Source organism: Azoarcus sp. L1K30, assembly GCF_018122735.1.
Lineage (GTDB): Bacteria > Pseudomonadota > Gammaproteobacteria > Burkholderiales > Rhodocyclaceae > Parazoarcus.
Genome location: NZ_JAGRRD010000001.1, coordinates 4495318 through 4552988 on the forward strand (window position 1 = coordinate 4495318; position 57671 = coordinate 4552988).

Here is a 57671-nt window from a genome sequence, read left to right on the forward strand (position 1 = left end):
GCGGGGCGATGGCAGCTTCGTCGACGTGGGCGCTCGAGGCGATGAATTTGTCGCTGGCGTTCATGGTTTGTCTCCTGAGGGGGTGGGTTCGTGGGCCGGCGTGGAAGTACGCGTCCGGCAGGTTGTTATTGGTAGGCGGGCTGCCGGCGGCGCAGGCATCACGCGCCGGCGTGTGGCCACATGGCGTGAAAATGGTGCACGGGTCCGTGTCCGCGACCGACAGCCAGCTCGCCTGAATGCGCAATCGCACCAAGAAGCCACTGCCGCGCCTGACGGACGGCGGACTCCACCGGCCGGAAGCCGCCCGCCTGGCGAGGCAGCAGCGCAGCAATGGCCGACGACAGCGTACAGCCGGTGCCGTGGGTGTTCCTGGTCTCGACACGCGGTGCAGGCAGTTCAACCATCCGGTCGCCGTCGAACAGCAGGTCTGTCAGATCGTTGCCGGGCAGATGCCCGCCCTTGAGCAGCACCCAGCGCTCGCTCGACAATGGCAGCAGTTCGCGCAGGCGCTCGGCGGCGCGATACATTTCCTTGACCGACTCGGGGGCACGCTGCTCGAGCAGCACGCCGGCTTCGGGCAGATTGGGGGTGATCATGAAGGCTTGCGGAAAAAGTGCATCGCGCATCATAGTGATGGCGCTTTTCGCGAGCAGCGAGTCGCCACTTTTTGCGACCATAACCGGGTCCAGCACGACATTGTCTGCGCGCCAATGGGCGAGCCGATCAGCGACTGCAGCGGTGACCTCGGCACTACCGAGCATGCCGATCTTGGTCGCGTGCAGGGTCACATCGGCAAACAGGGTGTCGATCTGCAGGCGCAGGAAGTCGATCGGCGGAACGTGGACGCCGGTCACTGCTTGCGTATTCTGTGCAGTCAGGGCAGCGACCACGGCGCAGCCATAGGCGCCCAGCGCGGAAAAGGTCTTCAGATCGGCGAGCACACCAGCGCCGCCGGACGGATCGACGCCGGCGATGGAAACAACGTTCGGAACGGTACTCGAGTGAACAGGTGATGGCTTCATGCTTGCGTTTCCCTACGCCGGTACAAGCCGGGTCAGGTTCGAAGGGTCTCTCTCAGCACGCACCGAGTGTGCGGGCACCCCCAACGGCAGATGGACGATACTGGATGAAGCGGTGCGTGACAAGGGATGTGTCGCCGTGTTCCGGCGTGGCCAGGGTCGAGTGACGATCAAACATTTTCCTCACCCGCACCCGCACCCGGCGCCGGCAAGATGCACAGCCGCCGGCGTCATCGGACGAACCGGCATGCGCGCGCAGACCTTAACCGAGGCGGCGCAGGTACTCGCGTGTGAAAATGCGCTCCGGGAGGTCTTTCAGCACCATGTTTGAGTAGCTCAGGACGGAGATTTCGCCCTTCTTCAGCGCATCTTCCATGACCAGTCGGGTGGGGCGGATGCGGCCGGCGAGTTCCTTGAACGCCTCGTAACGACAGGTCTTGAGCAGACGGCCGGAAAGGGCGTAGAACTCAGCCTTGAGCGGACGCCCGTCCTTTTCCGCGACCCAGTACTTGACCTTGGCGTAGGTGACGCCGCGATCAACCGCCGTAAGTTCGAGTACATGCGTCGACACGCCGTCCAGCGTTTCGGTGCCCGTCAGTCTCGGGGTGTAGTCGCCAGTGAAGTTTGCACGTGCGAGGTCGCCGTTCGATACCTGGCCCGTCAGGCGTTGCGCGAGCGACAGTCGTACCGGCTGCGATACGCTGGGCATGAATATCCACAGGTCGCGACCGCGCATCAGCAGCGCCTGGCCACGCTCGGAGGCCGGCTCCAGTGTCAGCACGATGGTGTTCTCGTTGCCGCGCGACAGAATGCGGAAAGTGCGCGATTCGCCCGCCTGGCCGTCGCTGAAATTCTGCACTTCGATTTCGGTCTGGAAGCTGTCGCGCGGGAAGCGGATCTCGTCTGCCTTGGCCACGATCCGGACTGCGGCCTCATCAACGACCTCTGCCGGGGGGCTCTCGTCGGCGGCGACCGCCGTTCCGAGGAGCGCAGGGGTCATCAGCGATGTGGCGAGCATGCCAAGGAATTTCCGGCGGGAGCGGAAGGGATGGGTCATGAGTGGTATCCTCTTGGCGTTTTCATAACTGTGTGGCGATGCCATGCCGCTTGTTCGAGTCGAAAATGTCAGCAAGCACTATCGTCTTGGCGATCAGGATGTTCAAGCCTTGGACGACATCTCGCTCGCGATCGAGCCCGGGGTCTTTCTTGCCATTGCCGGTCCGTCGGGCAGCGGCAAGTCGACCCTGCTCAATATTATCGGCTGCATCGACACCCCGAGCACTGGCAGGGTGATCATAAACGGCCACGATGTGTCCGGCCAGACGCCCGACCAACTTGCCGACGTCAGGGCGCGGACGCTCGGGTTCATTTTTCAGACCTTCAATCTGCTGCCGGTGCTCTCAGCAGAGGAAAACGTCGAGTATCCGCTGCTGCAGTTGCCGGAGCTGGGCAAGGCCGAGCGCAAGGAGCGTGTGGCGCATTATCTGGGCATGGTCGGACTGACGAAGTACGCCGACCATCGTCCGAACCAGCTCTCCGGCGGGCAGCGGCAGCGGGTGGCGATTGCGCGGGCACTGGCGACGCATTCGAAGATGGTGCTAGCCGACGAGCCGACGGCAAATCTCGACAGCAAGACCGGTGCGAGCATCCTGCGCCTGATGAAGGATATCAATCGCAAGTATGGCACCACCTTCGTGTTTTCGACCCATGACCGCAAGGTCATGAACATGGCCGACCGTCTTGTCCGGATTGCGGATGGCCAGATCGTTGCGCTCGGGATGCGTGCGGAAGGGCGCTGGGTGTTCGTGCAGGACAAGCGCCCCCAGGGAGAAGAAGATCCGGAAGTCTAGGAGCAGGGAATGCGAGTAGTGAAGGGAATGCTGGTAGCGGCGGCGTGCGCGGCGAGCACACTGGCGGCCGCGGGGGATGACCCCGAGCTGGATGCCTTGTTCGATATCGGCGCCTCGGCGCCGGCATCCGGCAGTGGTATCGCTCTGGGAGGTTATGCCGAATTCAGTGGTGCGTACACGACAGCGGCCAAAGGACACTGGTCGAAGCTGCGTGCGCGCACCGAATTGTCTGCCAACGGCAATGCGGGTGGCGGGATGAAGTGGCGGGTCACCGGCCGGCTCGAAGCCGATGCCGCGCAGAACCTCGAGGGTGATTTCTATCCCGATGCCGTGCGGCGCGATCAGCGCACCGACGCCGTGCTGCGGGAAGCCTATCTCGACCTTCCCGCGGGAGACTGGGAATTCCGGTTCGGCCGCCAGCAGGTCGTGTGGGGCGAGATGGTCGGTTTCTTCTTTGCCGATGTTGTATCCGCGCGCGACCTGCGCGAGTTCCTGCTGCCCGAATTCGAGTCGCTGAGAATTCCGCAGTGGGCGGCGCGTGCCGAGTATTTTGGCGCCGACACTCATTTCGAACTGCTGTGGGTACCGGTTGCCAGCTATGACCGCATCGGCAAGCCCGGCGCGGATTTCTATCCCTATCCTGCGCAACTCGTTCCCAGTGGCGTCGCGGTCGTTGAAAAGAAGCCCGACCAGGATGGGCGAGACGGCAACTGGGGCTTGCGTGCATCCAGGTTGATTGACGGGTGGGATCTGTCGGCCTTCTACTACGACAGCCGGAACGTCGAGCCCTCCCTGTATCGTGTGTCCTTTGCGCCGGCGTATGAATTGCGCCATGATCGGATTCGCCAGTTCGGCGGAACATTCAGCAAGGACATGGGGCCGTTCGTGCTCAAGGGCGAGGTCGTGCATGCGAGCGGACGCCGCTTTATTTCGCTTGATCCTAATGCGCCGTTTGGCTTGAGAAAGTCCGATACCCTGGATTACGCCGTCGGCGTCGATGTGCCGGTCGGAAGCGATTGGCGCTTCAATGTGCAGTACTTCGAGCGCCTGCATTTCAACCACGCAGACGGGATGCTGGTCGAGCGCAACGAGCCTGGCGCGACCTTCCAGGCTGTACATACATTCGGCAGCGAGTTCGAATTCGAGTTTCTTGCCGCATCCAGCCTGATTCGGCGCGATTTTATGCTGCGACCGAAACTGACCTGGAAGTTTGCCCCGGAATGGCGTGCGCTGATGGGTGTCGATTACTTCGAAGGGCGCCATACGGCCCTGTTCGGGCGTTTCGACGACAGCGACAGGGTGTACTTCGAAGTCCGGCGCTGGTTCTGAGTAGCGCGCCAGCAACTGCTGCGGCCTAGCGCCGCAGCAGTTGCTGGGTCAACTGTTTCTGTAGTGCGAGCATCTGCGCCGGAGGCGCAAACAGTCGATACAGGCTGCGGGTCGCCGCCGCCGCTTTTCCAGCATGTTCGGCCAGAAGCTCATCGACTTCGTGCTGCGACATGTGCATGAGTATGGCCGGTGCGCCCACCCGTGGGCAGATGCGCTCCTCTCCGACCACGCGGTAGCCCAGCATGCGGCGGTAGAACCCAGCGTGGCGCGGGTGCACCTCGATGAACAGATCGGTCTTCCGGTAGATCAGGCGGGCCAGTACGTAGACCATCTGGAACAGGTCGGCCATGACTTCGGCGGAGTTGTGTTCGGGGTCCATCGCCATGCGCGTCACCTCACACACGCGGCCGCCGGACTGTCGGGCAGCTTCGATTTCGGGATGGTAGAGCGTGTCGGCCATCAATCCGGTCGGGGAGTCGAGGCCGAGAGTGAGGGTGGCGAAGAAGTGGTCGCCACGACATGCTGCGATCGTGGTCTGGAACTCGGTGTGCTCGAGCTCGGGATGGTAGACGTGCAGACCCCGCGTCTGGTACATGCGCTCTATCAGTGCTGTGATGTGCGGCTGCAGGCCGGTGAAGCCATTTGAGCAGCGGATGTGATATCCATCCCGAATCATGGCAAACTCGCCGCCTGCGTCCGAGGCGAGTAACGATTGATCCGCATTTTCGTCAGCCTGCCCAGGCAGCGCCTGACTGGCATCGTGGCGAGCGGAGTCGGGCTGCAGTTGGCTACGTAGATTCATACGTGGGTGTGCTGCGCGTCCTGGCTGGAAAATGTTGGTTGGAAAAGCGTTTCTACCAAAGCATGCGACTTTAGTCATCATCGCTTTCACTTGCTGTAATCAATTGTGTAATTGTTCCTTCGGGCTGTCTATCGTATCTTCGTAGCATGTGGGTAGTTTTCCGGGCGTATCATAGGCGTCGTTCCGAAACAGGGGTGGGTTGAACATGATCAAACAAGCTTTCATCGCGTGGGCGGGGTACCGTCGATTTCTGGGGCTGGCGCTTCTTGCCGGATTGCTTGGCGGCTGCGCGTCGTCCTTTCCACCCGCGCCGATGTCCGCTGCCGATGCCGAGTACAGCTATGTCATCGGTGCCGGTGATACGGTCAATATCGTTGTGTGGCGCAATCCTGAGCTGTCGATGTCGGTGCCGGTCCGTCCCGACGGCAAGATCACGACACCGTTGGTCGAGGATCTGCCGGCGATGGGCAAGGACTCCACCACGCTTGCGCGCGATATCGAGAAGGCGTTGTCCAAGTTCATTCGCGAGCCGGTGGTTACCGTGATCGTGACCAGCTTCGTCGGGCCGTACAGCGAGCAGATCCGGGTCGTTGGTGAAGCAGCCAAGCCGCAGATTCTTGCCTACAAGCAGAAGATGACCCTGCTTGACGTGATGATCGCCGTGGGAGGCATCACCGAGTTCGCCGACGGTAACAGTGCGACGATCCTGCGCACGAGCGAAGGCAACAAGCAGTACAGCGTCCGGATCAAGGATCTGATCAAGCGCGGTGACGTTTCGGCGAACGTCGAGATGCGTCCGGGTGATGTACTCATTGTTCCGCAAAGCTGGTTCTGATTCTTTCCCATTCATCCAGTCCGGCGTGTCGTCCATTCGGGGCGCACGCTTGGGCGCGACCAAGATTGATCCATGGAAGAACTCGTAAGACAACTCGTCGGTTACCTGCGTGGCATGTGGCGCTTCCGCTGGTGGGGGCTGGCGCTTGCGTGGATTGTCGGTATTGTCGGCGGCGTGGTGATCTATACCATGCCCGACAAGTATGAGTCGTCGGCACGCGTATTCGTCGACACACAGTCCATCCTTCGGCCCCTGATGTCGGGCCTGGCAGTGCAGCCCAACGTCGACCAGCAGATTGCTATCCTGAGTCGCACCTTGATCAGTCGGCCTAACGTCGAAAAACTGATCACGATGGCGGATCTGGATCTGGGCGTACGATCAGCCAGTCAGCGTGAAGCCTTGATCGAGACCTTGACCAGAGGTTTGCAGATCCGCGGGACCGGGCGTGACAACCTGTTTACACTGGCCTATTCGGACGAGCAGGCAGAGCGTGCGCAGCGAATCGTGCAGGCGCTTGTGTCTCTCTTCGTTGAGTCGGGGCTGGGGGGAAAGCGGCAGGATACGGACACTGCGCGCCGCTTCATCGAGGAGCAGATCAAGAACTACGAGCAAAAGCTGGTCGATGCGGAGAACCGGCTCAAGGAGTTCCGTCTCAAGAACATGGCCTTGCTCGGGGATGGCGCACGCGACTACGTGACACAGATAGCGCAACTTAATCAACAGCTTGCGCAAGCGCGCCTGGAGCTGCGCGAAGCCGAGAACTCTCGCGATTCGATGAAGCGGCAACTCGTCGGAGAAGATCCGGTGCTTCTTCCGCCCACGCCGAACGCGTCGAATGTTTCGATCCCGGAGATCGATGGCCGCATCGACGCACTCAAGCGCAATTTGGACGACATGATGCAGCGTTTCACCGATCAGCATCCCGATGTGATCGGCGCGCGTCGTGTGATCGAGCAACTTGAGCAGCAAAAGCTGGCTGAAATCGAGGCGAGACGCAAAGCGGGACCCGCGCAGTTCGGATCACTCAATTCCAACCCTGTTTTCCAGCAGATGAAACTGTCGCTGGCCGAGTCCGAGTCTCGGGTGGCGTCGATGAAGGCACGGGTCAGCGAGTACGAGGCGAGACTTGCACAGCTGCAGAGTGCGGCAAAGATGTTGCCTGAACTTGAGGCCGAGATGACGCAGCTCAATCGCGACTACGCAGTTCACAAGGCCAACTATGACAGCCTCGTCGCGCGTCGCGAATCGGCGAACATCGCGGTGGAGATGGACAATCAGTCGGGGATCGCGGAGTTCAGGCTGATCGATCCGCCCAGTCTTCCAGTCAAGCCATCGGCGCCCAATCGCCTGCTCCTGATGCCCATGGCTGGTATGGCGGGACTGGCGGTGGGACTGGCGCTGACTTTCCTGATCAGCCAGCTCAAACCATCCTTTACAGATGGCCGGAGTCTGCGCGAAGTGACGGGGTTGCCGGTTCTGGGGACGGTTTCGATGTTGTCGACACCGGAGCGGCGCAAGGCCAGGGTGCGCGGTCTGTTTGCGTTCGGCACCGGCCTTGCGGGGTTCGTCGGGGCGATTGCGGTGGCGACGGTCGTCTTGAACTTCATTCAGGGATAAGCGGATAACCCGATGAGTCTGATCGAAAAAGCAGTACAGCGCCTGGACGCCCTGAAGCAGGCGGGCGCCGACAATATTGCCGAGGACAAGCAGAGGCCGCCCGTTGCGGACGTGCCCGCGGCAAAGCCGGCGGCTGCCGAGGTGCCAGTCCGTCAGCGCGAGAGTTCGTCTTCGGTGCCACTTGCCGATCCGATGCCAACGCCCAATCCGGCCGTTTCACGGCAGGTCGATATCGATCTGGTGCGCCTTGGCGCGATGGGCATGGTGACGCCAGATCTGCCGCGCGCTGCCATTGCAGAGGAGTTTCGCCTGATCAAGCGCCCCTTGCTCAGCAATGCTACAGCCACCGGCCCGACCGCGATCGACAATGGCAGCCTGATCATGGTGACCAGCGCGATGCCTGGTGAAGGGAAGTCGTTTACCGCAATCAATCTTGCGGTCTCGATGGCGATGGAACTCGATTACACGGTACTGCTGGTTGATGCGGACGTCTCACGTCCGTCCGTGCTCAATCGCCTCGGCCTGCCGCCTGAGCGCGGGTTGATGGACGTGCTGTCGGGTGAGGTGTCCAATCTTGGCGATGTCCTGCTTCGGACCAATATCGAAAAGCTGTCCATCCTGCCTGCCGGCATGCCCCACCCGCGCGCGACCGAGATGCTCGCGTCGGAGTCGATGAACCGGTTGCTCGAGCAAATCGCGAACCGTTATCCAGACCGGATCATCGTGTTCGATTCTCCGCCACTGTTGGTGACGACCGAGGCGCGTGTGCTGGCAACGCACATGGGGCAGGTCGTGATCGTGGTAGAGGCTGGCAATACGACCCATGGAACGGTCAAGCAGGCGCTGGCGACGATCGAGAATTGTCCGGTGAAGCTGATGGTACTGAACAAGTCCCGCGAAGATGCGGCGGGTTCCTACTATGGATATGGGTATGGCTATGGTGCGGAAGCCCGTTCTGAAGCAGCCTGACCGATGCGCGGTGCCGACAAGACTGTTGGCGATTGTGCTTGGGGTGGCCGGCTCATGTGGCGCGTTTGCTCAGGGTGTCGTCCTGACCCCGTCGTTGCAGACGCAACTCACATGGACCGACAACGTGGATGCATCCAGCGCAAAGGAGTCGGACTGGATTGCCGAGGTGTCACCCGGCCTGGCACTCTCTCGCGATAGCGGGCGCTTTAGCGGGACACTCAATGCGCGACTGCGCAATGTTATGTATGCAAGCGATGCCAGCCGCAATACGTCCTACGTCGACCTGCAGGGGCAGGGTGAAATCGAGGCGGCGGAGAACATGCTGTTCGTCGAACTTGCGGCGAACATCAGTCGCAACAACCTTTCGTCATTCTCGGGGCGAAGTGGCAACGACAACTTGAGTGTCGCCGCCACAAACGAGACGAGGACATGGTCGCTCGGCCCCCGGCTGGAGTTCCGCCTCGGTGACAATGCACGCGGTACCGTGCGTTATCGCTCAACCTGGTTGAGTTCCGGCAGCTCGCAGGTGAGCGACCAAAGACAGGGCTTGCTGACCGCGCAGCTCAGTGATCCGGCGGCTGGCAGCCTGTTGGGCTGGGGGCTGGACTACAGCCAGAATACGTCGGAGTACGACGATTCGACTACCCGCAATGTCACCCAGGAGACGGCGCGAGCAACGCTTTACATGAACGTGACGCCGCAGTTCCGGATGCGGGCTATCGGGGGGCACGAGTCAAATGACTACGCGTCTGCCCAGCGTGAGGGCGGGAGCATTTACGGCGGCGGATTCGACTGGAACCCGACTGAACGAACGTCCATTTCCGGCACGACCGAGGAGCGCATCTTCGGACGCGGGTACAATTTCAGTTTGAAACATCGCGCACAGCGGTCAACCTGGGATCTGAGCTACGTGAGAGACATTTCCTCGTCGCTGCAGACGTTGAGCGGCGGGATTTTCCAGGACCCGTTGTTCCTGGCGTTCTACAACGATCCGGCGATGATCGCGGCGCTGCCTGACAGTGCGCAGCGGGAGGCGTTTGTCCGCTTGCTGCTTGGCTACCCTGCTACTGGGGGTACGGGCGAGGTGGTGTCGAACGCTCATTTCCTGTCGAAATCACTGCGCGGCGCGTTCTCGCTGATCGGAGTACGCAATTCGTTCTCGATGTCTTTCATGCGCACCGACCGCGCGCGGCTCAGTTCATTGACCGGGCTTTCGGCGCAGGATGACTTTGCGCTGTCCGACACGGTGAAAACCAGTTCCGTGACCTTATCGTTCAACCATAAGTTGTCCGGCACCTCGTCGCTGAATACTGCTGTGACGCGGTCGCGCTCACAGGGGGCCTCGGGTACGGGGCTGGACACCAGACGGACCACGGCAACCGTTGGTGTAACGACCCAGCTCGGTGCACGGACAAACGCGGGACTGGCATATCGCTACCAGAGATCGGATGGCAGTTCCGCCTTGAGCGACTTCACCGAGAACGCAGTGACGGCCAGTCTCGGCATGACTTTCTGATCGGGCCTTCGATGTACGAGTCTTACTTCAAGTTTCGCGGCAAACCTTTCCAGCTCAACCCCGATCCCGCGTTTTTCTTCGGCAGTCGTGGTCATCGCCGGGCGATGGCCTATCTTGAGTACGGGCTGCACCAAAGCGAAGGTTTCATCGTCATCACCGGCGAGATCGGCGCCGGCAAGACAACCATCGTTCGCAGTCTGCTCGAGAAACTCGACCCCGAGAAGGTCGTCGCCGCGAACCTCGTCAGTACGCAGATCGACGCCAGCGAAATCCTGCATCTTGTAGCGACAGCATTTGGTTTGCCCAATCGCTCGCTGGACAAGGCCGGGCTTCTGCTTGCGCTGGAGACTTTCCTGGTTCAGACCGCAGCCGCGGGCAAGCGCGCACTGCTGATCGTAGACGAGGCGCAGAATCTCGCGCCTGCAGCGGTGGAGGAGCTGCGCATGCTGTCGAACTTTCAGCTCGAGGATCACGCGCTGTTGCAGAGTTTCCTTATCGGCCAGCCCGAGTTTCGCGACATCATGCAGGGCGCCGAAATGCAGCAACTGCGTCAGCGGGTCATTGCGTCCTACCACCTCGGTCCGCTCGATTCTGAAGAAACCAGGTCGTATATCGAGCACCGCTTGCGCCATGTGGGTTGGAGCGACGATCCCATTTTTGATAGCGAGGCGTTCGGGGCGGTCTACGGCTACACCGGCGGTATTCCGCGTCGGATCAATACCATGTGTGACCGCTTGCTGCTCGGCGCCTTTCTCGCGGATCGTCACAGTATTGGCGAGCATGACGTGCGTGAGGTGATCGATGAGCTGAAGGAAGAGTTCGCCACACGGCGCGTATATCCGACTGCTGGCGGGCCGACCGAGTGTGGAGGAGTCGTGGATGTGTCCGCGCTCGCGCTCGACCGCTTGCAGGTCAGCGACGCATTGCGTGAGACCGTGGCAGGTCTTCCCGCACAGACGGACATTCGGCGGCTGGAGGCTCGCCTGGTAGGGCTCGAGCACTCGGTGTCCGCGACGCTGAATGTCCTCAACCAGATCCTGCATGCGGTTCGTCGCGACCCACCATCCGGAGACTCGCAGGCATGAACGACAAGCTGCCTGAAGGCCCGCTCGCGCCCGTCATTTGCGTCGTTGGCGCACGTCCGAATTACATGAAGGTTGCACCGATCATTCGCGCTTTTGCGTCCCATTCGCCACCGATTCGTACGCTGCTGGTTCATACCGGACAACACTACGACCCCGCAATGAAGGATCGGCTTTTTACGGATCTGGAGCTTCCAGATCCTGATGTCAATCTGGCGGTGGGGTCGGGGACGCATGCCGTGCAGACGGCAGAGGTGATGAAGCGCTTCGAACCGATCATCGAACAATACGGCGCTCGTGCCGTGCTGGTGGTGGGCGACGTCAATTCGACGCTTGCCTGTGCGCTGGTTGCGGCGAAAAGGCATATCCCGGTTGTGCATGTCGAGTCCGGTCTGCGCAGCAATGATCGCCGTATGCCGGAAGAAATCAACCGTATCCTAACGGATCAGATTTCCGACGTTCTCTACACGACCGAGCGCACTGCGCATGCCAACCTCGAGCGTGAAGGGATTCCCGCAGGGCGGGCAGTGTTCGTCGGCAACGTCATGATCGACAGTTTGCGGGCCAGCCTTGCCAAGGCTGTTCCGGCGGCCGAATTGCTCGCCGCAGCCGGGCTCGATCCGCAGCGCATTGCCGGTGGTTACGGCGTCGTGACCCTGCATCGTCCCTCCAACGTGGACGATGTCCGGACGCTTGGCCCGCTTATCGACGCCTTGCGACAGATCGGTACGAAGCTGCCGCTGATCTTCGCGCTGCACCCGCGCACGCGGTCGAGTCTCGAGCGCTTCGGCATGCTTGATCGTCTTGATACGCCCGGATTCCTGATCTTGCCGCCGCAGGGCTACCTCGAGATGCTGGGGCTGATGTCCGATGCGACGATGGTCTTGACCGATTCGGGCGGGATACAGGAGGAAACGACGGCTCTGGGTGTGCCTTGCCTCACGATTCGGGAGAATACCGAGCGCCCCATTACCGTTGAGCAGGGCACCAACACGCTGGTAGGCATCGACCCGCGGGCCGTGATTGCCGCAGCGGATAACGTGCTGGCGGGCCATGGCAAGGCCGGATGCGTGCCCGAGAATTGGGATGGCAAGACGGCGGATCGGATTGCTTCCCATCTGTCCGCATGGCTTCTTGAGCATGAAGCCGCGCAGGCCGTAGAGACCTGAGCAGGGACGAACATGAAGCACTCGCTCACAAATGCGACGGCGTCGCCGATTACCAATGCGTTGACGATCGACGTAGAGGACTACTTTCAGGTCTCGGCGCTAGCGCCGCACTTCCCCCGCAACGCGTGGGATACCGTGCCATGCCGTGTCGAGCGCAATGTCGACCTGATTCTCGAGATGCTGGATCAAGCGGGTGCCAAAGCGACTTTCTTCACCTTGGGATGGGTTGCCGATCGTTATCCCCAAGTGGTTCGCCGTATCGTGGGTGATGGTCACGAGATTGCCAGCCACGGCTATAGCCACGAGCGTGCAAGCGCGATGACGCCGAAGGCGTTCCTGGCCGATATCGTGTTGGCGAAAGCCGTGCTGGAAGACATTTCGGGACAGGTGGTCACCGGCTACCGCGCGCCCAGCTTTTCAATCGGGCTGGCCAATCTATGGGCTCATGACACGATTTCTCAAGCGGGCTATGTCTACAGTTCAAGCGTCTATCCGGTGAAGCATGATCACTACGGCATTCCGGACGCGCCGCGCTTTCCGTATCTTCTGGCGTCGGGGCTGATGGAGATTCCGGTCACCACCATGCGCTGGCTTGGCCGCAACTGGCCCGCTGGAGGTGGCGGCTATTTTCGTCTGCTGCCCTATTCCGTGTCGCGTTGGCAGATTGCTAAGGTCAATCACGATGATGGGCGCCCGGCGATCTTCTATTTTCACCCCTGGGAGGTCGATCCCGCGCAGCCACGTGTTGCGGACGCTTCCGCCAAGACGCGTTTTCGCCACTATGTGAACCTGGCGCGAACGGAGCAGCGACTCAAGCGGTTGCTGGCCGATTTCCAGTGGGGACGCGCAGACGACGTGTTTCGCGATGCCGTCTGACAATACTTCAATCACTGCTATGGATCGTCTCCCCATTGTCGTCAAGAAGCTTTCACCGGCCGATATTCCGCGTTGGGATGCGTTCGTGAGGGCATGTCCTCAGGGCACCTTCTTTCATCTGGCTGCTTGGCAAGCCATCACGGAGCAGATTTTCCGGCACCGCACGTTCTTTCTTTACGCGGAGCGTTTGGGGGAGATCGTGGGTGTGTTGCCGCTGGCTGAGGTCAAGAGTCGCCTGTTCGGCCATGCCCTGACCTCCTTGCCCTTTTGTGTCTATGGCGGTGTCGCCGCGGATGCGGAATCGGAGGTCGAGGTGCTCGCGGCGCTCGAGGCAGAAGCTGACCGCCTCGCGCGCGAGCTGGGTGTGCAGCACCTCGAATACCGCAATCTGAGCACCCGCCACGCGGACTGGCCGCGGCAGACGTTGTATGTGACATTCCGCAAGCCCATCCTGCCGGAGGTCGATGACAACATGCTTGCCATCCCGCGCAAGCAGCGTGCGATGGTGCGCAAGGGGATCAAGAACGGTCTGTTGAGCCACATCGACCGCGATGTCGGCCGCTTTTTCGCCGTGTACGCGGACAATGTCCTGCGCCACGGTACGCCGGCGCTGCCCCTGCGTTTCTTCGAATGCCTGAAGGACACCTTTGGCGAGGACTGTGAGGTGCTCACGGTCACGGATGCGCAGGGCAAGGTCCTGTCCAGTGTGCTCAGTTTCTACTTTCGTGACGAGGTCCTTCCCTACTATGCAGGGGACGATCTCGCCGCGCGCGATCTGGCAGCCAACGACTTCAAGTACTGGGAGCTGATGCGGCGCGCGTGCGAGCGCGGCTGCAAGGTATTCGACTACGGTCGGAGCAAGGTGGGCACCGGACCATACAGCTTCAAGAAGAACTGGGGGTTCGAGCCGCAGACCCTGTCGTACGAATACCGACTCTACAAACGCGACAGCGTGCCTCAGAACAACCCGATGAACCCGAAATACCGGCTCTTCATCGCGCTCTGGAAGCGTCTACCCGTAGGGGTGGCAAATGCCGTCGGACCGCATATCGTGCGCAACCTGGGGTGATCGCCGGTGGCAGATGATCGAACCCCGCTGCTCTATCTGGTCCATCGGATCCCCTTTCCGCCCAACAAGGGTGACAAGGTTCGTTCGCACAATATCCTTCGTCGCCTGGCGCAAAGGCATCGGGTCTTTCTGGGCACCTTCGTCGATCATCCCGATGATCGACAGTATGTCGAGCGCTTGGGAGAATGGTGTGAGGAAGTCCATGTCGTCGAACTCGACCCCAGGTGGGCTCGTTTGGCGAGCTTGCGAGGCTTGTTGACCGGCGAGGCATTGAGTCTGCCCTACTATCGGAACAGGGGGCTGGCGCAATGGGTGGAGTCGGTCGTTTCCCGTGAGCACATCCAGGCCGCAGTCGCATTTTCCGGGCCGATGGCCCAGTACCTGAAGCCTTCCGGGCTCCGTACCACGATCGTCGATTTCTGCGATCTGGACTCGGCGAAATGGGGACAGTACGCGGCAGACCGCATGTGGCCAATGTCCTGGTTGTATCGGCGGGAAGAGGCGAAGTTGCTTGCGTTCGAGCGCGCTGCGGCGCTTGCCAGTAATGCCAGTCTGTTCGTGACGGAGGCCGAAGCGGCGCTTTTCAAGGCGGCTGCGCCCGAGGTCGGAAGTCGTGTGGGCGTGATGCGGAACGGTGTCGATGCGGAATTCTTCTCGCCCGAGGGGCATCCCAACCCGTATGAAGAGGGGGGGCGGGTACTGCTGTTTACCGGAGCAATGGATTACTGGCCAAACATCGATGCCGTCACCTGGTTTGCGGCCGAGCTGCTACCCCGGATTCGTGAGCGGTATCCCGACGTGTGCTTCTGGATCGTCGGCATGAACCCGACCCCGGCGGTGCAGGCGCTTGCGGCGAAGGATGTACGGGTGACCGGAACCGTAGCCGATGTGCGGCCCTACCTCGCGCACGCCGACATTGTAGTGGTGCCACTGCGCATCGCGCGGGGGATCCAGAACAAGGTCCTGGAAGCCATGGCGATGGCGAAGCCGGTGGTTGTGTCAGAAGCATCGGCGGCGGGGTTGGACGCCGTGTTCGGCGTTGACTGTGAGGTCGCGCACGGTGCGGATGGTCTGATTTCCGGTATCTTCCGGCTTTTCGAGAACGATGTGCTGCGCCGCAAAATGGGTGTCGCCGCACGGAGAAAGATACTGGATTGCCATAGCTGGGGTGCGCACCTCGATGTACTCGACACCTTGATCGCACCCGGTGGCGCTGATCACCCCCCCTCTGACAGGGCACTGGAGAACACCCGGCACCATGAGTACCCATGAGTATGCCAATGCCGACACGAGCGGGACCTTCGTCGTGAGTGAGCCTGGCGGACCGTTCAGGCGCGTCGTCTTCGTATTGCTCGTCGTGTTTGCCTGGTGCGTCGGCTGGTACTGGTCCACGGCAGCCGAGATTGCCAGCTTGTGGTGGATGTCCGAGACGTTCGCGCATGGTCTGGTCGTGCTGCCCGTATTCGGGTGGCTGGTATGGCGTTTGCGGGAACGCATCGCGTTGTTGCCGCCCTTGCCGGAGATCCGCTTCATCGGCGTGGTGCTGCTTGGGGGGCTGCTGTGGATCGCGGGAGACGCTGCCGCGGTGTCTGCGGCCACTCACGCCGGGCTTGGGATCATGCTGCTCGGTAGTATCGCAAGCCTGTTGGGCACGCAGCTGACCGTCGCTCTCGCCTTCCCGTTGGTATTTCTTCTGTTTGGCGTGCCCATCGGGGATTTCCTCCTGCCGGAAATGATGGATCTGACGGCCAGGTTTACGGTGTCTGCACTCAGGCTGAGCGGCGTGCCCGTTTACCAGGAAGGCCTGCAGTTCATCGTACCAAACGGACGCTGGTCGGTCGTCGAGGCCTGCAGCGGCATTCGCTACCTGATTGCCTCGATCTTCGTTGGTTCGCTGTATGCCTACTTGAGCTATCGCAGCGCGCGCAAACGCTTGCTCTTCATGTGCGCGGCGCTCGTCGTTCCGATCCTTGCCAATTGGGTCAGAGCCTATCTCATCGTGATGCTGGGATACCTGTCGGGCAACAAGCTCGCAACCGGGGTGGATCATCTGATCTATGGCTGGGTCTTCTTTGGCGTCGTTATCCTTCTGCTCTTTGCCAGTGGGCGGCGGTGGATGGATGAGCCCGCCGACCTGAGCGCCCCGATCAAGCCTGCCAACCCCCAACAAAAGGCGCGCTGGTCGGTTGCGCTGCCGCTGGCGTTGGTCCTGGCCGCATTTCCGCTCGCCGCACATCGCATCTCACCGCCTTCGGCGCAGTTTGAGGTGGCCTACACGCCGCCCGTCGCGGCGTCGAACTGGATGATCGTCGCAGGCGCCACGCCGGAATATCGTCCGTCGTATGTCGGGTATCGCGGCATGGCCGAATCCGTGTATGCCTCTCGGACACTGGCACAGCCCCCAGTGTTCCTCTTCTCCGCGCTGTACGCGGAGCAGGGGCAAGGTGCCGAAATGGTGACCTTTGGCAATGGCCTGCGGCCCGAGGGCGGGACGGGGGCCAAGACTATCCCGAGCGAGGCGCTGGAGACGGCGCTCGGTACAGTGGACTACGTATTGATCAATACGGCGGGGCGCTTCTCGGTGATCAGGTGGTATGTCGTGAATGGGCGTGTGATGACGCGTGAATGGGAAGTCAAGGCGCGGCTCGCGCTGATGCGCCTTCTTGGCCAGTCCGATACTTCGATGGTGTTCGTGCTCTCCACGCCGGATACGGACGAATCGGGTGTGGACCGGCTTCGGGCGTTCATTGCAGACCACGCTGAGAGCATTCGGGCCGCGACCATGCGTGCGCAGGGCGAGGGCCGGCGATGAGTGTCGCGAAACCGCTCATCATGCACGTCGTCTATCGCTTTGACGTCGGGGGGCTCGAAAACGGTGTCGTGAATCTCATCAATCATCTGGATTCTGAGTGTTTTCGACACGTCGTGGTAGCGATGACCAAATGCGACACCGCATTCTGCGATCGTATTGCGTCGAGTAAGGTCGAATTCTTCGACCTTGACAAGCCGCCCGGGCATGGCGTGAAACTGTATGCAAAACTTCATTCGCTGATTTCCGAGCTCCAGCCGACCATCGTTCACACGCGCAACCTCGCGGCGCTGGAGGCCGTCGTGCCCGCCTGGCTTGCAGGCGTGCCGATTCGCCTTCATGGCGAGCATGGCTGGGACGTTTCCGACCCGGATGGAAAGCGCTTCAAGTACAGACTGATTCGCCGTCTCTATCGCCCTTTCGTCAGTTGTTACGTCGCACTTTCGGGTCAGCTGGAGGACTACCTGCGTGACGGCGTGGGGGTGCAGGCATCGCGTATTACGCGAATCTGCAATGGTGTAGACACGGCGAGGTTTCACCCGGGTAGAGACGGGCGGAGCATGCTCGAGGGCTCTCCCTTCAATATGTCGGGTCTGATTGTGCTGGGAACGGTCGGAAGGCTTCAGGCGGTCAAAGATCAGGCAAATCTCGTCCACGCATTTGCGCGTGTGCTGCAGCGTGCGCCGCAACTATCGCCTCGCTTGCGGCTGATGATCGTCGGAGACGGCCCATTGCGAGCGCAACTCGTGGCAGAAGTCACCCGAACGGGACTGGAGGCTCACGTGTGGTTCGCCGGCGCCAGAGACGATATCCCGAACGTCATGCGGGCGATGGATCTGTTCGTTCTGCCCTCGCGTGCTGAAGGCATCTCCAATACGATCCTTGAGGCGATGGCGAGCGGTTTGCCGGTGATTGCGACCGATGTCGGCGGTTGTGGAGAGCTGGTAGTGCCCGCGGACAACGGGGCGTTGGTGCCGGCCAACGACAGCGAAGCGCTTGCGCAGGCAATCATCGACTACGTCGAACGCCCGGCGCAGATTCGTGCGCACGGAATCGCGTCACGAGAACGCGCCGTTTCACGATTCAGCATTCAGTCCATGGTGGCTGCGTATCATGAGCTCTACGCCGGCTTGCTGGCCGCGCACGGTGTCAGGGCGGTCGAGCCAGAGGCGGGTGTGGTGCGATGAATCGACTCCTGTTTCAAGCGCCGTGCGATCAGGCGCGCGCAAAGGAATAAGCAAACATGTGCGGAATTGCCGGAATGTTCGACACTCGTGGCAAGCGCGATTTCGATCGCGCGCTGATGCAGCGTCTGAACGATATCCAGTTTCACCGTGGTCCCGACGAAGGTGATCTTTACCTGGAGCCGGGGCTGGCCTTCGGGCATCGTCGCCTGTCGATCATCGACCTGTCGACGGGACAGCAGCCGCTGTTCAACGAGGATGGCTCGGTTTGCGTCGTGTTCAACGGTGAGATCTACAATTATCAGGAACTCGTCCCCGAACTGGAGGCGCTTGGCCACGTTTTTCACACCCGCAGCGATACGGAGGTGATCGTCCATGCTTGGGAGGCGTGGGGCGAGGACTGCGTGCAGCGCTTCCGGGGCATGTTTGCATTCGCGCTGTGGGATCGCAATCAGCAGACCCTTTTCATGGCGCGTGACCGTCTCGGAGTGAAGCCGCTCCACTACGCTTTCCTGGCCGATGGCACGCTCATCTTTGGTTCCGAGCTCAAGGTCCTGACGCAACATCCTGGTCTGGATCGTACGATCGACCCGCTTGCGGTGGAGGAGTACTTCGCTCTTGGTTACGTGGCCGAGCCGCGCACCATCTTTGCGGGTGCGCGCAAGTTGCAGCCGGCAGAGTGCTTGTGCGTCCGCAGGGGGCACCCGATTCCCGCACCGCGACTCTACTGGGATGTGCGCTTTTCGCTGGACAATCCGCTGTCGCTTGAGGATGCGGGGCACGAGCTGGTCGACCGTATTCGCGAATCCGTGCGCCTGCGCATGATCGCCGAAGTGCCGCTGGGGGCATTCCTGTCCGGCGGCGTGGATTCGAGCGCGGTGGTGGCGACCATGGCGGGCCTCTCCGACATGCCGGTCAATACCTGCTCAATCGCTTTCGACGATCCGGCGTTCAACGAATCGGCTTTTGCGCAGATGGTCGCAGATCGTTACCGGACAAATCATCATGTGGAAACCGTCAAGTCGGACGATTTCGATCTGATCGATACGTTGGCCGGTCTCTACGATGAACCCTATGCGGACAGTTCCGCCATCCCCACTTACCGCGTGTGCCAGCTTGCGCGCAAGCATGTGACGGTGGCGCTGTCCGGTGACGGCGGCGACGAGAGCATGGGGGGCTATCGGCGCTACCGCATGCACATGATGGAAGAGAAGATGCGCGGCGCCATGCCGTTCGGGGTGCGCAAGCCGGTATTCGGGTTGCTGGGGCGAATGTATCCCAAGGCTGACTGGGCGCCGCGCGTATTTCGCGCAAAGACCACCTTTCAGGCCCTCGCGCGCGATTCCGTCCAAGCTTACTTTCACTCGGTCTCCATCCTGCGTGACGACATGCGTCGCAGCCTTTTCTCGGCTGACTTTCAGCGCAAACTCGGCGGTTATCATGCACTGGAGGTGTTCCGTCGTCATGCTGACGCTGCGCAGACCGACGATCCGCTCGCCCTGATTCAGTACATCGACCTGAAGACCTATCTCGTCGGCGATATCAACACGAAGGTGGATCGTGCCAGCATGGCGCATTCGCTCGAGGTCCGCGAACCCTTGATGGACCACCCGCTCGTCGAGTGGCTTGCGACGCTGCCTTCCGGGCTCAAGATCAAGGGGCAGGAAGGGAAGTACGTGTTCAAGAGGTCGATGGAGCCGTTGCTGCCGCATGAGGTGCTGTACCGGCCGAAGATGGGCTTTTCGGTGCCATTGGCACGCTGGTTCCGGGGGCCGCTCAAGCAGCGCGTGCGTGATGCCATGCTCGGCGACACCCTTGCCGCCACCGGTATCTTCAATCAGGGCTACTTGCGTCACCTGGTCGATGCACACCAGTCGGGTGCGCGCGACTACAGTGCCTCCCTGTGGACGCTGATGATGTTCGAAGCATTCCTGCGTAGTCAGGGGCTGGCCGCGCCGCGTGTCGTGGCGGGGGAAGCGAGCTTGCAGGGATGCATGTGAATATGCAATCCAGCCCGACCGTCGCCGCGGCGATCCTGAGTTCTCGCGAGACGCCTGACGTCCTGCTCGCTGCCATCGATGCCGCAAGGTGCGCTCTGGCCCCGCTGGGCGGCGTGCTCGACGTGGTGATAAACGGGAACCGGGCGCTGGCCGAAGCGGTGAGCGCGAAAGTATCCACGACTGACGATGCACGCAGCGAGCAGGTGCGAACACGGTTCTGGTATGTCGCGCTGGGCGACAAGGCGCATGCGTGGAATACCTATGTCCACCATCTCTGGCCCGATGCCAGAACCACGGTCTTCATCGATGGCTATGTCGAGGTGGCTCCGCAGGCCCTTGGTCTGATCGATCGGACATTGACCGACTCGCCAGCGGTGTCGGCAGCAACAGGCGTGCCATCGGTAGGCAGTTCGGCTTCGAGGCTGAGAAGGGAGATGATCGAGGGCGGTGGCATACACGGCAACCTCTGTGCATTGAGCCGGGCCGCGATGGTGACGATCCGGCAGTCCGGATTCCGTCTGCCGCTTGGGCTGTATCGTGTTGACTCCTTGCTTGGTTCGGCCATCTGCTTCCGTTTCGATTCGGTGGCCAATCGCTGGGATCCGGGGCAAATAAGGGTCGTGCCCGAGGCCAGTTGGGCATTCAGGTCCCTTAAGTGGTGGCATCCAGGCGACATCGTCAAACACTTTCGGCGTGTACTCCGTCAAGACCAGGGAAGACTTGAGAACAATGCTTTCCGGAGCCACTTTCGCGACCGCAAGCTATCGCTGAGTGAGTTGCCCCGTACCGCGCTGGAAATGGTCGAACATTGGGTGGCGACACGTCCGGACGAGGTGGCGGGATTGATGAAGTCCCGGTTGCTGGTCCGGCGTGCGCTCAAGCGCATGCGTGTGCCCAGGGACTGGAGCCAGTCGCTTGAACCGCCGCTGTGCGTCTTCGATTCGAATGACGGCAGGCGCGACCAGACCACGGGATAAATCGAATCCATACGGCGCGTCGGCGCCGTAACCAGAGACCATGCGCATTCTTCATATCCTCGATCATTCCATTCCGCTCCACAGCGGCTACACCTTCAGGACCGCCGCCATCCTGCGAGAGCAGCGAGCGCTTGGCTTGGAGACCTTTCACCTCACTTCGCCAAAACAGGGGCAGACCGCGCACGCCGTCGAGGATGTGGACGGGTTGCGCTTTCATCGTAGCGCAGTGCCCGCAGCAGGCCTGCCGCTGGTGACGGAGTATCGCCAGATGCGGGCGACGGCGTCCCGTCTCGAAGCGCTTGTGCGCGAGTTGCGGCCGGATGTCCTGCATGCGCATTCTCCGGTGCTCGATGCGATTCCGGCCCTTCGTGTCGGCAAGCGTCTCGGTGTCCCGGTTGTCTATGAGATTCGCGCGTTCTGGGAGGATGCGGCTGTTGATCACGGTACAACCGTGGAAGGCAGCCTCCGGTATCGTGCCACGCGAGCGCTTGAAACATGGGCGCTGCATCGGGTCGATCATGCCTTTACGATCTGTGAAGGCCTGAGATCGGACATCGTCGCCCGCGGTATTGCGGATGACCGGATCACAGTGATTCCGAACGCGGTCGACATCGACGGCTTTCACCTGTCGGGCGAACCTGACGCTGCACTGAGGGCTCAGCTTGGGCTGACCGGCACCACCGTGCTGGGTTTCGTCGGCTCCTTTTACGCCTACGAGGGACTCGACCTGCTGCTCGAGGCATTTCCGGGGGTCGCGGCCGATCGCCCGGAACTGCGCATCCTGCTCGTCGGTGGCGGCCCGCAGGAGGACAGGCTCAAGGCGCAGGCGAAGCGTTTGGGCATCGCTGACAAGGTCATTTTCACCGGGCGGGTGCCACATGCCGAGGTGAGTCGCTACTATGATCAGATCGACTTGCTGGTCTATCCGCGCCACTCGATGCGACTGACCGAGCTTGTCACGCCGCTCAAGCCGCTGGAGGCCATGGCGCAGGGGAGGATTTTTGTCGCCTCCGATGTTGGCGGCCACAGGGAGTTGATCAGCGACGGACTCACCGGAAGACTGTTTGCCGCTGGTTCAGTCGATGCACTCGCCGCCACCGTTCGCGATACGCTGGACCACCGCAGCACCTGGCCAACCATGCGGGCTGCCGGCAGACGATTCGTGGAAGAAGTGCGCAACTGGAAGAACAGCGTCGCAAATTACCTCCCGGTCTATAAGCGTCTCGTGCATGGGCGGCGGGCGTGAGATTCGATGCACTGAGGATCGCGCTGGTCGGGCCCTTGCCGCCGCCTGCAGGGGGCATGGCCAACCAGACCCGCCAGCTTTCCGAGTTGCTGGTGTCGGAGGGCGCCCGGGTGGAGATCGTACAGGTGAATGCGCCCTATCAACCGCAGTGGATCGGCTCGATTCGCGGGTTCCGGGCCATTGCGCGGCTGCTGCCCTACGTCGTGAGTCTATGGCGCGTGGCGGGGCGGGTGGATCTCGTGCATGTAATGGCGAATTCGGGCTGGTCCTGGCATCTGTATGCCGCGCCGGCCATCTGGGTGTCGTGGTGTCGAGGCCGGCCAGTGATCGTCAATTACCGTGGGGGCGAGGCAGGGCCGTTTCTTGCCCGCTCGTGCAAGTGGGTCGGCGCCTCCATGCGGCGGGCGAGCGCGCTGGTGTTCCCGTCGGGGTTCCTGAAGCAGGTCTTTGCCGGGTACGGAATGAAGGGCTGCGTGGTTCCGAACATCATCGACCTCTCGCGCTTCCATGCCGACGCTGCGCAGATGCGCACTGTGGCGGCCGGTGGCGGCCATGTCGTGGTCGCGCGCAACCTCGAAACGCTATATGGCATTGATACGGCGATACGCGCGTTTGCCATCCTTCGGCAGCAGCGTCCCCTGGCGCAGCTGTCGATCGCCGGCAGTGGTCCCCAGGAGCAGGCTTTGAGGGCGCTCGCGGTTGAGTTGGGTCTATCGGAGTGTGTCCGGTTTACCGGCAGACTCGACCGCGATCAGATGGCTGAACTCTACCGTGATGCAGATCTCATGCTCAACGCGTCCAGAGTCGATAACATGCCCAATTCGGTACTGGAAGCCCTTGCGAGCGGTGTGCCGGTCGTCAGCACCGATGTCGGAGGCATCCCCTTCATCGTCACACACGAACGGAGCGCCGTGCTTGTGTCACCGGACGCTCCCGACGAAATGGCCACTGCCATGGCGCGCGTTCTGGCAGACAGTGGTTTCTCGCGCAGCCTGCGTGACACAGGCTTCGAGGCGGTTCGGCAATACGCTTGGCCCGAGGTCAAGGGGCGCTGGCTGGCAGTGTACCGTGAGGCGCTCACCCACGCGGGCGGAGGTGGCTCAGGTAATCGAGCGAATGGAAAATGATGACTGATCTCTACACCCGGTTTGTTGCGAATGTTCTCTTTCCGCTGCAGGAGAAAGTAAAACACCACGATACCGTGCGCGTGCGACGCGAGATGGAGTCATCCCAGTGGTGGTCGCGAGAACGCATCGATGCCTTGCAACTGGAGCGCCTGAAGCGCTTGTTGCGGGATGCTGGCAGTCATGTTCCGTACTACAGGGAGCTGTTTGCCGGTCTTGGTTTCAACCCCGAAGGCGTGCGTTCCGTTGAAGATCTTCAAGGTCTGCCGTTCTTGACGAAGGCTATCATCCGCGAACACAGCGACGAGATGCGGGCAGACGATGCGGTCGGTCTCGCGCGCATGAACACGGGCGGCTCCAGCGGCGAACCGCTGATCTTTTTCATCGGCACCGAGCGCGTCACCCACGATGTTGCAGCGAAGTGGCGGGCCACGAGGTGGTGGGACGTCGATATCGGAGACCGTGAGGTTGTCGTGTGGGGATCACCGATCGAGTTGGGCACGCAGGACAAGGTGCGCATGCTGCGGGACAGGATCATGCGGACCGAGCTCTTGTCGGCGTTCGAAATGTCCGACGCACGGGTGGATGAGTTCATTGCGCGTATTCGCGCCGCACGCCCGAAGATGCTGTTTGGCTACCCGTCGGCGATCAGCCATATTGCCGCACGCGCGGAAAAGCACGATGTGCGTGTGGACGATCTGGGCGTCAAGGTCGTGTTCGTGACCTCCGAGCGTCTGTACGACCATCAGCGCGAAACGATCGAGCGTGTGTTTGGCTGTCCGGTGGCCAATGGCTACGGTGGTCGCGATGCGGGTTTCATCGCGCACCAGTGTCCGGCCGGCAGCATGCACATTACCGCGGAAGACATCGTGGTCGAGATCGTCGATCCTGAGGGGCGCGTCCTGCCCGCTGGCGAATCCGGCGAAATTGTCGTCACCCATCTGGCGAGTCGTGGTTATCCTTTCATCCGCTACCGGACGGGAGATATAGGTGTCATTTCCGACGTGCCTTGCGCATGTGGGCGCGGATTGCCTGTCCTGAGCGAGATACAGGGGCGCAGTACCGACTTTGTCGTGGCGATGGACGGTACCGTGCTCCATGGTCTGTCCCTCATTTATATCTTGCGCGATATTCCTGCGGTCAAGGCGTTCAAGGTCATTCAGGAGTCGGTCGAGCACACGCGTGTGCAGATCGTGGCGGGTGCAGATTTCTCGTCGCAGGATGAGGACCAGATCGTTGGCGGTCTTCGACGTCGACTTGGGGCCGCCGTCCGTGTCGATGTGGATCGCGTCGAGCGGATTCCGGCAGAGCGTTCAGGCAAGTTCCGCTATATCGTGAGCCATGTCGGATCCGGCGCGCATGGGCATCAGGAACGCGGTTGCGCAGCAGCAGACAGGTAGAAAGTCTTGAGAGACATACTCGTTACCGCAATCTTCTGTTTTGGCGCATTCGCTGCGCTCAAACGGCCATATTACGGCGCACTGCTCTGGGTGTGGATCGGATTGATGAATCCGCATCAGCTCGGCTGGGGGTTCGCCGGGTCGTTTCCATTTGCGCTTGCATCGGTTGCGGTGACCGTATTGGCGATGTTCTTCGCGCCAAAGGATGTGCGCTGGCCCAAGAGCAACGCGGTCGTCGTGCTGCTGTGCCTGATTGCCTGGATGGGCATTACGAGCCTGACCGCGTTGCATGTCGAAGCCAGTCTGGAGAAATATATCGACGTGCTGAAAGTGCTGGGCATGACCTTGGTGGTCGCGTCTGTCGTCAGAACGCGGGAGGAGATTCTCGGCCTGGTCTGGGTGTCGGTTATGTCGATTGGCTATTTCGGCATCAAGGGCGGGATCTTCACGATCCGCACGGCGGGGGCCTTTCACGTCTGGGGACCGCCGAACAGCCTTGTCAATGGAAACAATGAGCTTGCTGTCGCCCTGATCATCTGCATTCCGATGATGTACTTCATGATGCAACAGGCCGGAAATCTGACGGGGCATCCACGCATCGAAAAATTGCCCGAGAAATGGGTCAGAAGGGGGTTGCTGGCGTCCATGTTTCTGTGCGCCGTATCGGCGCTTGGCAGTCAATCCCGTGGCGCGTTTCTGGCAATTGCTGCCATGGCGGTGATGATGTGGTGGCGGAGCAAGGCCAAGCTGTCGATCGGTATTGTTCTGCTTCTCGTGTCGCCGGCGCTGATCCTGTTCATGCCCGACGAGTGGATGTCGAGAATGTCGACCATCCAGACCTATGATCAGGATGCGTCGGCAATGGGGCGGATCAATGCGTGGCACATGGCTGTCAACATTGCCAATGACCGGTTCTTCGGCGCTGGCCTGGTGACCGCAACGCCGTATGTGTTCGGGTTGTACGCACCAAATCCGTCGATCGTCCTGGTGGCACACAGCATCTATTTTCAGATCCTGGGCGAGCACGGCTATTTTGGACTCTTCCTCTACCTGCTCTTCTGGTTTTTCACCTATTCGACCGCGGGGAGGATCGTCAGTCTGACCAAAGGGCGCGTCGAGCTCGAATGGGCGGGACAGCTCGCCTCCATGGCCAAGGTGAGCATGGTCGGGTTTGCGGTCGGCGGCGCTTTTCTCAGCCTCGCCTACTGGGACATGCCCTTCTACCTCATGGTTGCGCTTGTATCGACCGAGCTGCTCGTCAGAAAGGAACTTCAGGCTGCGCAGCTGGCTCGCGATACGAGCCTCAAGCAGGGCTCTCGTGGCACGACGGTGCGCACCGACGGTACCCGTTCATCATGTTGATCCGCAGTGCAATAGGTGCGTTGAGCGGATCGGGCGAGCACGCACGACTGAGTATCTTCATCTTTCACCGCGTCTTGCCGCAGCCGGACCCGCTGTTCCCGGCAGAGATGGATACCGTGCGTTTCGATCGCGCAATGGGTTGGATTTCCAGCTGGTTCAACGTGTTGCCGTTGCACGAGGCCGTCGGACGGCTGGCTCGCGGCGAGTTGCCTCGGCGCGCAGCGGCGATCACGTTTGACGACGGCTATGCGGATAACCTGCTGTATGCCACCCCCATCCTGCGGCGTCATGGCTTGCATGCGACCTTCTTCATCGCCAGCGGTTATCTCGATGGCGGACGCATGTGGAACGATACGATCATCGAATCGGTGCGCAATGCCACGGTTGCAGAGCTCGATGCCGAATGGTTGGGTGCGGGGGTGATGCCGCTGCAGGGGACAGGGCAGAAGTCAGCAGCGATTCACCGGCTGATCCCTGCCATCAAGCATCTGCCGGGTCCGGCCAGAGCCGATGCCGTTGCACGGGTGGAAGCCTCATGTGGGGCCACGCTGCCCGGTGATCTGATGCTCACCAGCGGTCAGTTACGGGAGCTCCTCGGCGCTGGAATGGGGGTCGGTGCGCATACGGTCAGTCATCCCATCCTTGCGCGATTGGCTTCAGAAGATGCGCGGCGCGAAATCGCCACCAGCCGGGACGCGCTCGAAGGCCTCCTGGGCGAGCGGGTTGGCCTCTTCGCCTATCCCAATGGAAAGCCGGGTGCCGACTACCTGCCCGAACATGTCGACATGGTCAGGTCGATGGGTTTCGATGCGGCGGTGTCGACTGCCTGGGGCGCGAGTGACAGGACGTCCGACCCGTTCCAGCTCAGGCGCTTTACGCCCTGGGACGAAGGCAGGTGGCGCTATGGCGCACGTCTGGTGCGAAACCTTGCCTCTCCATCGCCATGACGATTGTGATGGTCGGCGCCTAGTCGGCGTCGCGGGGAGGAGGTAGCCCCTGCAACCAGTCGCGAGCGATATCGATCACTTCGTCCCGCGCGGCGATGGTCGAAAATGCCTGGTCGGCTTCGGGCAGATCGTGACGGGTGAAGCTCTTGCACTGGTTCAGCGCGCTTGACCATGCGGGCTCCGCCGCGACCAGCTCGTCGAACTCCTTGCTCACGATGCTGCGGCCGCTCATCAGCATCAGCATGTGCCCGTTGAAGCGCTCCATACCGACCCGCATCCGCAGTGGATAGGGCAGGCCATCGACATCGTCACGTGGCGCGACGGCGGCTATCTGCGTGCGCGGCGACAGTTTGCGTTTCAGTACCCTGCCTACGGTGGCAAGCGCCGGGAGTGGATTGAAGCGCAACGAGAAGACTTTTTTCCAGAATACGGGTTCGCGCAGCCGCTGCAGGTAGTAGTGCTTCACCATGGCCTGCTCGCCGGTTTCCTCCGTATGTACGTACGGATTTCCGAGTGCCAGGCCAGTCACCCCGGGCAATTTCCAGGCGTGGATCATGCTGGCTGAGGCCGCGTCGCAGCCGCCCCAGAGCACGATTTCGGATAGCCCGGGTACCGTCGCCCTGAACGTGTCGATTGCGGCGCGGATATCGGCTTCGGTGTCGGTAAAGCCCACAAAGTCACCCGAGCCGTCTCCGATTCCCCGGTAGTCGAACCGCATGACGGGCGTGCCCGCTGCTGCCAGGCGCCGACCGAGAAAGAGCAGCTGCCTGCAACATCCTCCACGATACTGAGGCCCACCCGCCGGCATCGCCAGGACACCGCGCGACGCGGCGGGGAGCCCATCGGGGACATGAACGATGCCAAGCAGCGTTTCACCTTCGCACTCGAAGGTGACCGGAACTTCGGAACTGCTCAAGATGATTCTCCGAACAAGGCTGTCGTGGCGCTGATCAACGTCGGCAAGGCGTCGCGCTCGTGCAGCTGCCACAATGGCGGGCCGGAGAACGGATGGCTGCCCACCACCGCGCCACGTGCTTCGAGGGCCGAGACCACCTGTCGGGCAGCGATCGAGAGCGCACCGCTGTCATTGGTCACGTTTTCGAACCAGTCAATGCGCTTTGCCTGCATCGCGCTTTCGCCGCTGAAAAGTCGTGCGGCGTCGATTCCGGCTGCAAGTTGGCCCGCGAGCGGATAGCCGGCGACCTCGACCACCTGGCCTTCAGCCATCCTGCCCCGGATCAGGTCGGTTGTTTCGGCAGGCAGGCCACGCTCCATCAACCAGGCCACCCTGAGCCTCAGGTATTGCGTCAGGAATTGCTTGCCATTGACGACGGGCTGCCATAGCAACAGACGTCCATAGCGTGAGGGCGCCGACTCAAACATTGAACCCGCGAGCAGACCGCCCAAGCGCATTCCCCACAGGGAAACGCAGAGACCGCTTTCGCGGGCGAGCCAATCCGCAGCGATTCCCGCATCGGTCGCCCACAGGTCCCAGGAGGCAGCCTCGAGCTCACCATGACTTTCTCCGGTCCCGAATGGGTCGAGCAGCAGACAGGAATAACCTATGCGGGCAAACGAGCGAGCCTGGGCCGATGCAAGCGCACGGCAGCGGTTCATTTCCTCGGCAAACGGGGGCAGGTAAAGAAATGCACCGCGCGCCGGCACCGTCGCGGGGAAGTACAGCCCGAACAGCCGGCCCTGGCTGCCATCGATAAAGACTGGCCTGGTTTCAGTCTTCATGAGCCAGTATCAGCGCTTGGATTCGATGAAGGTCGCGAGTGTGCCGACGGTCTCGAAGATTTCCCCACTGATTTCGTCGTCAGCGACCTCGCAGCCAAGTTGTTCCTCAATGCTGGTGATCAGTGCAACGACCGTCATCGAGTTGAACTCGGGGAAGTTTCCCATCAAGGGGGTATCTGCAGTTAGCGTGGCGGCGCGGTCACCGAGTTGCAGGCAATGGTTCAGCAGGTCGCAGGCAATTTCCAGCGCGGTCATTGACTCTTTCCTATTGGTAGTAGTGAGTAGTGGGGTTCAATTCAGTATGTGTGCTATGACGCCTTGGTCGTTCGTCCGCTCTTGTGTTCATGAAACGCGTCCTTTACGACCATCTCGTCAGCGGGAACGCCGACAAACGCGAGGATTCGGCGCTGTCCGTCCGGGTTGCTCATTTCGCTGATGTCGAAGATGCGAAAGTTCTCCGGTAACCGGGCCTCGAGGCGAGCGGCTTCATCATAGTAGTAGTCCCAGTATTTTTCGATGGCTTCGCGTTTCGAGTCGGCTTCGAACTTGGGAAATGTCTTGTCCCACACCGGATCTGGCTGATAACGGGTGCCGTCGTGCGCCTGCCAGAAATTCTTGGATTCATGGTAGGGGACACGGACGATCATCGACTTGAGCCGGTCGGCAATCTGCAACGAGGTCCAGCGATTGATCGACGATTTCTCGAGCCAGCTATCCACAGTCTCGGTACGGTCGCGCTTGATGCAGACGAAGCGGACGTTCGGGTCCTGTTCGAGAATGTCGTCGACGTATTTCAAGTAGTAGTAGGCGATATCGCCCATCAGCCTGATCTTGTCACGCTTCTGCAAGGCTTCGTAGGTCGCGACCGATGCCGGCCTGGCGTAGTCGATGGCCAGGCGTGCCTTGGGTCCGCCCGCGATGATCCGGTTGAACTCGGCGATCGTGTTCAGGACGGGCTGCGGGTTGCCCTCGAAGACGCAACCAGTGGGGTTGAGTTCGTGAAAACAGACGGCGTCGCGCTGGCTGTTGAATAAACGCGATAGTGATGCGGTACCGGTACGCCCGGAGCCCAGACCAATGACAATCATTGATACCTCGTATCTAGTACATTCATATTCACGCCCATCCGCGCTCAGGCTCTTGGCTGGGCCAGCGCACGTAGCCCGAGGTAGCCGCAATAGAGCAGCCACTTGGGACTCAAGCCGGTCGAAAGCGATTCGCGAGCATACACTGCGGCCAACTCGTAGTTTCCGTCAGACACCAGTTTTTCCGTGATCCGCTTGAGCGTGTAGCCCTTGTTGCGGGTAGCAGCCTTGCGGATGGCGGGCGATTTCGAAAACAGCACCGCCTTGTCCATGACGTAGGAGCGAAACAGCAACTTCTGCAGGACCGTGACCACGGTCGACATGTTCAGTGTCTTGCTCGGATCCGGTGCGTTATGGTGCGATGTCATTCCGGGGAAATACCGGATGCCGCGCGCGACATCGATGCAGCGCAGGTAGAAGTCCCAGTCGCACTCATAGCGGATATTTTCGTCCATGCCGCCAATATCAAGGTAAAGCGTGCGCCGGACGACTGATGTATTGAGGTGCTGAAAGCCGTTGCAGCGCATCAGGTCTTCGACGCTCACATCGTAGACGCCTTCGCCATCCGGCCTGTGCGTCGTCTTTACGATGTGCTCAAGTTCTTCGAGCCACAGTGGCCCCTTGACTTGCTCATCACCGAGGTAAGCCGCCTGGTTGGTGTAGTAGAGATCGATGCTGCTGTCTGCTGCGCACAGTGCCCTCGAGGCGCGGGCGAGATGTTCCGGGTCGGTCCAGAAGTCGTCGTCGTCGAGAAAGGTGACAAATTCCCCTTGCGCACGTTCGACCCCGCGGTTGATCGCGTAGCTCTGCCCGTGGCCGCGCTCCGTCGCTTCCAGGTCGAGCATCAGCACCCGGCTCTTCAATTCTGCCGCAAGGGATTGGTATGCAGCGAGGTTGGGGCCGTCGGAACCGTCATTTACGACCAGAATCTCAGTCTCCCGATGCGACTGTTCCAGTACGGACTGAATCGCCTTGCGCAGCAGGGTTGGGCGATTGCGTGACGGGATGATGACGGATACGGAGACGCTTGATGACATAGGTTCGAGTACTTGCGCAAATGGCAGTGTTCAGTGTCGTGATCCAATCATTGCCGCAACCTCATCCACGCCTCTGAGCACCTGATTGAGGCTGCGCTCGTAGTCTGCTCTCGGCAGGCCGTAGGGATCGGCAATCTCGGACGCGTCACGTCCCATGCCGAGCAGAAACACCTTGTTGCGGGCCTCGGGGAACGCATCCAGAACGCGATCCCGGTGCTGCAACTCCATCACGAAGATCGCATCGGCGTGAGCGACCATATCCGCATCGAGCGACCTCGACGACCAATATAGCATGTCGACCCCCCGTGCCGCTGCGACTTCCGTCATGATCGGATCGGCGGGGCGACCGCTTTCGTGGTGGAAGCCAGCCGAGGTGACATGCGGACCATTCTTCAGTACGGTCGAGGCGTAGCGCTCGGCGACTGCGCTTCTATTGATGTTGCCGTAACACAGGAACAGGATGTTGTTGGCATCGGCGAGCGCCTTTGCTACCGCTCCGCCCTGCCATTGCGCATGTGCCTTCGCTCTTTCCCGGCGTTCCTTGAAGATGCCGGCGAGCCTGTGGTAATACGACGCGGCGATGCGACCCATATCGATCAGTCCAGGGAGTGGGTCGCGCCAGCTTTGCACGTCGAAGCGGTGCTCCGGGCGAAACACGAGTGCAAGATCCGATACGACCTGGCGCCCCGAGGGAATGGCTACCAGACCCGCGGGCGCGTCCTTTCGCAGTACGAGTTCATGCCAGAACACGTCGCGGGACAGATTGCGGACCTTGATGCCATTGCGATAGGCCGGCCGTGGGGCGACGCGGCCTTCGACCATGAGTTCATAGAGCATGGCGGGAAAATCCGCTCCCGCATGGACTGCGAGCGGGAGAGAGCCCCAGAAGCGGCCGTTGATTTCCATGAGGCGGAACTCGCCGGTGGCCGCATTGCGCTTGAATTCGACCATTGCGACACCATGCCAGTCCAGTGCGGTCATGAGGCGACTGGCAGCGTCCAGCAGCGCAGGTTCGACGGCTACGCTGGCGCGCAGGCTGCTTCCGCCACCGGTGAGCGGCACCTCGTGCAGTCTGAGGTGCTGGAAGGCGTAGACAATCCTGCCATGATCGGCGATCAGCTCAATGCCAACGCCATCGCCTTCGAAGCGCTCCTGCAGCAGTGCGTCTCCGTAGCGAAGTGCATCCCGCACCCGCGACTCGAGCTCTCGAGCGTTCAGCGCATAGCTGACCGATAGTTGAACGTTGCCTGCGCCGCGACCGGCAACCGAACTGACCGGCTTGATGACCACCGGATAACCAAGCTCTTCGCCCGCAGCCGTCGCTTCGTCAATGCTCGTCACCAGCCGACTGGCAGGAAGCGGAATGTTCAGTTGCGCTGCGAGCTCCCCTGTTCGTGCCTTGTCGAGCACTACCGCGAGGGCATCACTTCCTGCCATGGCAAGACGCTCGTCGCGAATGCGCTGTCGGTGCTTGAGCAGCGGCGTCACGGTGCGCTCGGTCACGGGGATGATCAGGTCGAAGCGGGCATCCGTCAGGCGGGCGCCGACCCAATTGATGAATTCTTCTTCGTTTTCAAGAGGGCTCGGGTAGCGATACTTCTCATCGACGGCCCGTGAATAGCCGGCAATGGGTTTCGTTTCGTGGCTCGCGATGTCGACGGTGACGCCCATCCTGCGAAGGGAGCGGGCAATGGTCAGTGCCGGCGGCAAATCACCGTCGAGTACCAGTACTCGGCGTGTCGCATGAGCTGCGGTCATGAGTTATTCCTGTATGGCGGGCACATTCTCGTTCCCGCTGCCCCACACCCGTTGTGGGACAACTCGCCTAATCCTGAATCTACGCATTCGTTTGTGACGCCTTCATGTCGCGCCCGCATCGCTGTGGCGTCTGCCCGATGTCCGCGCGTATGGCTCCATTGATGCCGAGTAGGGCACTGCTTTCGCCAGCGGCATTCGTCGCGGAGGCACCGAACAACATCAAGGTGCGCGGGCCTGGGGACCGCGACGGTGGCATGCACCCGTTCGCCGCGGCGTTCCGAAGCACGGGATGTCGCGCTTCATCCGATCACGACATCCTCCGCGCACCCGCCTGCGCCGGATTGCGGACGGCGCTTCGCCGTTACTATAACGGCGGATTGTCAGTCTTGTTCGTAGCGGAATCCAGCATTTTCGAGTATTTCGCTCTATCGACTGATTTTTTGCGCCGTGTTTTTTGCCGCCCGAGGTGGTCTTTTCCCGTACCCTTAAGCCAATACGGCCTTGATTGCCATCGATGCACGGCCGGCGAAATGATCGAACGTGATTTTGTGTTTCGGCATAACCATGGCTCGATGGCAAAATGGTCGGGTTTTCGCGGAGAACGCGTTTTCTGCTACAACGAGCGTGCCAATGATGGTCGAAACTTCTTTCGGCCCCCGGCGCGCAGCGGATGCTTGTCGATCGGGGCATCTACGCAGGAGGGCTCATGCATGATCAATGGTAAGGCGGGCTGCCGGATTTGGCTGAAACTCGTTCTGGTTGCGGTGGGACTGTTGTCCATTCAAGGCGTGGCGCTGGCGCAGGAGTTGCCATACGAATGTGGAAACTTTCATAACAATTACGGCCCTTTCGACTACCGGACTGCAAAAGCGCAACTGGGGGTCGTCGAGCAGTACCACTTCAATGCCCAGACAGAGTCGCTGGCCGGCGGGCAGACGGGGGCCGTGGGGGCTGACATCAGCTATACGTTGCGCGCATTTCCCAATCATCATCGTGCGTTGCTGTCGATGATTCGCCTGGGCGAGCGTGAGAAGCGGGAACTGCCTATGGGCGCGAGTCACACCGTTAAGTGTTTCCTCACCCGGGCTGAGGTTTTTCGTCCCGATGACTATGTGGTGAAGATGCTCAGCGGCATTTACTTGATGAATAAGGGTGACGAGAAGGGTGCGGTCGAAAAGCTCGAAGCGGCAGAGCGCCTGGAAAGTGCGGATCCAAACCTGCAGTACAACCTCGGGCTGGCCTATTTTCGCCTGGGCCGTTTCGAGGACGCGCTCGCACACGCGCACAAAGCCTATGGGATGGGCTTCGCATTGCCCGGGCTTAAGAACATGTTGAAGCGTGCCGGGAAGTGGCGCGATCCCGCACCGCGCGTAAGTCAGACCGCGCCGGGCACGAAGGAATGATGCGACCTTCGTCAGGTGTGGCACCAGGAAGGTTGAGCAGCCATGTGTCGTCCCGTCGTTGCGAACACCGCGCCCGCATGGCGCCAGGCTGCCTTCGTCCGCTCGCTTCGCACCTTATCCCGGCATGCATGCGTGAGATCCAATGACATCAACTGATCGCTTCCTGCTCGTCGCCCCTCAGTCTCCATTCAGTGAAGCGTCCGGGGCTCAACAACGCACGCGCCTCTTCTATGATGCGCTATGCGCCCATGGGCCGACGGATGTGCTCGTCGTCAGTCGTGATGAGGATAGCCCCGACGCAGAACGCGATAATCAGCATGGCAACATCGTGTATGTGCGATCTTCTCGCAAGGCTGCCGGTTGGCGCACGTACAGGCCGGACGCCGAGCTTACTGCGCGCGCGGTCGCCCTCCTGCCCGTGCCGCTTGAGAGTTACGGTCTGATCGTCGGGCGATACCTGTGGAGTCTGTGTCAGCTTGATTTGCCGAAATCCGTACGCAGTATCGTGGATCTGGATGATTTCAGTTATCGTTTCAGCCGCCATGCGCTCGCGAGTGCGGGATTGTGGAGAACGCTCCTGCAGCGTCGAGTGCAGGAATCGCTGGCTCGCCGGCAGCTCGTCCGATTTGACGGGTTCGTCTTCGTTTCGCAGCGAGACCACGCGAGCGTGCCCTCATCGGTTAGCGTCGTATGTCCCAACATTGTTCAGTCCTTCGCGTTGACGACCAGCGCTCGGACGGTTGCCGCGCGCCACTCGTTGCTGTTTGTGGGGTCCATGTGGTACGGCCCCAATCGTGATGGAATCCGATGGTTTCTCGATAAGGTGTGGCCTATCGTCAGAGCCGGGCTGCCGGATGCCCGCTTGACCATCGTTGGTGCGGCACACCCCGACAGGCGTGCGGAATGGGCGCGCAGTGACGGTGTTTCTGCGCCTGGTTTCGTCGACGATCTCGCGGCAACCTATGCGTCGGCGTCTGCGGTAATCGTGCCGGTCCAGTACGGTGGCGGGACGAACATCAAGCTGCTCGAGGCGCTTGTGCATGGCAAACCTTGCGTGTCCAGCGCATTTGCGCAAGCGCCTTTCCAGCCCTGGCTTCAGCATGGAAAGCATCTGCTGGTTGCAGATTCTGCGCAGGAGTTTGCCGTGCGCTGCATCGAGGTGCTCAAGGCGGCCGAGCTCGGATCATCGCTCGCGCAGGAGGGGAGGCGTCAGGTTCTCGATGTTTTCTGCGCCGCGCGGTTTCAAGCCGAGTTCGACAGATTGCTCCTCAGGCTGCAGGTCACGGGCTGCGATCGATCCAGGGGAGAAATCGCTGCGTGACGATGAAGCCAGCTGTCGATGCCCGCAAGTCGATGATTTCGGGCGCGCTATGGACGGTGTCGATGCGATGGGGGATGAAGCTCCTCGGTCTTGTCAGCACGATCATACTGGCGCGCCTGATCCTGCCGCAGGAATACGCAGTCGTGGCCATGGCCATGCTTGTTGTCGGCCTCATCGAGTCGTTTCTCGATTTCGGCACCGATACTGCAGTATTGCGCAAGGACTACATCGATGACGACTACGTCAACTCGGCGTGGTCTCTCAAGGTGCTTCAGGGCGCGTTCGTCGCCGTGCTGCTGGTCATAGGGGCCTATTTTGCGGGGATCTATTTCGGTGACGAGCGGGTCCCCCCTGTGTTGTGGATTCTGGCTGGCTGTGTGTTTCTCGCGTCTACAGGCAATATCGGTATGACCCTGGCGCGAAGGAATCTTAATTTTTCCCTTGATTTCAAACTACAGGTGACGTCGAAAGTCATTGCCGCGATACTGACGATCAGCGCAGCCTTTTTCCTCCGGGATTATCGTGCGCTGGTGCTTGGCGTGGTGTCGGGGTACGTGGGCGGCTGGATCCTGAGTTACCTGATGCACCCGTATCGGCCTCGCTGGTGCGTGAAGGCCTTTGCGGATATCTGGGGGGTCACCCGATGGCTGATGCTGTCGAGTATCGCCGGATTCATGCTGCAGAAAGCAGACGAGTTGGTGGCTGCGCGCATTGGCACTTCGCACGAGTTCGGGTTGTACAACGTTGGTGCAGATATTGGCCAGATGCCGACGGGAGAGATCGGCCCGGCAATTCTGAAGTCCTTGTTGCCTGTACTGTCGTCCATCCAGAACGAGTCTGAACGGCTGAAATCGGGCGTCCTCAAAGTGCTCGCAATCGTGAATGCCGTGACCTTGCCGGCGGGGTTTGGCCTCGCAGCAGTTGCGTTGCCGTTTACACTTGCCGTGCTGGGGGAGAGCTGGAGGGAAGCTGCACCCATCGTTGCGCTGTTTGGCATCGCGGGCGCTGCGAGGGTCATGGTCAAGCCTCTGTCGACCATACTTGTCTTGAAGGGTTTCACCCGTTGTCAAAGCAGGATCGTATGGATCGAATTTGTCGTTTTCGCGCTGTCTGCCGTCGTACTCGTCCCGCAATTCCATCTTTTGGGCTTGATTGTGGCGCGAATTGCCGGCACATTGACATCCGCACTGCTTATCATTTATGAGGCACATCGCCGGTGCTATGTCCCGGTGCAATCCAGTTTGAACATGTTATGGCGTCCGTTGTGCAGTGCTATCACGATGTACTTTGCAATCAAGTGGATGCAACAGTTCATATCGACATCAATGTTCGGTTTAGTCGCTGAAGTTGTCGCGGGAGCCTTCGTTTACGGCTTATTGATGCTGATAAGCTGGCTTCTGAGCGGTAAGCCTGTTGGTGTCGAGTTTGAGTTCGTGCGATTCGTGGGCAGGAGACGATCGCAGTCCTGAATCGGGACACTGCACACGTATCCGGGAGAGCGAACATGATTCTTCCTGTCAGGCCCAGCAGCGGCAGTTCTGAGAAACTGTCCGAGAGCATCAGGAAAATGGCCGCGCTGCACGGCGCGCCGTGGATGTTCGAGTATGCGTTCTATCACCGTGACCGACTCGCGCTTGATTTCGAATGGGCGGTCGGGAATTTCTCAGCGAATGCCAGCGTGCTCGAGATCGGCGGTTATCCCTTCTTCCTGACGCATGCTCTCCGTGCTCAGGGATACGAATTGGAATGCATCGACAAGCTCATTCCGGAAGCCAGAAGGCTCGCTGATGCAGCATCCATTCCTGTCACGTCATGTGATATCGAGCTTGAGCCTTTGCCGTACGCTGATGATACGTTTGATGAAGTGCTGCTGAATGAAGTGTTCGAGCATTTGAGAATCAACCCGATCTCAACGACCGAGGAAATCCACAGGGTGCTGAAACCAGGCGGGAGAGTCTGGATTTCCACGCCGAATCTTGGCTCGCTGAAGGGGATAGCGAACCTCGTGTTCAGGAACGAAGCGTGGGCTGTGGTGGGCGAAGGGGTCTATGCCCAGTATCAGGGGCTGCGGGAAAACGGCGTCATGGGGCACGTGCGCGAATACACCTCGTCCGAGTTGCGAGATTTTCTCAAGCATGTTGGCTTCGAGGTGGAGGAGATTGTGTACAGAGGCGGATACTCGAACGTTGTTGCAGAACAAGGCGCCCGTCTATTTCCTCGTCTCCGTCCCTATTTTTCGTGTATCGCGCGCAAGCCGAACGGGCGCTAGCGAAGGAAACCAGAAAGAACGTCACGCGCTTTGTCGAGTGCTTTTTCAATCGCGATGCGAGCGTTCAGTTTGCGCAGGACGGCGTCCGTGAACTCCATCATCCGGACCTTTCTCGCGAATTCGTGTCTCAATGCGAAGCGGTCGCTTGCCTCAAGCGTCGCGGCGAGTTGTACCAGATAGCTTCCAGCCCATGCCGAGGTCTGTCTTTCCTCGATGTCCTTGGCCGCACGACGCGACAGCGACTCGACAAGCGAAGGGGTTTCATGCGCCCTCTTGAGGGCCAGCGCGGCCTGTTCGATGTCCGGCTCGGCCCAGCTGGCCGAACTTCCGGCAAAGGATCTTCTGTACTGCCACGTGACGTGCAATGGTTCGACGAGTCGATAGGCGATGGGTATCGAATTCAGTTCGGACATGTAGGCCATGTTTCCCGAGTACCCGGTTGCAATCACGAGCTTGCCCAGTGACATGGCTTCCATCGGGCCCAGTCCCAGCCCCTCCGCGCGGTGTAGCGAGAGATATACGTCGCAAGCACTGTAAAGAGAAAGTACATCGGCATAGCTCATGGTCTCGGCCATTACCATGATGCGCGGATCTTCACTGATCGCCATCAACAGTGCATTCGCTCGCGCGTTCGTTGATGACTGACCGCTCGCATTGTTGGTCTTGATGACCAGCCTTACATCGGCATCATGGGGAAACGCGCGACGAAAAGCGTCTACCACTGCTTCGGGGTTTTTCCGCGAATGATCGCTGCGCAGGTCGAAGCTGGTGCAACAGACGAATGCGGAGGCGGGAATGCCTCGTGCGGCGCGTACGGCAGTCCTGTCCCGATCGGGTCGATTCGGCAGCAGCGGATGTTCGGCGTGGAAGGTGGGTACCTCAGGAACGGCGGTCTCGACGGCGTGGCGTACGAAAGGGCTGCTCACTAGAATCGCGTCAAACAACGCCAATGATGGATGCCATGCACGGGGAATGATCGGGAGCTCCCAGAAAATCAGCCCCACGTTCCTGAACCGGGCATCCAGGAGTGATGGAAGCTTGTTGAGCCATAGCGAGGGCAGCGCGATCAGCGAAACGATAATGAGGTTGTGGTTGTACGGGAGCTCGTTCGTCGATGTGCAGAGCTGCACCCCTTCAATCGGCTCGCGCTCGGTGTTGCCGTCGTAGTCTACGTCAATCGCCGCAACGCCATACCCTTGGTTGCGAAGCACGCTGATGAACAGCCGTGCAGTATTCCCCAGCCCGGAGGACGTACTGAGGTGTCCGATGACATTGAAGCCCGCTCTTGTCCCGTCGGCAGGATGCGCCCTCCCGCCTTGTGTCCTTTCGTACATCTTGCGTGCTTTCCTTCCTCATCGAGTCGTCCGTTGCTGTTGTTTCTTGGTTCCCAACCCGGAAGTGCAACTTTACGGTGAGCGCAATGATATCCGGAACGGTCTGCAGCTGTGACGTCGCCAGGCATCGCCAGTCGAATTCGGGCCTGATCACACCAGTGCATCCGAATTTCACGAAGATATTCCGCGAACGTGAAGAAGCGCGTTAAGGCGGGGGCCGATCGCTTCCAGTTTCCGCAAGAATCGCACCCGGGGCGAATTGAATACGTTGAGAAGGGTCCCTCCACATTCGCACACGTGTGCAGCAAGATACTTCTCACAGAGAATCGCATTGGCTTTGCCCTGCAGTTCGCGCAAGTCCCAATCATGTTCGTCGGCCAGTCCTCTCCAGTGCGTCTTGTTATCGGGGGAAAGCCAGTGCTCGATGTGTCTGGCCAAATTACAGCTGACCAAGTCCGAGAACCGAAGACGCCCGTCTTCCTGCAAGTAGAAGTTGTTCAGCGAACAGTCAGGTGTAAGTGCAGAAATGCGATCAAGCAGGCATCGATTCATGCCAAAAAGATAGGTTGCAACCCACTCGTCACTTGTGAGCCCCGAAATCGAAAACGGCAGACCAAGACTAAAGGTCTCCCCTACCATGACCGGTTCATCCCTGATCGCCATGGCAGCCCGAAAGCTCCGTCGAAATGCAGTCCTCGAAATCGGCCCGAACTTGTTGTGGTGGCAAAAGGTGTCGTTGGCGAAGACAACGAAGTCGCTGTCCTCAAGGATCCCCGCGCGCCGGCAATACGCCAGGCCAGTCTCCCATCCGGAGAACTCCCGACAAGCGTTATCGCCAGGAATCAGCACCGCATCGGAGATCTCTCTTGGCTGGAGTTCCGGGCCGTTGTGCACGATCACCAGGGAGCGCGTTCCCGGAAACCCTTCGAGATAGGCGCGAAATCGGCTCACGGCATCGTCGAAGTACGACGGGTAGTACGTCAGCAAGATTCCGGTGATGTGAGCGGCCATATGTCCGTTCTCCAGCGCAATCTCAGTAACCTGCACCGCCAAGAACATCGCTTCTCTGCGATGCCGGAACTCCTGGGCCCCTTCAGCAGGCCGCGCGTGTCGTTCGCCCTTCGCTTGCTGGCAACTTGCTCGGGCCATTCAGTATGCGGCGTTATGCGCTTGCCCGATCGACGCCAAATACTACCCGGCATGAAAGTTCGCGGCAAATGAATCCACGTCCGTGCGCGGTTACCCCACTGACTGTCGGTCCCATTGAAACGTAGTCGGCCACGCCCTGCGCTACTGTTTGCGGGCGACAGTGGAGGAAAAGCCAAAAAAATATCGGGCGGCCTCGGCCGCCAGCAGGGGATCGAATGAGGTGCGGTGTAGCCAGTCGTCTTGCGGCGCGCAATTTGATGGCGAAATGGATTGCGTTCCGGGGCATTGAAGGTTAGACAGTCCCCCATGTTCGACTCACGCATGGTTGTGCTCTCGGGAGGTGGCCGGTTGCGGAGTATAGTGAGCCACGGAAGTGAGGCTTTCCGCGTTTCGGCTACCTGAAACGGTGTCGACAGGGATCGCTGGCAAGGTGCAGCTGGTTGTGGCGTAGTTCATGGTTGTGCCACGCCTGCAAGCGCGCTGACGAGCGCGCCTGGCTCACGTCCGATCCTCTCGCGGCGGGGGGCTTGTGCCAGTGCTTGCGCCGAAATGTCGGGTGGTCTGCACATGTCTAAGTATCCGGGGCTTTGTTCCTCTGGTTTGCATGCGCGCTGATTGCTGATATTTTGTGCGCGCCTGATGGGGTCGACTATGAATATGCCGCTGGAAGTGGAAATCGAGGATTGTTCGTGCCCGCTGGGTTGTGGGCGAAATGATCAGGTTGTCTTGGACCACGTCACGGATCGCCTGCATGGTCTGCCGGGCGAGTATCGTATCGTACGCTGTCGCAACTGCGGACTCATGCGGACAAATCCACGCCCGACTGCTGCAACGATCGCCTACTACTACCCATCCAACTACGCGCCACATCGCAACGATGCGCACCGGGCAAGTGTGGCAGGACGTGTCGAGCCCTACTGGAAGCGGGTGCTGACAGATTTGATCGACGAGCGCGATACGTTGATGCCGGACGTGAAGCGAGGAAGGGCGCTTGAATTCGGGTGCGCATCCGGAGGGTTCCTGGCCAGGCTTCGCGACAGCGGTTGGCTGGCAGACGGCATCGAGCCAAATCATGATGCTGCAGCGAGAGCGCGCGCAGCAGGTTTTGCGGTCCATGTGGGGCAGATCGAAGACGCGCCGGTGCCGGGCGTCCGCTATGACCTGGTGGTGGGCTGGATGGTCATGGAACATCTGCATCACCCCATTGACGCACTCAGAAAGTTGCATGAATGGAGCAATCCGGATGCCTTGTTGGCGATCTCCGTACCTGATTGCGGTACTTGGGAGTTTTCGCTGTTCAAGGACAAGTGGTTTGGTCTGCAAGTGCCAACCCATCTCTTTCATTTCACTCGCGCGAGCTTGACTGAAGTACTTCGAAGGGGAGGGTGGGAGGTGGAGAGGATCTTCAGCCAGCGTGTCGTATATCCGGTCAGGGAAAGCGTTAATTACGTCCTGAGGGATTCGCGCGAAATTGGCGCTCTTTCACGAACCGGACTGCGTCTCGTGAGTCGTGCGTTGGTCAATGGGTGGGTCGGAAGGCCGCTGGGCGTAATTCTAGCGGCTGCCAAGCAGACTGGGTGCATGACCGTCCTGGCGCGGAGGATTTCAGTTGCCTCGCCGAACTAGGTCGAGCACACCTTTGGCGATTTTCAACATGCGTGGGACGTTGATTGAGATGGCGAGTTCCAAAATCGCATTTCTGCTTGACATGTTTCATGAGAGTTGAAGATGCAGTTGATTGACGTTTCGGGTTTCTCCCGGTGATGGCTCATTTGATCGGTTTCGCATGTCGATGAGGAAAATATACCTCGACTACCTTCGCGTTCTCGCAATCATTGCAGTGGTGACGATTCACGTCACGGCTCCGTATTATTCAAAGGGATATGGTCGTGGTGAAAGTGTTTGGTGGGTGGCTAATTTTCTCAATGCGTTGTCGAGGTTCTCTGTTCCCGTTTTTGTCATGATTTCAGGTGCGCTTTTGCTCGGGAAAAGAGTGGGTGTTCTGGATTTTTACAGAAAATCATCGCTGAGAATAATCCCCCCGTTGATTTTCTGGAATCTCATCTTCGTCGTTTTCAATGCCGTGATTGAAGGTGGGGTGCCGGGTGCTGTCTGGCAATTGAAGGCTGGGGTCTTTATCGATGGATACGCCGCCAAGCACCTGTGGTATCTATCGATGTTCAGTTGTTTGATTTTTTTTGCTCCATTTGTCAATCAATACATAAATGGTGATGCTCCGGGCGAAAGAGGGTTGTTGGTGCTGCTGGCCGCATTTTTTATTTTCTTTGTTGTCGAGTGGATGGCCTCCATTGTTAAAGATCTTGTGGATGTTTCCATTTCATGGTTCAAGTATTTTCCGCTCTATATGGCATACTTTATTGGTGGTTATTTCCTTGATCGGCATCATCATCGACTTCCCTTGAGTGTTGTTGGTGCGTGTGTTCTTCTGTTTATATTGAGTGTCGTAGGGATCTTCGGAAACTACTACTATGGACTGGTGTCCGGTTCATTCAGAGATTACTTCGTGCTCAGCAATACAGGACCTCTATTGTTCCTGATTTCGTTCTTGATTTTTTTGATCTTTAGGCGAAGTGTCTTCTTCATGAACGAGCGGGTCTGGTTGTTAAAGTTGTCCGAGGCTTCGTTTGGTGTTTACTTGATTCACCCAATTTTCATCTATCTTGTAGGTCGAGCTTTGTCGCCCATGGCGGATCTTCCGCTTGCCAGAATCATCATTTCGATCCCCTTGGTGACGCTTCTTTCATTTCTGGCCGTTGGCATGCTTCGTAGATTGAGCTTCATGCGCCGGGTCTCCTAGAGACGATAGTGAATGGCGAACGACTTGAACTGGGCGGTTCTTGATTTTCCTGATTTATGAAAAATGATTTGGTATAGGGTTTTTTGATTGTTTCGGGGGCGTTGGAATGAAGTCGGTAGCCGTCGTTTTCAGAGCGTACGATGCGGAAGCACCTTACGTGAGATCTTTTATTGATCACTACATGAAAATTGGATGTGGCGAATTTCATGTGGTGGTGCCTGATGGGAACCCGTCTGCGCTGCTGGAAGTTCAGCTCCAAGGTTATACGAACGTGCGATTGCACCGTGATCACGGATATTCACGGTTGTATGGGTGCCAGACCGCAGCGCTTCGGCATGTTGAGTCGGAATATACTCTTTCAGTGGATGTGGACGAGTTTCTTGATGTCGATACGGTGAGCAGTCTGCCTGATTGCGACTTCCTCGAATTGCCATGGGTTATCGCACCCTTCAATCCGTGCAGAACTGGAGAAGGCGTGTTCGGGTTTGTCGATGGGCAGATCAAGTATATGGTCAGGACAGAACGCTGCGAGTCCTTGGAGGATCATGGTTGCGTCATCAAGGGAGGATTCTCGAGTGAACGTAGTCCGTATCCACTGCTGCATTACGTTTACCGATCGTATTCGGATCTTTTCCTGAAGTGCACGCTCGGAAGCTATCATAGTTACCAACGAACGATTCGGTCGCAGCTCATTGACGGTGTGGACGATGTCCGGAAACTGCCGTTGAAAATCAAGATGGCGGCAATCTATCAGAGGCTTTCTCTCGCGGGGGGGCGACGCTTTCCGAACTTCTGTGCTGTGGACGCGGAGGTCGAATCTTCGCTGGTGTCCAGTTCGGGCAGTGTCGATAGCTACGTGCTGCTGGAAGAGGCTTTCTTTCAATATCAAAGTCGTATTGATCTGGTAGCGCTCCTGAAGCAGGTAAGAGGCCACCCGAAGTTTCGAGAGTACGGGCGCTTGCCCCACTTTGTGCTTGCGGAGATTGCCGACAGAACCTTGTGCGAACCGTTTCGAGGAGAGGACTGGTTGGGGCGCAGGCGGTCTGGTATGGCTGAGCGAATGCGCGCGCTGTTCGCATAGGGATAGGTGTTGGGGAGTATCTTTCGGGGTAATGCTCTGACGCCCGGATTGTGGGCCTGAATTTTGTGGGGTGGTGCTACGTGAGGTACTGTCGTTTCTTCTGTTCGGTGGATGGTCTTGCAAGCTCCGGTGTTCGGAGGCGGATGGATGCGTAGGCCAGTCTGGGTGTATTGGGAGAATTTCAAGAGTCGTCCCGAACCGGCGTACATCACGCTCTGCCGGTTGTCCATGCTGCATCATTGGCGAGATGAGTGTGTCGTCTTCGTTACGCCGGAGAATCTGGAGTATTACCTTCCCGGCATGACGCGGCGGGTGTCGCGCATCGAGGCGGACATCGAAGGACGCCGGGACCGGATTCTTCGTGCATTCATCAAGCAAAGGAAGTCGCTGGCGGTGAGGGCCGACGTGATCAGGGCGAACCTGCTGCGGACTTTTGGTGGAATCTATGTCGATGCGAGCAGTGTTGCGCTGGGAACGCTGGGGCGCTACTTCGATGTGCTGGAGCGGAGCGACAAGAGTTTCCTGATTTCGCAACGCGAGACGCACGGACGCTCCGATTATCCCGTGGGCTTTTACGGGTGCCGAACGGGCTCCGACATTATCGAGGAATACGTTTCGCAGATTGATGCACTTCTCGCACACTCGTGCGAGTTCGATTACAACGGCCTCGGCACCATTCTGCTTTCGCCTATTGTCAGGTCGAAGATTGATCAGGCGTACGTCATTCCGGAGGCGGAGATCATGCCCGTCACTTATGAGCGTGCGGACTCGATGTATACCGGACCGGCAGATACGCTGTCGCTTGGAGATGGTGCCTCGATGGCCGTTTTCAAACTGTTCAATTCGCCATTCAGTGGCCCGCTGGCTCGGCTCACGGTCGAGCAGCTTTACCAGGCGGACATGTTCATTGGCGAGTTGTTCCGGACGGCGATTCCTGAAAGCGTCTTTCAGTCCTATTTGTCGCGCCGCGGGGCGGTGGGTTGAGTGCTGCTGCGGCAGGGTAAACGTTCACGAGAGAGGCTCGCATGTTGCGCGTACCGCAAGCGTGGGTTCTGGGGGTTACCGGTACCGTGCTTTGCCTGCTCATCTACGGTGGATGGCGATTGCTTGGCCCGGGTAGTGAATCGCGCGCGGACAGGCGTCTCGACTACAAAACGGTTGATGGCCAGGCGCTGACGTTGCATATGTTCGAAGCGCACGCCTCGGGGCCGAACGATCGGGTTCCCGCAGTCCTGTTTTTCCATGGCGGGGCCTGGCAATTTGGGGACCCCAGGCAGTTCTTTGATCAGTGCCGGTTTCTCGCCGATCGAGGGGTCACCTGCTTCAGTGTGCAGTACAGGATTGCCTCGGTGCATGGCACGGATGCGCGCGCTGCCGTGCAGGATGCGCGATCGGCGTTGCAGTATGTTCGCGAGCATGCGGATGCGCTGAAGATCGACGCTGATCGCATTGTGGCCGGCGGTGGGTCGTCGGGCGGACATCTTGCGGCCGCGCTTGGGGTCGGCCTTCCATTGCCCGTTGCTGCCGAAGGGGCAGGGATGCGGGACAGGCCCGCCGCACTTGTTCTCTATAATCCGATGCTGGACCTTGCGCCGGGCATGCCGGATCACGATCTGGTGTCCGCGTTCTGGTATGAAGTGTCTCCACTGCAACATGTCGATGCGCGAACGCCGCCAACGCTGATCCTGTCGGGTACCGAAGATCGCGAGGTCTCGGTCGAGACGGTGCGGCGCTTCTGTTCCGCGGTTCGGGTGGGCGGTGCCCGGTGCGAGCTGGCACTATACGCCGGGGCCCAGCACGGATTCTTCAATCCCGGCGTCGACCGGGGGAGATACTATGACGCTACCAACCAGCGGGTGGTCCGGTTTCTGCAGGAACTTGGCTACCCGGTCAGCGCGCCGATCGGCGACTGAGGCGGCGATGAAGATGCTTCTCGTGGAGTAGTGATGCACACAGGTGGCGCCCGTACCGTGTCGGTCATGACCGCAGTGCTGGCATTGGCAGGCTTGACGACGTTTGCGGCGCTGCATCCGTTCGGCGTGCCCGTAGCGGTGCTCATCTGCTGCGCGATGCTGTCCGCCATGGCGGTCCATAGACATGCCTGGCTCGTCGTCGTGCCCGGATTGCTTCCGGTGGTCGACCTTGCGCCGTGGACGGGCGCAATTCACGTCAATGAGAGTGACGCGTTGATATTGTGCGCTGTCCTGTGGCTGTCGCTGCGCAGGATGTTTCACCTGTCGAGAGCTCACCGGGCGTCGACACGGTTTCGGCTGGACGCGGTCGGCTGGCTCGTCGTGCTGCTGATGCTGGGCAGCTATCTGGTGTCGACCGATTGGTCGCGGCTGTCCGATGTGTTTTCGGATCCGTCCCTGCTCGCGGGCTATGCGACACCATTGAACGGGCCCCGATTGGCGAAGGGATTTCTGTGGGCGCTTCTGTTGCTGCCATTTCTTGCCAGGGCATTCAATCGAGACCCGCACGGCGCGCGGCGCGCCCTCGCCGGCGGGCTGCTGTTGAGCTTGACGCTGGTTGCACTCGGCGCCGTGTATGAACGCGCCGCATTCGTGGATCTGAGCAATTTCTCAGCGGACTATCGTACGACTGCGTTTTTCTGGGAGGTCAATGTCGGTGGCGCCACCCTTGACGGTTGGCTGGCGTTGACGGTGCCGTTTGCGGTCTGGCTCGCACTTCGGGCCAGGGCACCCGTGCGTGCCGCTGCCTGCGTCGCACTTCTATGTTTGGCGGGATACGTGGTGTTTACCACGTTCTCACGTGGGCTGTATCTGGGCATCGCGCTCGGGTGCGGTTTGCTGGTGGTTTCGATGACATGGAGGGCAATCGGCACTGCGCGCTGGCATGAAGTCTTTCTGCGCATGTCACTTCTGGCGCTGGGCGGCATCGTGCTGTGCATTCTGCTGGTCGCAGTATTTTCGACCGGCGGCTATCGAGGCTTGCTTGCTACCATGGGTGTGATCGGCCTCGTCTATCTGGTGGGGCCGGTTGCGACGATGCTTCCCAGGCCGGGCTGGATGGTGGCGGTGCTCACCGCGATCGCCGCTACGGTCGTCAGTGTTGCGGCGATGTACTGGATCCCGAAGGGCATCTATCTGGCGTATGCAGTGGGCTTCATCGCCGTACTCGTCCTGCTGCACGGGCGCTTGAATACAGGATCGTTCGATCCTGCAGTGCTGGCGGTCGGCGCCGTGATCTGGACCGCTGCGAATGCTGCCCTGGTGACCCTGTTCTGGTCCGAGGGGCGTGGATTGACTGCAGGCGTGCTGGGTTCGGTCGTCGTACTGTCGCCATTGCTTCCAGTCAGTGCAAGGCCTGAACTGTGTTGGCGCCCGTCGGTGGGGATGACCGTACGCCTGGTGTTCGGACTGGGAATTCTGCTGGCTGTCGTTCTGGTGACGGGCACCTATTACGCCAGCGAGCGGGTGGGTTCTGCCGCGAAGGATCTTCAAGACCGCGAGGCGCATTGGGCGATGGGGGCCTCATTGCCGGTCGGCGAGGTCGAGAGATGGCTGGGTGTCGGCACTGGGCAATACGCAGAGCGCTATTTCTGGTCCGCCCGACAGGGCACGTTACCCGGCAACCACCGTATCGTGATCGATGACGGCGCGCGGTACTTGAGACTGGGAGGGCCCACCCACGTCCTCGGTTTTGGCGAATTGTACCGGGTGTCGCAACGCGTACGGCCCGGACTGGTGGCGCCTTTTACCGTATCGATGCGCGCGCGGTCAGTTGCCGGTGGGCACCTCCATGTCGAACTGTGCCGAAAGCATCTCCTCTATGACGGGGGCTGCAGCGTTGCGGAGGTGAGCGTGCCGGCAGGCGCGGAATGGAACGAGCTGACGCTGATGTTGCCCGCCGGGGGCTTGGGCGATGCCGGCGTGTTGCCGCGGATGACGATGTTCTCTCTGGCAAACGCGGATTCGCACGCACTGGACGTCGATGATGTCAGTGTGATCGATGCGCAGGGTCGTTCCCTGCTGCGAAATGGCGACTTTTCGGCGGGGAGTGACTTCTGGTTCTTCAGCAGCGACCGTCATCACTTGCCGTGGCACGCAAAGAACTTGTGGTTGCACTATTTCATCGAGCAGGGGATTCTTGGCTTGGCAGCGTTCTCGGTGATGTTTGTGCTGGCTTTGTACAGGGTGACCCTGGGGGGGGCAAGGCGCGACGAAATTGCCTTGCCGCTTGCTGCGGGGCTGATCGCATTTGGCGTGGTGGGCCTGTTCGACAGCCTCGTCGACGCGCCTCGGCTGTCCGTGTTGCTGTTCCTGCTCCTGTTTCTGGCACTCGGTCTGCGACACCGCCCGGCGACTGGGAATGAAGCCGGAGCGAAACCGAGTGGTGATCTCGCTGGCCGCTGACGTGTTCAGTCCCGGCTGCGATATTCGCGCAAGTGCTCACGCAGCTGCATCAGGTCGGCTTCGAGCGTGGTACGGGTCAGCCGCACGCCGAAGCGCGCCTTTGCGTGTGCGTCCGTACACGGTTGATCCAACATGGTCGCGAGCATCAATTCACCCAGCGTGCTTCTGTAATGTGCCGGCTCCCAGAACCATTGCAGCATGTTCTCGCGATTGCCGGCAGAAGGCGGCGATTCGGTCGTATAGGCGTCAACCGTATTGAAGTCCCACAAATCGACGTCTTCCTGTGCCGCCATCGCTGTCAACATGGTCTTCCACGTCTCGAACACCGGCCAATTGCCGCTCGCTTCGATATTGGCAAGGTAGTCGGCATGGTAGGGGTTGATGAATAGCGTGACCTTGATGTCGCGCTGCCGGCTCCACGCGATGAGTGTCCGCAATGCGGTGAAGCCCGAGCCCGGCGAGCCGTCATCCGCTTCGACAACATACGCCTGTTGCAGACCTCGACGTAATTCTCTGTTCTTCTGTGCGAACAGGACGTGCTGTCCTTCGGTACGGATGATATCCAGGTAGTCGCGCGCCGGATTGAATCCGGACGGCGTGCGAGTCGATGCATTTTTGTTGCGCTGGGCTGCTACGGTGTAGATCGAGTCGCCCAGCGCAGACAGGGAAAACAGGGCGGTGAGGCGGTCCTTGGTTCTCTGCAGCCAGTAAGCCGCGTCCGCCGGCATGAGTCCGGGAATCCGCAGCCGGCTTTCATCGGCCGTGCGCGGAGGAAGGGGGGCTGACTCGGGTTTGCCCGCCGACTTGCGCCTGATGAAGTCCAGGAAGTCGACGCCCTGAAGAATGCGCTTCGTCCGATCGCCACTGGCGTGCATCGCGTACAGTGACTGGGTCCGGATACTTGCGCCTGGAATGCCCGCATTGAATACCGGTTGAAGTCGGGCCGGCCAGCAGTCACTTTCGGGGTCGAGACCGAGCTCGGGACGGGAGTTTCCGCCAATCACTGCGGCGGCGTGCATACGATCGGAAAAGTAGGGCTTTACGACCCGCGTGCGTTCGGCCGAAGCCGGTTTGAGCTGGTTGAGTCCGTCGACTGCCGGTGAGCCGAAAATGCCATAAGGGTCGATCAGTAGATTGACGGCACCGACGACTGCGCCCGATGCGACGGTCGCCAGCAGCAGGTTTCGCAAGTACGCAGAGTAGGCTGGCATGGCGGCTGTCAGTTCAGAACTGGAAATACAGGAACTCGGATACACGCGTCATGGCCATCACGGCAGCCGCGGCAAGGATGCCGGTTGCAGCGGCCCAGGTCGATGTCGCGCGCCACTTCAGGCGGGCAAGCGCTCCCGGCATCGGGAGCTCGTCGGCAGGACTGCAATGGTGCGAATTCAGAGTTGGTTCGGCGGTCTGCATGATCTGCTGCGTGTTCGGCATGAAGAGTGCGACGGGCATCAGCGCGACGATCCAGATCCAGGTTTGTAGAAACTCACTCCCGCCGCCGAGAAAGGTGCTGACGCCCAGGCCGGAGAGTACGGACCACATTTCGCCCAAGCGTGCCGCAATTGCGTTCGGAAGGGCAACTCCGTTGAATCCGGCCATGCCCGCAAGAATCCGGAGCGCCGCCTCGATATCGGGGGCGCGAAAGAACACCCAGCCAACGACCACGGCGAGAAACGTGAGTGACCAGCCGGCAAAGCGGGCGGGCATCGTTCCTCCAAGCGCGTTCGAGACGCGTGCCTTATTCAACAAGATGCGCCACAGATGGTTCAAGGTCAGGTAGATGCCGTGCAGTCCACCCCAGATCACGAAGGTCCACCCGGCGCCGTGCCAAAGCCCCCCCAGCAGCATGGTGATCAGCAGATTGCGGTAACGCATAAAGGTAGAGCCCCGGTTTCCACCGAGCGCGATGTAGAGGTAGTCGCGCAGGAACTGGGACAAGGTCATGTGCCAGCGACGCCAGAACTCGATGATGCTCGTTGCCCGGTAGGGCGAGTGGAAATTGAGCGGGAGCCGGGTGCCGAAGATGCGGGCGGCGCCGATGGCCATGTCCGAGTAACCGGAGAAGTCGAAGTAGAGTTGCAGGGTATAGGCCAGTGTTCCGCCCCAGGCCACGAACAGGCTGAGCGGCTCTCCGCGGGCCGCTGCGTCGAACATGGGCGACGCATACTGGGCGACGCCATCGGCGAGCACCGTCTTCTTGAACAGGCCGATGACAAAGATCGTGAGGCCGATGGCGAAGTCGCCGGTGTTCGGACGCATCGCGGTCTCGCGCATGAACTGGGGCAACATGTCGCGATGATGCACGATCGGACCCGCGATCAATTGTGGGAAGAAGGTGACGAAGAGTGCGTAGTGGGAGAAGCTGTATTCCTTCGTGATGCCCTGGCGCGCGTCCACCAGATAGGCGATCTGCTGGAAGGTAAAGAATGAGATGGCGAGCGGGAGTACGATCTGACCAAGATGAAAGTCAGTCGATGCCAGCGCATTGAAGGTATTGACGGCGAAGTTGGCGTACTTGAAGTACCCGATCAATGCCAGATTGAGGCCAATGCCACCGAGTAGCCAAAGGGTGCCAGTGATACCTTTGCGAGCGGGGTGTCGGCTCAGTCTGCGACCGATCGCGTAATTGACGAGCATCGACGCGATCAGCAGCATCAGGTAGGCGGGATTCCACCAACCGTAGAAGAACAGGGAGGCAACCACGAGCCAGCCGATCGCACTTTCCCGTCCCCGTCGGGCGAAGACGAAATACAGCAGCACGGTGATCGGGAGAAAGGCGAAGAGAAACTCGTAGGAGTTGAATAGCATGTGCCTCTTACCGGTGCCGTGAATATGTAGTCATCGTCCGATCAGGTCACTGATGCGCCCTTGCGGGAGCGCTGCCGTGACCGCAAGGGCGCGCCTTGATCGAATCGCGCTAAACGAGCACCTCTGCCACGTGTGGGTGCCCAAGGAAGGATTGCGGACTGGCGCTCGCGCCGTAGGCGCCCGACTGATAGATCGCCACGAGGTCGCCGGGCTGCGCAGTCGGCAGCGTCATGCGGTCGGCGAGCAGGTCAAGCGGGGTGCACAGCGGTCCGACCACCGACACCGACTCGACATCGAGCTGCCCCATCCGGTTGGCAATGGCGACCGGGTAGTTCTTGCGGATGACCTGGCCAAAATTGCCCGAGGCAGACAGGTGGTGATGCAGCCCCCCGTCGACCACGAGATAGGTATGACCGCGCGACACCTTCTTGTCGGTGACGCGGCACACGTAGAGCCCTGCCTCGCCGACCAGGTAGCGGCCAAGTTCGATGACCACCTCGGCATGTGGTAGCTGGTCCCGGGCGGCGGCAACGATGGCGGCGAGATTTGCACCGATCGGCTCGAGGTCGAGGTGGCTTTCGCCGGGAAAGTACGGAATGCCGAAACCGCCGCCGAGATTGAGGAAGCGGACCGGCGAGGGGGCATGTTCAGCAAGCTTCAGAGCGAGTGAAAAGCTCTTTTGCTGCGCATCGACGATCGCATCCGCACGCAGGTTCTGCGATCCGGCGAAGATGTGAAAGCCTTCGAAGGCGAGCCCTGTAGTGCCGATAAGGCGAAGCAACTCGGGAACCTGTTCGGCGTCCACACCGAACTGCTTGGGGCCACCGCCCATCTTCATGCCCGACGACTTGAGCTCGAAGTCAGGATTGACGCGTACGGCGACGCGCGCTGGCAGTCCGAGCGCGTCCGATACACGCGCCAGCACGGGAATTTCACGGTACGACTCGACGTTGATCAGAATGCCGGCCGCAACCGCCTGACGCAGTTCGGTATCCGTCTTTCCGGGGCCGGCAAAGCTTACCTCGTGCGGATTTGCGCCGGCATCGAGCGCAACCTGCAGTTCTCCGGCCGAGGCCACGTCGATACCGTCGACCAGGCCTGCCATATGGCACACCAGCGCCGGCATGGGATTGGCCTTCATTGCGTAATGCAGCTTGAGCTCCGCCGGCAGCGCGGCGCGCAACATGGCGACGCGTTCGCTCAGCAGTCCGCGGTCGTACAGGTAGAACGGCGTGCGGCCCACCCTTGCGGCAATGCGCGTCAGCGGCACACCGGCGACGAGCAACTCGCCGTCGGCGGTACTGAACTGGTTCATCTGGGCATGACTGGGGGGTGTGCGGAGGGGCGTATTCATGGTCAAGGTGTCATCCTGAGGGTTGAATCTGCACGGTCGCGCATCCAGAACTCCATCATCATCAGAATCCACACCATTTCGCCGTAGTAGCCCGGATGTGCCGGCAGGTGGGTGTCGAGTACTTCCCTGATGAATGCCGGACGGACGATGCCGCGCGTGGCGAAACTGTCGAGGGCGTCGCGGGCAAGTGCCTTGAGGCCGGCGTGCCGGGTTGCCCAGATCCCGAACGGAAGGCCGAAGCCGTGCTTCTTCTTGGTCAGGATGGCATCGGGAAGGAAGCCGCGTAGCGATTCCTTGAAAAACCAACGCAACGTCAGGTTCTTGAGTTTCCACGCCGGCGGCAGTGTGGTCGAAAACGCCAGCAGTTCGTCCGATAGCAGTGGGAAACCCACGTCGACGCCGGCGAGCTGGGTGGTGCCGATGACCTTGGGCAGGTCGTTGTCGGCAAGCGTGTATTTCCAGTCGTAGGCCAGCATGCGATTGACCAGGCTGGTGGTGTTTGCCGCCTGCCAGGTGGCGCGCTGATCGATCAAGGGTTGATCGACATTGACCTGCTCGATAAAGGCTGGCTCGAACAGTGTCTCCATCCCCAGGCGCAGGAGCATGTTGTACATCTGCATGCGATCGGGCATCGGCACACGTGCCTGCTCGACGTAACTCACGCCTTTCTTGATCAGCGGGATACGGTCCATGCCCGGCAGTGCCAGCGCGGGCTGCAGGAGTGCCGTTCGCAGCAGTCCGGGAACATTCTCGTACCAGCCGAATACGCGCTGCTTGGCGTACCGCGTATTGCCGCCGAACAGTTCGTCGCCGCCATCACCGGCCAGCAGCTTGTCGATGCCATCGTCGCGTGCGCGGCTGGCGCAGATCCATGCCGGTACGGCGGAAGAGTTGCCGAAGGGCTGGTCATAGTGCGTCGCGACGGTCGGGATACCCTTCAGCAGGTCGTCGGGCGTGACGTAGTATTCATGGTGTTCCGCGCCGAAATGCTTTGCTGCGATGCGCGCGTATTCCATTTCGTCGTAGCCGCTGGCGTCGAACCCGATCGAATAGCATTTCGCCGGACGCCCCTGAACCTTGCACAGCATCCCGGTAACCGTCGAGCTGTCCGTTCCGCCCGACAGAAAGCAGCCAGCCTGATGCCCCGCCGCCTCGCGGCTGACGGCGTCCTCGATGATCTGCATGAATCGGGCTTTGCTGTCGGCAAGATCAGGCGACGCGGTGTCGTCGAAGGTGGGCTGCCACCAAGGCGTGCATTCGAGAACGCCTTTGCCCCACTTCAGCACGTGTCCGGCCGGCAGTCTGCGCACGCCTTCGAAGATCGTCCGCGGTGCGGGGATGGCGTGAAAGTACAGGTAGTCGAAGATGGCCTGCGCGGCGATCGTGCGTGATTGCCCCGGCACGCCGTCGGCGCGGTCGGAGAATCCCAGCGTGCCGTTTTTTTCCGTGTAGCAGATCGGCCATGAACCGAAACGGTCCGTCGCCAGCCAGGCTTCACGGCTGGTGGGGTGGATGATGGCGACCGCAAAGCGTCCGTGGGCAGCTTCGGGTGCATGTCGCCCCTTGGTACGGAAAGCCTCCAACCAGGCCGCCGCGATGCCGGATTGCGCCGCGGTGCGTGCCAGTACTGGATCGGGAAAGCGTGGTTCGCCGATGGCGAGGCACAAGGCATCGGGTGCTTCGAATATTTCGACCGGTGCATGGGCCGCAAGGAAGCCATGCGGAAAGCGCACGGCAACGGCATCGGTGGGCGGCACAGGCTCGCGAGAGGGGGTGTTGGCGGCAATCTGGCCGGAAAACCGAATTTGCAAGACTATCTCCGGGGGCGTAACACGTGCGTTGCGCGGCGTGCGCGCAAGGCACAATGGTCGGTGAAGCCGGCTGACATAACAAGCACGGACTTCAAGATTGGTCGGTGTATCGCGTTAATGAACGTGCAGGTGGCCACAGGCATACTTTCATCGGACACCCATGCCCGATGGCTTGAGGCAGAGCCGGAGCAAGCGTTACGACCACGATCACCGGCCGTCGTCCGCGAACTCGGACGACAACTGCTTGCGGTCGATCTTCCCATTCGGGTTGCGGGGCAGTGCGCCTTCGCGGATCTCGATGTGGGAGGGAACCATGTAGGTCGGCATGCGATTCCTGCACTCGACCAGCAGCGCATTGACGTCGATGCGCCCCCCGACAGGGGGCGTGGCGATCACGACGATGGCCTGGCCAAGGGTGTCATGCGGTACGCCGAACGCCGCACATTCGCCGACCAGGCGGGTTGCATAGAGAATCTCTTCGACCTCGGTCGGGCTCACCCGGTAGCCTGAGGTTTTCATCATCTCGTCGCGGCGGCCGATGAAATAGAGGAAGCCGTCCTCGTCGCGGCGAACGTTGTCGCCCGAAAAGACTGCCAGTTCCGGAATGACGATGCCGGCCTCGCGTCCACCCGCGCCAGCGGGCAGTGGCTTGTAGCGTTCGGCCGTCTTTTCCGGATCATTCCAGTAACCCATGCCGACCAGCGCGCCACGCTGCACGAGCTCGCCGGGTTCATTGGCCGCACATTCGGTACCGTCCTCGCGCAGCACGAGGACCTCGGCATTGGGAATGGCCTTGCCGATCGAATCGGGGCGCCGGTCGACTTCTTCAGGCGGAAGATAGGTTGCGCGAAAGGCCTCGGTCAGCCCGTACATCAGGAAGGGTTTTGTCTTCGGCAGCATCGAACGCAGCTTGCCAAGCGTATCCTGTGGCATGCGCCCGCCGGTATTGGCAATGTAGCGCAAGTGGTTCGTGATGGATTCCGGCCAGTTCAGCTGTGACAGCTGTATCCAGAGCGGCGGTACGGCAGTCAGGCCGGTTACGCGCTCCTTTTCCAGCGCCTTGAGCACGTCGCGCGGCATCAGGTAGTTGAGCAGCACGACACGGGCACCCGCGTGAAAGGCGGTGGTCAGCTGGGAGAAGCCCGCGTCGAATGACAGCGGCAGGGCGGCAAGCAGCACATCGTCCGCATTGTTTTCCAGGTACTGCGCAACGCTCTTCGCCCCCGTCACCATGTTGCGGTGGGAGAGCACGACGCCTTTGGGACGTCCCGTGCTGCCTGAGGTGTACAGGATGGCTGCCATGTCAGTGTCGATGATCCGGTGCACGGTGGCAAGCGGCGAACGGAGAACATCGCTCCAGCGATACACGGTGGTGCCTGCCAGCGTCGGCAGCTCCGCCGGGGTGCCGGTCAGGATGATGTGGCGAAGGTCATGGCATTCGGACAGCGTGTCCTTGATGGCGACAAAGCGCTCCGGACTGGTGACCAGCACGCGCACGTTGCAGTCCCTGAGGATGTAGGCGACCTGCTCGGCCTTGAGTACGGGGTTGACCGGGACGAAGACGCCGCCGGCGGCACTGGTGCCGAAGGTCGCCACGACCGTTTCGAAGCGTTTGTCGAGGTAGAGCGCGACGCGTTCGGCGCGTGCAAGGCCGAGCGCGATCAGGCCGCAGCCAAAGGCCTCGATCTGCGCAGACAGGTTTTCATAGTCGAGCGAGTCAGCCGCGTGGGTCAGCGCGCATGCCCTGGGCGCGCGAGCAGCGGCGTCGAATACAAGCTGATGCAGAAGGTGGGTTGCGTTCATTTCCGGAGTGCCGTCATGTGCTGTCTGGATATTCGGTCGAGTCTAGCGTAAAGCCGTCCGACGTTTTGCGACAAATTTCCGTTGTCGGCGGCGAAGCCACTTGATCGTCATGGGGCTGATCAGGGTGTGTCGTCCACTGTGGTCGTGGCCTTGAGGGCCACATCGCCGCCCTGGAAGGCGCCGGGTACCCATGATTGCGGAGGTTTGATCGTCACGGTGCCGCGCGGAAGTGCGAACTCGGCCGTTGGCGTCAGCAACTGCCTAAGAGGGCCGTCCACCGCGGCAACATGTCTTCTGAAGAGCGAGTCGGCGCCAAGCGTCAGGTCCAGTGTAGCTGGGTCGAGCGCGCCCGGCAGCAATGCCTGGTTCCCCGTGTGTGTACCCGGAAGTGCCAACGTGAATACGCCCAGGCCGACCGTCAGATTATTGATCGCGAGCACCTCGAGATCCTGCGGTAGCTTGTCCTCCCACACACGCGCGAACCATGCCGGTCGCCACCCCTCGTTGATGAAAGTATTGTGGGAGATGAGCAGTTGATTGTCCTTCCAGTGGCCGCCTTCCGCGCCGTAGGCGAGTACCACCCGGTTGGCCGAGGTCCGGCTCTGGCCGATGACGTTCCCGACCACGATTGCGGTGCCGCCGTTGGGGAACTCGAGTTCGTAGGATGATTCGCCGCCCTCGCCATCGAGAATGAGGTTGTAGCGAATCTCGCTGGTGTGCGCACGCGACTTGATCAGATGGCCCTGAAAGCCCTGATGCAGGCGGCTGCCTTCGAGCGTGAAATGCCTGATCGTGCCCACATACAGCAGATGTGGCAGGCGCGCCGCATCGTGGGGCGCGTGGCGAAATTCGCTGTCGCGAATCCGCAACTCCGCATTTTCGTCGTTACCGGTCAGGATCGCGTTCTGGTTGTCGTCGAACACGCAATCATTGACTTCGAGGGATCCGCGCTCGAAACGGATGCCCGCGCCATTGCCGTCGGGAACACGTGCGCCACGGAATTCGACGTTGTCGACGCTGAACTGGCCATCGCGAAAAACCCAGATCGCCTTGTCCTCGGCGCTTGCACCGCTGGCCAGCAGCACCGGGCGTATGCCCAGCCCCCGGATTTCAAGCTTCTTTTGCGTCCACACCGCGACATCGTTTTCGTAGTTGCCCGATTTGATCAGTACGATGTCGCCGTCCCTGGCAAGTCGGGCGGCCTCGGCGATACGGGTGACCGACTCGCCGATTCCTACCGTGATGACTTCGGCGTGAAGCTCGCTGACGGGAAGGCAGGAAACGAGTGCCAGCATCGTGCAGGTGGGGATCACCCCGCTGCGGCCGAGGCGCCTGCCTGTAA

Annotated in this window: 47 protein-coding genes and 1 riboswitch; of the genes, 30 read left to right on the plus strand and 17 right to left on the minus strand. The window is 60.3% G+C overall.

Annotation, left to right across the window (positions count from 1 at the left end; all coding sequences use genetic code 11):
• Positions 1-158: 158 nt before the first annotated feature.
• The gene (gene thiD, locus J5J83_RS20715; RefSeq protein ID WP_212351896.1) at positions 159-1022 is read right to left on the minus strand and encodes a bifunctional hydroxymethylpyrimidine kinase/phosphomethylpyrimidine kinase; all 864 of its coding nucleotides are present in this window, start codon (positions 1020-1022) and stop codon (positions 159-161) included.
• Positions 1015-1114, minus strand: a riboswitch (TPP riboswitch). (Overlaps the previous gene by 8 nt.)
• 167 nt (positions 1115-1281) lie before the next feature.
• The gene (locus J5J83_RS20720; RefSeq protein ID WP_212351898.1) at positions 1282-2076 is read right to left on the minus strand and encodes an outer membrane lipoprotein-sorting protein; all 795 of its coding nucleotides are present in this window, start codon (positions 2074-2076) and stop codon (positions 1282-1284) included.
• Between the two features lie 43 nt (positions 2077-2119).
• Between J5J83_RS20720 and J5J83_RS20725 the strand changes: the two genes are divergently transcribed.
• The gene (locus tag J5J83_RS20725; protein WP_212351900.1) at positions 2120-2869 is read left to right on the plus strand and encodes an ABC transporter ATP-binding protein; all 750 of its coding nucleotides are present in this window, start codon (positions 2120-2122) and stop codon (positions 2867-2869) included.
• A gap of 9 nt (positions 2870-2878) precedes the next feature.
• Positions 2879-4198, plus strand: coding sequence for a DUF1302 family protein (locus J5J83_RS20730; protein WP_212351902.1), 1320 nt, complete (start codon positions 2879-2881; stop codon positions 4196-4198).
• 25 nt (positions 4199-4223) lie between these two features.
• Here the strand turns inward: J5J83_RS20730 and J5J83_RS20735 are convergent, their stop codons facing one another.
• Complete coding sequence (locus J5J83_RS20735) at positions 4224-5000, minus strand: long-chain N-acyl amino acid synthase (RefSeq protein ID WP_212351904.1); 777 nt, start codon at positions 4998-5000, stop codon at positions 4224-4226.
• 205 nt (positions 5001-5205) lie between these two features.
• On the opposite strand from J5J83_RS20735, the gene J5J83_RS20740 reads away from it, so the two are divergent.
• The 18 genes from J5J83_RS20740 (at position 5206) to J5J83_RS20825 (ending at position 27182) form a co-directional block, all read left to right on the plus strand.
• A complete protein-coding gene (locus J5J83_RS20740) occupies positions 5206-5835 on the plus strand; it encodes an XrtA/PEP-CTERM system exopolysaccharide export protein (protein ID WP_212351906.1) in 630 nt (209 codons plus the stop codon).
• A 72-nt stretch (positions 5836-5907) separates the two neighbouring features.
• Entirely contained in the window at positions 5908-7452 is a 1545-nt protein-coding gene (locus J5J83_RS20745) for an XrtA system polysaccharide chain length determinant (RefSeq protein ID WP_212351907.1), read from the plus strand.
• A 12-nt stretch (positions 7453-7464) separates the two neighbouring features.
• Positions 7465-8421, plus strand: a complete 957-nt coding sequence (locus tag J5J83_RS20750; RefSeq protein WP_212351908.1) for an XrtA-associated tyrosine autokinase — start codon at positions 7465-7467, stop codon at positions 8419-8421.
• Positions 8384-9937 carry a TIGR03016 family PEP-CTERM system-associated outer membrane protein gene (locus J5J83_RS20755; RefSeq protein WP_249115807.1) on the plus strand — a complete coding sequence of 518 codons (1554 nt, stop codon included), beginning with the start codon at positions 8384-8386 and terminating at the stop codon, positions 9935-9937. The genes J5J83_RS20750 and J5J83_RS20755 overlap by 38 nt, the downstream gene beginning before the upstream one ends.
• Before the next feature lie 11 nt (positions 9938-9948).
• Positions 9949-11022 (plus strand): XrtA/PEP-CTERM system-associated ATPase, encoded by a 1074-nt coding sequence (locus J5J83_RS20760; protein WP_212351909.1) that lies wholly within the window; start codon positions 9949-9951, stop codon positions 11020-11022.
• Positions 11019-12188, plus strand: coding sequence for a UDP-N-acetylglucosamine 2-epimerase (non-hydrolyzing) (gene wecB / locus J5J83_RS20765; protein WP_212351910.1), 1170 nt, complete (start codon positions 11019-11021; stop codon positions 12186-12188). Before J5J83_RS20760 ends, wecB begins: the two co-directional genes overlap by 4 nt.
• A gap of 12 nt (positions 12189-12200) precedes the next feature.
• A complete protein-coding gene (locus J5J83_RS20770; RefSeq protein WP_212351911.1) occupies positions 12201-13064 on the plus strand; it encodes an XrtA system polysaccharide deacetylase in 864 nt (287 codons plus the stop codon).
• A 19-nt stretch (positions 13065-13083) separates the two neighbouring features.
• Positions 13084-14133 (plus strand): FemAB family XrtA/PEP-CTERM system-associated protein, encoded by a 1050-nt coding sequence (locus J5J83_RS20775; RefSeq protein WP_212351912.1) that lies wholly within the window; start codon positions 13084-13086, stop codon positions 14131-14133.
• 6 nt (positions 14134-14139) lie between these two features.
• Positions 14140-15405 carry a TIGR03087 family PEP-CTERM/XrtA system glycosyltransferase gene (locus tag J5J83_RS20780; protein WP_212351913.1) on the plus strand — a complete coding sequence of 422 codons (1266 nt, stop codon included), beginning with the start codon at positions 14140-14142 and terminating at the stop codon, positions 15403-15405.
• Positions 15392-16945 carry an exosortase A gene (gene xrtA, locus J5J83_RS20785; RefSeq protein ID WP_212351915.1) on the plus strand — a complete coding sequence of 518 codons (1554 nt, stop codon included), beginning with the start codon at positions 15392-15394 and terminating at the stop codon, positions 16943-16945. Before J5J83_RS20780 ends, xrtA begins: the two co-directional genes overlap by 14 nt.
• Positions 16942-18129, plus strand: coding sequence for a TIGR03088 family PEP-CTERM/XrtA system glycosyltransferase (locus J5J83_RS20790; RefSeq protein ID WP_212351917.1), 1188 nt, complete (start codon positions 16942-16944; stop codon positions 18127-18129). Before xrtA ends, J5J83_RS20790 begins: the two co-directional genes overlap by 4 nt.
• Before the next feature lie 56 nt (positions 18130-18185).
• On the plus strand, positions 18186-20126 hold the full coding sequence (locus tag J5J83_RS20795; RefSeq protein WP_212351919.1) for an XrtA/PEP-CTERM system amidotransferase: 1941 nt from the start codon (positions 18186-18188) through the stop codon (positions 20124-20126).
• A 2-nt stretch (positions 20127-20128) separates the two neighbouring features.
• Positions 20129-21103, plus strand: a complete 975-nt coding sequence (locus tag J5J83_RS20800) for a hypothetical protein (protein ID WP_212351921.1) — start codon at positions 20129-20131, stop codon at positions 21101-21103.
• A gap of 40 nt (positions 21104-21143) precedes the next feature.
• Positions 21144-22349, plus strand: coding sequence for a TIGR04063 family PEP-CTERM/XrtA system glycosyltransferase (locus tag J5J83_RS20805; RefSeq protein WP_212351923.1), 1206 nt, complete (start codon positions 21144-21146; stop codon positions 22347-22349).
• Positions 22346-23476 carry a glycosyltransferase family 4 protein gene (locus tag J5J83_RS20810; RefSeq protein WP_212351925.1) on the plus strand — a complete coding sequence of 377 codons (1131 nt, stop codon included), beginning with the start codon at positions 22346-22348 and terminating at the stop codon, positions 23474-23476. The genes J5J83_RS20805 and J5J83_RS20810 overlap by 4 nt, the downstream gene beginning before the upstream one ends.
• Complete coding sequence (locus J5J83_RS20815) at positions 23476-24873, plus strand: AMP-binding protein (RefSeq protein WP_212353530.1); 1398 nt, start codon at positions 23476-23478, stop codon at positions 24871-24873. Before J5J83_RS20810 ends, J5J83_RS20815 begins: the two co-directional genes overlap by 1 nt.
• A gap of 6 nt (positions 24874-24879) precedes the next feature.
• Positions 24880-26235: a putative O-glycosylation ligase, exosortase A system-associated gene (locus J5J83_RS20820; protein WP_212351928.1), complete on the plus strand. Its 1356-nt coding sequence runs from the start codon at positions 24880-24882 to the stop codon at positions 26233-26235.
• Positions 26229-27182 (plus strand): polysaccharide deacetylase family protein, encoded by a 954-nt coding sequence (locus J5J83_RS20825; protein WP_212351929.1) that lies wholly within the window; start codon positions 26229-26231, stop codon positions 27180-27182. The genes J5J83_RS20820 and J5J83_RS20825 overlap by 7 nt, the downstream gene beginning before the upstream one ends.
• Before the next feature lie 19 nt (positions 27183-27201).
• Here the strand turns inward: J5J83_RS20825 and J5J83_RS20830 are convergent, their stop codons facing one another.
• Genes J5J83_RS20830 through J5J83_RS20855 form a run of 6 tightly spaced genes read right to left on the minus strand, consistent with a single transcriptional unit; the run spans position 27202 to position 32802 of the window.
• Entirely contained in the window at positions 27202-28098 is an 897-nt protein-coding gene (locus J5J83_RS20830; protein WP_212351930.1) for a hydrolase 1, exosortase A system-associated, read from the minus strand.
• Positions 28095-28922 (minus strand): hydrolase 2, exosortase A system-associated, encoded by an 828-nt coding sequence (locus J5J83_RS20835; protein WP_212351931.1) that lies wholly within the window; start codon positions 28920-28922, stop codon positions 28095-28097. The genes J5J83_RS20830 and J5J83_RS20835 overlap by 4 nt, the downstream gene beginning before the upstream one ends.
• 9 nt (positions 28923-28931) lie before the next feature.
• Positions 28932-29177 (minus strand): phosphopantetheine-binding protein, encoded by a 246-nt coding sequence (locus tag J5J83_RS20840; protein ID WP_212351932.1) that lies wholly within the window; start codon positions 29175-29177, stop codon positions 28932-28934.
• Between the two features lie 53 nt (positions 29178-29230).
• Entirely contained in the window at positions 29231-30010 is a 780-nt protein-coding gene (locus J5J83_RS20845) for a hypothetical protein (protein ID WP_212351933.1), read from the minus strand.
• 44 nt (positions 30011-30054) lie between these two features.
• Positions 30055-31044, minus strand: a complete 990-nt coding sequence (locus J5J83_RS20850; protein ID WP_212351934.1) for a glycosyltransferase — start codon at positions 31042-31044, stop codon at positions 30055-30057.
• A gap of 30 nt (positions 31045-31074) precedes the next feature.
• Entirely contained in the window at positions 31075-32802 is a 1728-nt protein-coding gene (locus J5J83_RS20855; RefSeq protein WP_212351935.1) for an ATP-grasp domain-containing protein, read from the minus strand.
• A gap of 710 nt (positions 32803-33512) precedes the next feature.
• On the opposite strand from J5J83_RS20855, the gene J5J83_RS20860 reads away from it, so the two are divergent.
• The 4 genes from J5J83_RS20860 to J5J83_RS20875 all read left to right on the plus strand — a co-directional run bounded on the left by J5J83_RS20860 (position 33513) and on the right by J5J83_RS20875 (position 37795).
• Positions 33513-34205 carry a tetratricopeptide repeat protein gene (locus J5J83_RS20860; protein ID WP_212351937.1) on the plus strand — a complete coding sequence of 231 codons (693 nt, stop codon included), beginning with the start codon at positions 33513-33515 and terminating at the stop codon, positions 34203-34205.
• A 142-nt stretch (positions 34206-34347) separates the two neighbouring features.
• Positions 34348-35526 carry a glycosyltransferase gene (locus J5J83_RS20865; RefSeq protein WP_212351939.1) on the plus strand — a complete coding sequence of 393 codons (1179 nt, stop codon included), beginning with the start codon at positions 34348-34350 and terminating at the stop codon, positions 35524-35526.
• Positions 35527-35528: 2 nt separating this feature from the next.
• Positions 35529-36995: an oligosaccharide flippase family protein gene (locus J5J83_RS20870; protein WP_249116100.1), complete on the plus strand. Its 1467-nt coding sequence runs from the start codon at positions 35529-35531 to the stop codon at positions 36993-36995.
• 35 nt (positions 36996-37030) lie between these two features.
• On the plus strand, positions 37031-37795 hold the full coding sequence (locus J5J83_RS20875; protein ID WP_212351943.1) for a class I SAM-dependent methyltransferase: 765 nt from the start codon (positions 37031-37033) through the stop codon (positions 37793-37795).
• Here the strand turns inward: J5J83_RS20875 and J5J83_RS20880 are convergent.
• The gene (locus J5J83_RS20880) at positions 37792-39129 is read right to left on the minus strand and encodes a glycosyltransferase (RefSeq protein ID WP_212351945.1); all 1338 of its coding nucleotides are present in this window, start codon (positions 39127-39129) and stop codon (positions 37792-37794) included. The two genes, J5J83_RS20875 and J5J83_RS20880, sit on opposite strands and share 4 nt — an antisense overlap.
• Before the next feature lie 171 nt (positions 39130-39300).
• On the minus strand, positions 39301-40278 hold the full coding sequence (locus tag J5J83_RS20885; RefSeq protein ID WP_212351947.1) for a hypothetical protein: 978 nt from the start codon (positions 40276-40278) through the stop codon (positions 39301-39303).
• Positions 40279-40929: 651 nt separating this feature from the next.
• On the opposite strand from J5J83_RS20885, the gene J5J83_RS20890 reads away from it, so the two are divergent.
• The 6 genes from J5J83_RS20890 (at position 40930) to J5J83_RS20915 (ending at position 48553) form a co-directional block, all read left to right on the plus strand.
• Positions 40930-41904, plus strand: a complete 975-nt coding sequence (locus J5J83_RS20890) for a class I SAM-dependent methyltransferase (RefSeq protein WP_212351949.1) — start codon at positions 40930-40932, stop codon at positions 41902-41904.
• A 112-nt stretch (positions 41905-42016) separates the two neighbouring features.
• Complete coding sequence (locus tag J5J83_RS20895) at positions 42017-43096, plus strand: acyltransferase family protein (RefSeq protein ID WP_212351951.1); 1080 nt, start codon at positions 42017-42019, stop codon at positions 43094-43096.
• Positions 43097-43202: 106 nt separating this feature from the next.
• Positions 43203-44177, plus strand: coding sequence for a glycosyltransferase family 2 protein (locus J5J83_RS20900; RefSeq protein ID WP_212351953.1), 975 nt, complete (start codon positions 43203-43205; stop codon positions 44175-44177).
• A 117-nt stretch (positions 44178-44294) separates the two neighbouring features.
• Complete coding sequence (locus J5J83_RS20905; protein ID WP_212351955.1) at positions 44295-45161, plus strand: capsular polysaccharide synthesis protein; 867 nt, start codon at positions 44295-44297, stop codon at positions 45159-45161.
• A 41-nt stretch (positions 45162-45202) separates the two neighbouring features.
• Positions 45203-46090, plus strand: a complete 888-nt coding sequence (locus J5J83_RS20910) for an alpha/beta hydrolase (RefSeq protein WP_212351958.1) — start codon at positions 45203-45205, stop codon at positions 46088-46090.
• Between the two features lie 33 nt (positions 46091-46123).
• Positions 46124-48553, plus strand: coding sequence for a hypothetical protein (locus J5J83_RS20915; protein ID WP_212351960.1), 2430 nt, complete (start codon positions 46124-46126; stop codon positions 48551-48553).
• A 5-nt stretch (positions 48554-48558) separates the two neighbouring features.
• Here the strand turns inward: J5J83_RS20915 and J5J83_RS20920 are convergent, their stop codons facing one another.
• From J5J83_RS20920 to J5J83_RS20945, 6 genes are all read right to left on the minus strand, one after another.
• Entirely contained in the window at positions 48559-49764 is a 1206-nt protein-coding gene (locus tag J5J83_RS20920) for a hypothetical protein (protein WP_212351963.1), read from the minus strand.
• Positions 49765-49777: 13 nt separating this feature from the next.
• Positions 49778-51361, minus strand: coding sequence for an MBOAT family protein (locus tag J5J83_RS20925; RefSeq protein ID WP_212351965.1), 1584 nt, complete (start codon positions 51359-51361; stop codon positions 49778-49780).
• Positions 51362-51470: 109 nt separating this feature from the next.
• Positions 51471-52715, minus strand: a complete 1245-nt coding sequence (locus J5J83_RS20930) for a pyridoxal-dependent decarboxylase, exosortase A system-associated (RefSeq protein WP_212351967.1) — start codon at positions 52713-52715, stop codon at positions 51471-51473.
• Positions 52716-52717: 2 nt separating this feature from the next.
• Positions 52718-54526 (minus strand): asparagine synthase C-terminal domain-containing protein, encoded by a 1809-nt coding sequence (locus tag J5J83_RS20935; RefSeq protein ID WP_212351969.1) that lies wholly within the window; start codon positions 54524-54526, stop codon positions 52718-52720.
• A 207-nt stretch (positions 54527-54733) separates the two neighbouring features.
• Positions 54734-56329, minus strand: coding sequence for an acyl-CoA ligase (AMP-forming), exosortase A system-associated (locus J5J83_RS20940; protein WP_212351971.1), 1596 nt, complete (start codon positions 56327-56329; stop codon positions 54734-54736).
• A 119-nt stretch (positions 56330-56448) separates the two neighbouring features.
• On the minus strand, positions 56449-57624 hold the full coding sequence (locus tag J5J83_RS20945) for a hypothetical protein (RefSeq protein WP_212351973.1): 1176 nt from the start codon (positions 57622-57624) through the stop codon (positions 56449-56451).
• Positions 57625-57671: the final 47 nt, after the last annotated feature.

Coding starts and splice junctions, on each gene's coding strand:
- J5J83_RS20760 (WP_212351909.1), top strand. CDS start 9,949: ATGTACGAGTCTTACTTCAAGTTTCGCGGCAAACCTTTCCAGCTCAAC.
- J5J83_RS20850 (WP_212351934.1), bottom strand. CDS start 31,044: ATGTCATCAAGCGTCTCCGTATCCGTCATCATCCCGTCACGCAATCGC.
- J5J83_RS20815 (WP_212353530.1), top strand. CDS start 23,476: ATGACTGATCTCTACACCCGGTTTGTTGCGAATGTTCTCTTTCCGCTG.
- J5J83_RS20755 (WP_249115807.1), top strand. CDS start 8,384: ATGGCTATGGTGCGGAAGCCCGTTCTGAAGCAGCCTGACCGATGCGCG.
- J5J83_RS20900 (WP_212351953.1), top strand. CDS start 43,203: ATGAAGTCGGTAGCCGTCGTTTTCAGAGCGTACGATGCGGAAGCACCT.
- J5J83_RS20945 (WP_212351973.1), bottom strand. CDS start 57,624: ATGCTGGCACTCGTTTCCTGCCTTCCCGTCAGCGAGCTTCACGCCGAA.
- J5J83_RS20775 (WP_212351912.1), top strand. CDS start 13,084: ATGGATCGTCTCCCCATTGTCGTCAAGAAGCTTTCACCGGCCGATATT.
- J5J83_RS20915 (WP_212351960.1), top strand. CDS start 46,124: ATGCACACAGGTGGCGCCCGTACCGTGTCGGTCATGACCGCAGTGCTG.
- J5J83_RS20875 (WP_212351943.1), top strand. CDS start 37,031: ATGATTCTTCCTGTCAGGCCCAGCAGCGGCAGTTCTGAGAAACTGTCC.
- J5J83_RS20745 (WP_212351907.1), top strand. CDS start 5,908: ATGGAAGAACTCGTAAGACAACTCGTCGGTTACCTGCGTGGCATGTGG.
- J5J83_RS20845 (WP_212351933.1), bottom strand. CDS start 30,010: ATGATTGTCATTGGTCTGGGCTCCGGGCGTACCGGTACCGCATCACTA.
- J5J83_RS20890 (WP_212351949.1), top strand. CDS start 40,930: ATGAATATGCCGCTGGAAGTGGAAATCGAGGATTGTTCGTGCCCGCTG.
- J5J83_RS20800 (WP_212351921.1), top strand. CDS start 20,129: ATGCAATCCAGCCCGACCGTCGCCGCGGCGATCCTGAGTTCTCGCGAG.
- J5J83_RS20940 (WP_212351971.1), bottom strand. CDS start 56,329: ATGAACGCAACCCACCTTCTGCATCAGCTTGTATTCGACGCCGCTGCT.
- J5J83_RS20825 (WP_212351929.1), top strand. CDS start 26,229: ATGTTGATCCGCAGTGCAATAGGTGCGTTGAGCGGATCGGGCGAGCAC.
- J5J83_RS20795 (WP_212351919.1), top strand. CDS start 18,186: ATGTGCGGAATTGCCGGAATGTTCGACACTCGTGGCAAGCGCGATTTC.
- thiD (WP_212351896.1), bottom strand. CDS start 1,022: ATGAAGCCATCACCTGTTCACTCGAGTACCGTTCCGAACGTTGTTTCC.
- J5J83_RS20865 (WP_212351939.1), top strand. CDS start 34,348: ATGACATCAACTGATCGCTTCCTGCTCGTCGCCCCTCAGTCTCCATTC.
- J5J83_RS20840 (WP_212351932.1), bottom strand. CDS start 29,177: ATGACCGCGCTGGAAATTGCCTGCGACCTGCTGAACCATTGCCTGCAA.
- J5J83_RS20910 (WP_212351958.1), top strand. CDS start 45,203: ATGTTGCGCGTACCGCAAGCGTGGGTTCTGGGGGTTACCGGTACCGTG.
- J5J83_RS20735 (WP_212351904.1), bottom strand. CDS start 5,000: ATGAATCTACGTAGCCAACTGCAGCCCGACTCCGCTCGCCACGATGCC.
- J5J83_RS20930 (WP_212351967.1), bottom strand. CDS start 52,715: ATGAATACGCCCCTCCGCACACCCCCCAGTCATGCCCAGATGAACCAG.
- J5J83_RS20790 (WP_212351917.1), top strand. CDS start 16,942: ATGAGTGTCGCGAAACCGCTCATCATGCACGTCGTCTATCGCTTTGAC.
- J5J83_RS20870 (WP_249116100.1), top strand. CDS start 35,529: ATGAAGCCAGCTGTCGATGCCCGCAAGTCGATGATTTCGGGCGCGCTA.
- J5J83_RS20730 (WP_212351902.1), top strand. CDS start 2,879: ATGCGAGTAGTGAAGGGAATGCTGGTAGCGGCGGCGTGCGCGGCGAGC.
- xrtA (WP_212351915.1), top strand. CDS start 15,392: ATGAGTACCCATGAGTATGCCAATGCCGACACGAGCGGGACCTTCGTC.
- J5J83_RS20920 (WP_212351963.1), bottom strand. CDS start 49,764: ATGCCAGCCTACTCTGCGTACTTGCGAAACCTGCTGCTGGCGACCGTC.
- J5J83_RS20740 (WP_212351906.1), top strand. CDS start 5,206: ATGATCAAACAAGCTTTCATCGCGTGGGCGGGGTACCGTCGATTTCTG.
- J5J83_RS20770 (WP_212351911.1), top strand. CDS start 12,201: ATGAAGCACTCGCTCACAAATGCGACGGCGTCGCCGATTACCAATGCG.
- J5J83_RS20805 (WP_212351923.1), top strand. CDS start 21,144: ATGCGCATTCTTCATATCCTCGATCATTCCATTCCGCTCCACAGCGGC.
- J5J83_RS20750 (WP_212351908.1), top strand. CDS start 7,465: ATGAGTCTGATCGAAAAAGCAGTACAGCGCCTGGACGCCCTGAAGCAG.
- J5J83_RS20860 (WP_212351937.1), top strand. CDS start 33,513: ATGATCAATGGTAAGGCGGGCTGCCGGATTTGGCTGAAACTCGTTCTG.
- J5J83_RS20925 (WP_212351965.1), bottom strand. CDS start 51,361: ATGCTATTCAACTCCTACGAGTTTCTCTTCGCCTTTCTCCCGATCACC.
- wecB (WP_212351910.1), top strand. CDS start 11,019: ATGAACGACAAGCTGCCTGAAGGCCCGCTCGCGCCCGTCATTTGCGTC.
- J5J83_RS20725 (WP_212351900.1), top strand. CDS start 2,120: ATGCCGCTTGTTCGAGTCGAAAATGTCAGCAAGCACTATCGTCTTGGC.
- J5J83_RS20720 (WP_212351898.1), bottom strand. CDS start 2,076: ATGACCCATCCCTTCCGCTCCCGCCGGAAATTCCTTGGCATGCTCGCC.
- J5J83_RS20885 (WP_212351947.1), bottom strand. CDS start 40,278: ATGGCCCGAGCAAGTTGCCAGCAAGCGAAGGGCGAACGACACGCGCGG.
- J5J83_RS20835 (WP_212351931.1), bottom strand. CDS start 28,922: ATGAAGACTGAAACCAGGCCAGTCTTTATCGATGGCAGCCAGGGCCGG.
- J5J83_RS20880 (WP_212351945.1), bottom strand. CDS start 39,129: ATGTACGAAAGGACACAAGGCGGGAGGGCGCATCCTGCCGACGGGACA.
- J5J83_RS20855 (WP_212351935.1), bottom strand. CDS start 32,802: ATGACCGCAGCTCATGCGACACGCCGAGTACTGGTACTCGACGGTGAT.